We start from the raw sequence: 56,183 nt of genomic DNA, 5'->3' as shown, positions 1-56,183 counted from the left end.
AGTCTGCGGGGACTTCTCGGCGGCTTCTGCTTCGGCGTCGGCTTCGGTGGCGTCGGCGGGTGCGGGTGACCCCTGCGGGGTCTTCTTGGCGTCGGCGTCGGCTTCCGCGGGCTCGGTCTCCTCGGCGGCTGCCTCCGCCTCCGGCGTCTTCGCCGCGTCCGCCCGGTCGTCCTCGGGCTCCGCCTCGGTGGGCTCCGCCTTCGCGTCCGCTTCCGGCTTCGCTTCCGAGGGGACGGGGGCCTTGGGGGCCTCGTCCTTGGCGTCCTTGGGGGCCTCGGGAGCCTTGGCGGCCTTGTCGGTCTTGGCGTTCTCCGGGGCCTTCGGCTCGGAGTCCTGCCCGGGTTCCTCCGGCTGCTCGGCCGCCTCCGGCTTCCGGTCCTCGGGGGTCTCGGGGTCCTCGGGGGATTGGGGGGCCTCGTCCCCGTCCTGCTGCGGCTTCTCCGGCTGCTCCGATGAGCGGAGCCAGGCCGAGACCGCGTCGCGGAGGTCGGCGTCCGTGTTCTCGCCGGCGGGCTCCTCAGCGGGCTCCTCAGCGGGCTCCTCGGAGGGTGAAGTCGCCTCTTCCCGGGATGTGTTCAGCTCGCGGACCGACAGGACGGTGGTCGCTGTGTCCGTGGCGGCCGGGGTAGCGGCCGGGGTCGGGGAATCCTTCTCGCGGGCCACCGCGAGCCGGGGATCGCGTGCTTCGGGAACCGGCCCCGCGCTCCCCGACGTCGTTTCCGCCGACGCCTCGTGCTGCTTCGACCTGTCGGGGGACTCGCCCGCCACCGATGCCTCCTCATGCGCCGCACGCCCACTCGCGCGCCCTGTCCGAACCATGTACCAGTGTCCCCGTGTGAGGGCTTGGCCTGTGCGAGAGACGAGAACGACATATCTACTGGTTCCCGTACGAACCGGTCACGTGCTCTCGACAGACCAATGTGAGAGGGGTCACCCTGTCATTCATCCACGCGGGGAGGCATGGATGGGCAGGAGCCGCAGAACCATTCCGGAGGAGCTGCTGCTGCTGGCGCTGGACCCGACCACGGGTACCACCGCGCAGCCGCAGTCGCTCGATCTGGGTCTGGCCGGAGCGCAGCTAGTGGAGCTGGCGATGGCCGGACGGATAGCCCCGGACGGGGATCGTATCGCCGTGGTGGTGCCACGGCCGACCGGAGATCCGACTTTGGACTGCGCGTTGGAGTTGCTGCGAAGGCGTGGCGCTCCGGTGCGGGCGGTCCACTGGATAGGCGGACCACGACTAGGTCTCCGCCAGATCTACCTCTCGCACCTGGAGCGGTGCGGCATGGTCGCCGCCGTGCCGGGCCAGATGTGCGGGGTGCTGCCGACGACGCGGTACCAGGCGACGGACACGGAGATCAGCCGGGAGATCAGGGCCCGGCTGGACTCGGCGATCCGTACCGGCGTACCGCCGGACCCGAGGACGGCGGCGCTGGCCGCGCTCGCGCACGCCGTGGGGCTCGGCAAGCACCTGTATCCGGGCAACGAGGGACGCTCGTCCCGGTCCCGGCTGCGGGACCTCATCCGGCACGACCCGATGGGCGGACTCGTCGCGCACGCCGTGATGGACGTGCAGAACGGGGCCGGAGTCCAGCAGCGGCGCGGTCAGCCCGCCGCCGCCCCGCCGGGGCGCGCGGTCGCGGAGCCCGCGCGCGGGGTGCCGATGCAGCCGAGCCACGGGAGCAGGGCGCGCGTGGTCGCGCACTGAGACCGGGACAGGTCCGACGACTGGCGTGACGACCGGTCCGACGACCGGTCCGACCGGTTCCGGGAGCCGCCGGAGAGGCGGGGTGACGGGGTTCGTACGAGCCCCGCCGCCCCGCCTTCGTCATGTCCCGGACCGGTCAACAAGCTTCCCACTCAACCCCATTCGGCACGTACGCGCTGCATATCCGCTGTTTCCCAGCGGTGGAAAGCGCCTTGGTGGCAGTCTGACCAGCAGCAGATACGCAAAGTGAGATTCAGGCAGACAGCCGGAGGTGCCGTTCCGTGGCGTCCAATGTCAACCCCACCGTCAGGCGTCGCAGGCTCGGACAGGAACTGCGCAAACTGCGTGAGCAGAAGGGCATGACGGCCGAGGAGGTCGCCGAGCGCCTGCTCGTGTCGCAGTCGAAGATCAGTCGGCTGGAGAACGGCCGCCGCAGCATCAGCCAGCGCGATGTGCGCGACCTGTGCGGGGTCTACGAGGTCGAGGACCAGCGGATCGTGGACTCGCTGATGGAGATGGCCCGCGACTCCCGCCAGCAGGGCTGGTGGCACACGTTCGGGGACATCCCGTACAGCGTCTACATCGGTCTGGAGACGGACGCGGAGTCGCTGCGCGTCTACGAACCCCAGCTCGTCACGGGGCTGTTGCAGACCCCCGCGTACGCGGAGGCGCTGGTGCGGGGCGCGTTGCCGGAGACCTCCACCGAGGAGATCGAGAAGCGGGTCCGGGTGCGGATGCGCCGCCAGGAACGCGTCACCGCCGAGGGCAACCCGCTGCGGCTGTGGGTCGTGCTGGACGAGGCCGCGCTCCGCCGTGAGGTGGGCAGTCGGCTCGTCATGCGGGAGCAGCTGGAACACCTGCTGGAAATGGCCGAGTTGCCGCATGTCACCGTACAGATCCTGCCGTTCGAGGCGGGCGCGCATCCGGGGCTGAACGGGCAGTACGCGATCCTGGAGTTCTCGGACGCGGCCGACTCCAGCGTGGTCTATCTGGAGGGGGTCACCAGCGACCTGTACCTGGAGAAGGCGCCGGACGTGCAGCGGTACGCCGTGATGTACGAACATCTGCGGGCACAGTCCCTCAGTGTGGAGCAATCCCGGCACTTCATCGCGGAAGCGGCGAAGAAGTACGCGGACTGAGGGCCCGGAACAGGAAGTGCCGGATCGTACACCGTCGCCCGGCTCCAGCGGAAGGCTCACTTGGAATATGCCATCCGCTTGGGTGAACGGCCCCTCCGTGGAGTGGAGTTGCCCGGTAGCGTCGATCACGCCAATCAGTCGGACCGGTTGGCGTGAACCGCACGAGCGGCAACTCGCAGGCAACTCTCAACAGGAGTGGACATGGCACTGATTCAGGGCGCTTCGGAGATGTGGATGAAGTCCTCCTATTCCGCGGGCAACGGTGCCTGCGTCGAGGTGAGGACGGCCGTCGAGGCGGACCTCGCCGTGCGCGACTCCAAGGACGTCGAGGGCCCGGTGCTGGCCTTCCCCGTCGCCGCGTGGAACACCTTCGTGGCCTCCGTCAAGGCGTAAGGGGTCGTCCCTGTCCGCCCCCACCACAACCTCACACGCACCACCGCGAGCCCCCTCGACCAGACGCCGTCCTCGCCGAGGGGGCTCGCGCACGCCCGGACGTCAGCCGATGGTGCGCGGGCGTCCGTGCGGTGGCCGGGCGGGCTCAGCCGAGCTGGGACTCGATCGCGGTGATGATCTCCGGGTCCTCCGGCTCGGTGCGGGGCGAGAAGCGGGCGGTGACCTGGCCGTCCCGGCCGATGAGGAACTTCTCGAAGTTCCAGCGGATGTCCCCGGTGTGGCCCTCGCCGTCCGCGAAGCCGACGAGGCGCTCGTACAGCGGGTGGCGCCCGGCGCCGTTCACGTCCACCTTCTCGGTGAGCGGGAAACTCACGCCGTACGTCGCCGAGCAGAACTCCGCGATCTCCTCGGCGCTGCCCGGCTCCTGCCCCGCGAACTGGTTGCACGGCACCCCGAGCACCGTGAACCCCTGCGCGCCGTACCGTTCCTGCAACCGCTCCAGCCCCGTGTACTGCGGCGTGAGCCCGCACTTCGACGCCACGTTCACGACGAGCACGGCCTGCCCGGCGTACTGCCCCAGCTCGGCGGAGCCGCCGGTGAGCGCCCCGATCTCGGTGTCCAGGACGGAGGTGTGGTGATCTTCAGTCGTCATGGGGTCGATGCTAGGGCCTGCGCGTGAACAGGAGGGGGAGCGGGCGGTCACCCGCAGGCGCCCTCCACCAGGACGTCCCCCGCCGCCGTACGGGCGTACAGCACCGAGCGTCCGGCACGTGCCGTCCGCCGGACGAGACCGGCCTCGCGCAGCACCTTCAGATGGCGGCCGACCGAGCCCAGCCCCTGGCCGGTGACGGCGGTGAGCTGGGTGGTGCTGAGCGGGCGGGCCAGCAGGACCAGCACCTCCGCGCGCCCGGCGCCGAGCAGCGCCCGCAGCCCGGCGGCGACCGGGGCGCCCGCGTCCCCGTTCCCAGCCCTGGCCCCGTCCGCGTCCCTGTTTCCCTCTCCGGCCAGGACACCGGCGCACGGATAGACGATCGCGTACCGCTCGTACCCCTCGCCGCGCTGGCCCTCGGCACCCTGGTGCACCGTGCGACCGGCTCCCCTCTCCTGACGGCGCTCAGCATGTTCGCCCCCGCGCTCACCCAACTCCTGGGCGCGACCGTGCTCCTCTCCGGCTCCGACCGGCTCCCGCCGCGCGCGGCGCTCACCACCGTCTCGTACACCGCCGCCCTCACCACCGCACTGCTGGCCGTCCCCGGCCTCCCCGTCCCGGCCCTGCTGGGCCTCGTTCTCCTCCAGGGCCTGATCTCCTCCCTCGCGGGCGGGGTCCGCTGGGGACTGCTGCACGAGATCGTCCCCAACGGGTCTTATTTGCAAGGGCGTTCGCTGTTCAACATGACGAGCGGCCTGACCCAGATCGCGGGGTACGCGACGGCGGGCGCCCTGCTGACGTGGCTCGCCCCCGGCACCTGCCTCCTCCTGGCGGCGGCGCTCTGCCTGGCCTCCGCCCTGACCCAGCGCCTCGGCCTCACCGCCCGTCCGCCCAGGGCGACCGGCCGCCCCTCCCCGGCGGCGACCTGGCGCGGCAACTCCCTTCTCTGGAAGGACCGTTCGAGACGACTCCTGCTGCTGGGCCTGTGGCTGCCCAACGGCCTGGTGGTGGGCTGCGAATCGCTCTATGTGTCGTACGCCCCCGAATCGGCGGGTGCCCTCTTCGCCTGCGCGGCGCTCGGCATGTTCCTGGGCGACGTGCTGGTGGGCCGCCTGCTGAGCCCGGCGTCCCGCACCCGCCTGGCCACCCCGCTGCTGACGCTGCTGGCAGCGCCGTACGTACTGTTCGTGGCCCAACCCCCGCTCTACCTTGCCCTGTTGTGCGTGACCCTGGCGTCGGTCGGGTTCGGGGCGAGCCTCGTACAGCAGGAGCACCTGATGGCCCTGACCCCGAAGGAGCTGACGGGACACGCGCTCGGTCTGCACTCGGCGGGCATGCTGGGCACGCAGGGGGTGTCGGCGGTGCTGGCGGGCACGCTGGCCCAACTCAGCAGTCCTGCCTGGGGGATGACGGTGATGGCGGGAGCGTCACTGGCCGTCACCGGGGCGCTCTGGGCATGCGGAAGGCCCGCCCACCGAAGTGAACGGGCCTTCCGGAGCGCGTGATCGGGGGATCAGCGGACGCTGATCGTCACCGTGACGGTCTTCATGACCGCGGGGAGCTTGGTGGTGTCCACGCGGAGGATCTCGCCGTTGTCCCCCTTGCCGGTGGACGGCAGCACCTTCTGGTGCACCGTCCACTTGCCGTCCGGGTCCACGGCGATGTTGTCGATGCCGAAGTCGTCGTCGTTCGACAGGTACAGGGTCTTCCCGGCGTCGGTGGTGGCGACGCCCTCGACCTTGTCGTGCCCGAAGAAGGCGCCGGTCGGGTCGAGTTGGCTGACCAGGGTGCCGACGTTGAGATACGGCTGCTTCTGCGCGACGTGCACCCCCGCGCCGGTGAGCGCGGTCAGCGCGGCGTTGGTGTTCGCGGCGCCGAGGAAGCCCTCCGGGGTCTTGCCGTCGATCTTCAGGTCGCTGACGTCGGTGGCACCGTTGATGTCCACCTCGTACAGGTTCTTCTGCGCGAACGGCTCGTAACCGCCGTCCCGTTCGTCCACCAGGAACTTGGTGGCGGACAGCGCGGTGATCTCGCTGTTCGCGGCGCCGGTGGTGGCCGGGTTGTCGAGCAGGTAGAGGTACTGCTTGCTCTTGAAGGTGCGCAGGTTCACCGTCACGATGCGGGCCGCGGCCACGTTCGAGCCCTTGACCGAGCCGAGGTCGGGCTGCTGGAGCCCGGCCTGCATCACGCCGACGAGGGTCGAACCGTCGGGCGTGACGGTCAGCCCCTCCATGCCCTTGTTCTTCACCCGGTTCGCCAACTCGGCCGGGAGGTACCCGACGATCTTGTGATGGGCGTTGTCGGGGCTGTCCCGGTACGGCGTCAGCCGCCCCAACTCGTAGCCGTGGGCGTCGAAGTGCGTGATGTACGGCCCGTACTCGTCCGACACCCAGAAGGTGCCGTCGGGCAGCGCCACGAGCCCCTCGGAGTCGTACCCGTACGGGTCACGCTCGACCGGCACGGGCGAACCCTTGGCGTTGGTGGCATCGACGTCGTCGATGACCTCGGTGGTGTCGTGCGGCGGACGCCCGCTGTACTTGACACCGCCCAGGCTCTTGGGGCCCTTGAGCAGCACCTTCCGCACCAGCTCGGCCTTGCCGCCGCGGAGCTGGAACTCCCCGATCTGCGGGGTGAAGTCCAGCACCATCTCGGACTTGTTGCCGTCGGGGGCGTCGGCGTTCGGGCCCCGGTCGGTCAGGCCGTAGAAGAAGCCCGGCTTGCCCGGCACGGGGGCGAGCGAGGAGCCGTATCCCTCGCCGGAGATCCTGGTCGTGGCGCCGTTCGGCCCGGCCACCCGGGCGAGCGGCGGGATGGCCGTCCCGTTCGACCGGGCGTCCTTGAACAGCTTCACCGCGTCGGTCGCGGTGTACGTGAAGGTGTCCGTGCCCCGGAAACCGGGCTTCGGGGTGTAGGAGAACGCACCGTCCGCGTCCACGGTCACCTTGCCGTGCGCGGCCCCGGTGCTCCGCACCACGGCCGACGCACCGGCGTCGTTGCGCAGCACGTTGCCGGTCACGGTGCCGTGCCCCGCGTACGAGTCGGCCACCGCCTCGAAGTCATGATCCGGTGCCGAATTCCAGCCACCGGCCTGCGCCACGACCGTACCGGCACCCACCACGGCGACGGTCGCCCCGATCGCCAGGGCGACGCGGGTGCGCTTGCGGGAGAAGGGTCTTGAAGTCACATCGCAGAACCTGTCGCCCTTCGGTGAACACCGAGCAGACCCCCGGTGAACCCGACGCACCAACCGCCTCTCTCTTCGGAATATCAGCCAACACGGCCTGCCGAAGCGCGTCTTGGCGCGATCCACTCCCTCCGCCCCACAACAAAACGGCCCGAACCGACATCGGCCCGGACCGTTCCTCTGGTGCCCCCGGCAGGATTCGAACCTGCGACACCCGCTTTAGGAGAGCGGTGCTCTATCCCCTGAGCTACGAAGGCGGGGCGGCGGGTCTGGAGGACCGCGCTGCCGTCGTCAGTGTAGCGGGTGGGGTGGGGGGTGGGCGGGGGTGATGGTCAGGGGGTTTTCGGGGGGCGGGTGCTGTTCAGTTCGCGGCCTGTGAAGGTGAGGGCCACGATCAGGACGCCGCCGAAGGTGATCGCCCAGTCCGCGAGGTTCATGACGCTGAAGTTCCGGACCGCGATGAAGTCCACCACCGCGCCGCGCGCGGCGCCGGGGGTGCGGAAGAGGCGGTCGGTGAGGTTGCCGAGGGCGCCGCCGAGGAGGAGGCCCAGGGCGATGGCCCACGGGGTGCTGTAGAGCTTGCGGGCCAGGCGGGCGATCACCGCGACCACCGCCACCGCGATCACCGTGAACACCACCGTCGTCGCCGCGCCCATGCTGAAGGCCGCGCCCGGATTGCGGATCACGTCCAGCTCCAGCCACGTGCCGATCAGCCGTACTGGCGGGCGGTGTTCCAGCCGCTCCACCACCAGCACCTTGCTGCCCAGGTCGATCGCGTACGCCAGCGCCGCCACCGCCAGCAGCAGCGGAACCGTGCGGCGGCCTTTCCCGGCGGCCACCGTCTCCGGCCCCGCCACCCCCTCCATCCCCGCCCGGGTCTCCGTTCCCGCCGTCGTCTCCGTCCCGCTCACGTCCCGCCCCCTGTTTCTGACCTACTTCGCACTCCGGGAACGGATCATATGACCGGTGCCGCCAGCCCCGCCCCCCGTCCGACCCGCCCCCGTCCAGCCCCGCCCCCTCTCCAACCTCACCCCTCACGACCCCCGCGTCACCCGCACCCGATAATCCCCGCCCCCCACCTCACCCAGCACCCGCACCGTCACCCCGTGCCGGGGGTCCTTGAACGTCTCGCCCGTCGTGAACGGCGCGTCCGACAGCTCGGTCTCGACGTTCGGGCTGCGGGTGCAGCCGCCGCTGCCGCGGTGGGAGTCGTAGACCTTGACCGGGCCGTGGCCGGTGTCCACGGCGGCGTCCACGCGGTAGATGAGGATGCCGGGGCGGCAGACGGCCTCGTCGTTGCCGCCGGGGGCGCGCAGCTCCAGGGCGTAGGAGGTGCGGGAGTCCACCGGTACGAGGATCAGCTTGGCGCCGCCGGTGCGGTGGAGCGGGGTCAGCCGGTACTCCGCCGTGCCCGGTGACGAGGCGCAGCTGACCTGGGAACCTTCCAGCCAGCCCAGCTTCCACTTGTGCCAGCCCAGCAGATCGTTGTTGACGCCCCAGTCCTCGCTCATGATGTCCCAGTGCCCGACCGCGCCCCCGCCCTCCTGGGTGTAGAGGTCGGGCAGGCCGAAGGTGTGCCCGTTCTCGTGCGGCAGCACCCGGTAACCGGTCTTCGCGTACGACCCCGAACCGTCGTCCTGCCGGGAGTAGACGAACGACGCGTTGGCGATCGGCACCCCGTCCGCGACCGGCGCGTCCGGGTTCCCGGCGAACGTCACCGACAGCACTGTGTCCAGCGCCGACGGGCCCGCGTTCGGTGTCACCAGTACGTTCAGCAGGTCGTACGACCGGAAGTCCACCTCGGGATCGGCGGCGGCCACGATGTCCTGGACCAGCTGCCGGTAGCCCGGGTCGAAGGGGGCGCCGCGTTCTATGCCGTACTCCTTGAAGGACTTCGGCATCCGCAGCCAGCCCCTGACCGGGGTCTCCGGGCGGTAGTCGAGGCGGCCGTACGACGCCTTGCGGAACCAGTCCTGGGTCTGCGGGAAGAACTCGTGGAAGCGGTCCATCGCGCTGCCCCGGCCGGGCGCGTCCGAGAAGTCGATCATGAGGGTCAGCGCGTGCACGGTGCCCGTCGAGCGTGAGTAGCCGACCGGGGTCGGCACCCCCTCCGTCATCTGTACGTCGTGACCGCCGCGGAGCATGCACGGAGCGAGCGCGGTCGAGCGGGCCAGACCCGCAGGGCCCGCGGTCGTGGAGGGCGCCATGAGGTGACCGGTGCCGGCCGAGGTGCTGACCCCGAGGGTCAGGACGGTCACCGCGGCGAGTGCGGCCACCCGGCGCGGGCGTATCGGGCGGCGGGGCGACTCCGGCTGCATGCGTGGACCTTCCGCTCCGCGGCAGCCCCGGTCACGGCTGCGCCCTTGCGCTCACCCTGTGTGGGCCCACCCCCACCCCGCGCGCTGGAGGAGACCGATCGTGGGAAGCGGTGCGGCGTAAGGGTGGGAGCGGGGGCGTACGGGTGTGGGGGAGGGGAGTGTGCGTGGGTGCGGGGGGAGGGCGGCGGCGGTCTCCCGTGGTCCTCGCCCGCGCACCCGGGGTCCGGCCCCACCCCTGTGTCCCCGGCCCCCACCCCCTGTGCCCCACCACCCTTGTCTCCCCGGCCCCCACCCCCTGTGCCCCAGGTCACAGAAACTTCCGGCCCGCCCCGGAAATAACCGGGGAGCCCCTCCCCGTTTAACCCTGTGTCCGGCGGAACCGGGGAATCGCTCCCCGCATGGCCGGGCGGCAGACCTCAACGCCCCGTCCGTTCAGCCCACTTGACTGGAGATCGCCGTGCCCACCGCCACCGCCCCGCGCAAGGTGTCCCGGCCCCGTGCCGACGCCCTGCGCAACCGGGAGCGGATCGTCACCGCCGCGCGGGAGATGTTCGTCGAACTCGGCCCCGATGTGCCGCTCGACGAGATCGCCCGCCGCGCGGGGGTCGGCAACGCCACGGTGTACCGGAACTTCCCCGACCGGGACGCCCTCGTCCTGGAGGTCGTCCGGTCGGTCATGGACCGTACGGCGGGGGCGGCCGAGCGGGCGCTCGCCGCGGGCGGTGACGCGTTCGCCGCGCTGGAGAGCTTCGTGCACGCGGCGGCCGACGAGCGGATCAGCGCGCTGTGTCCGATGGTCGCGGGCGCGTTCGCCGCGCACCACCGGGAGCTGGAAGCCGCGCGGCACCGGGTCGAGGCGCTGGTCGGCGACATCATGGAGCGGGCCAGGAGGTCCGGTCTGCTCCGGTCCGACGTGGGGGTCGGTGATCTGCTGATCGTCGTCGCCCAGCTGAGCCGTCCCCCGGCCGGTACGGACTGCCCGCGCGGCGACCGTTTCGTCCACCGTCATCTTCAGCTGTTCCTGGACGGCTTGCGGGCCCCGGCCCGCTCCACCCTGCCCGGAACCGCCGTCACCATCGAGGAGCTGCGCGCGTCCTGACGCCCGCGCGAGCGCCGCGACCCCGAACGCCGCGACCCCGAGCACCGGCACCCGTACCCGTATCGACACCCGCGTCAGCACCACCCGTACCGACCGCTCGTCCCGCAGGCCAACGGCGGCCCCGACCCTCACTGTTCGACGCCCGTCGTCCACCCTGCCCTCCGTACCTCGCTTTATCGCCTTTATCGCCCCTTTTTCCGTCACGAAGTCCCGAAGTGGGTACCCCATGTCCGACTCGGCCCTCAGGGCTACCGGAGCCGCCGCACCGAGCGGCGACACCAACCGCTGGAAGGCGCTCGTCTTCATCGCGCTCGCCCAGCTGATGGTCGTCCTCGACGCGACCATCGTGAACATCGCGCTGCCCTCCGCCCAGCACGACCTGGGCATATCCGACGGTGACCGCCAGTGGGTGGTCACCGCGTACGCCCTCGCCTTCGGCGGTCTGCTGCTGTTCGGCGGCCGGATCGCGGACCTGTGGGGCCGCAAGCGCGCGTTCCTGCTCGGCCTCGGCGGCTTCGCCCTGGCCTCCGCGCTCGGCGGCAGCGCCACCAGCGGCACGATGATGTTCGGCGCCCGCGCCCTCCAGGGCGTGTTCGGCGCGCTGCTCGCCCCGGCCGCGCTCTCCCTGCTGGCCGTGATGTTCACCGACGCCAAGGAGCGCGCCAAGGCGTTCGGCATCTACGGCGCCATCGCGGGCGGCGGCGGCGCGGTCGGCCTGATCCTCGGCGGGTTCCTCACCGAGTACCTGGACTGGCGCTGGACCTTCTTCGTGAACGTCCCGTTCGCCATCGTGGCCGCGATCGGCGCCTGGACGGTCATCCGTGAGCCGCGCGTCGGACGCAACCGCTCCCCGCTCGACATCCCCGGCGTGATCCTCTCCACCCTGGGCCTGGTCTCGCTGGTCTACGGCTTCACCCGCGCCGAGTCCGACGGCTGGGGCGACGCGGTGACCATCTCCATGTTCGTCGCGGCGGCCGTGCTGCTCGCCTCGTTCGTGCTGGTCGAGTCGAAGGTGAAGGCGCCGCTGCTGCCGCTGCGCGTCATCACCAACCGCAGCCGGGGCGGTATCTACCTCTCCCTCGGCCTCGCCATCATCGGCATGTTCGGTCTGTTCCTCTTCCTGACCTACTACCTCCAGGTCGTGCAGGGGTTCAGCCCGGTCAAGACCGGCTTCGCGTTCCTGCCGATGGTGGCCGGTATGATCACCGGCTCCACCCAGATCGGCGCCCGTCTGATGACCCGCGTCCAGGCCCGCCTGCTGATGGGTCCGGGCTTCCTGCTCGCCGCGCTCGGCATGCTGCTGCTGACCCAGCTCAAGGTGGACTCGTCGTACACCACCCTGCTGCTGCCCGCGATGCTGCTGCTCGGTCTCGGCATGGGTACGGCGTTCATGCCCGCCATGTCGCTGGCCACCCAGGGTGTGCAGCCGCGGGACGCCGGTGTGGCGTCCGCGATGGTCAACACCTCGCAGCAGGTCGGCGGCGCGATCGGCACCGCGCTGCTGAACACCATCGCCGCCTCGGCGCAGCTGTCGTACATCAAGGGGCACATCGCCTCCGCCGCGGGCGAGTCCCAGCAGCGGCTGGTGCAGCTCCAGGGCATGGTGCACGGCTACACCTCGGCGCTGTGGTTCGCCGTCGGCATCCTGGCGCTGGCCTCGCTGATCGCGTTCACGCTGGTCAACGGCGGTCGTCCGGGCTCCACCCCGGTGGCCTCGGGCAGCGGCGAGGGCGCCGGGGCCGAGGCCACCATCCCGGTGATCGCCCACTGACGGCCGGGCACCGGCCGTCCCGCTGAGCGCCTCGCGGGCTCAGCGGAGCCAGGGCAGGTCCGCGCCCTCCTCATCGGGCTGAAGGCCCTCGGCGACGATCGTCATGATCTCGCCGAGGGCCTTCTGCTGTCGTGCGGTCAGCCGGTCGAACAGCGCCTGGCGTACGGCGTCCACATGGCCGGGCGCGGTCTCGCGCAGCACCTCGGCGCCCTCGGCGGTCAGCACGGCGAGCTGGCCGCGCCGGTCCGAGGGGCAGTCCTCGCGGCGCACCCAGCCGTTCTTCTCCAGCCGGGACACGGCGTGCGAGAGGCGGGAGCGGGTGATCTTGGAGCGCTTGGCCAGCTCGGTCATCCGCAGCCGGGTGCCCGGCGCCTCGGCGAGCAGCACCAGCAGTCCGTAGTAGATGTGCGGCATCCCGGCGTCCCGCTGGAGCTGGCGGTCCAGGTGGTCGTCCAGCAGGGTCGTGGCATGCAGGTACGCACGCCACACCCGCTGTTCTTCGTCGCTGAGCCAGCGGTGCGGGCCGGGATCGGGTGCCGTAGTCATGTGTCCCACTCTATGAGGCATCTACTTGAACATTGAACAATTGGGGTCTAGGCTGGACGACGTGCTTGAGAGTTGAAGCATGTGGGGTCGCGGTCCGGGCCCCGGTCCGACCATCACGGGAGCCGCCGTCATGTCCGCCGCCCTGGAGCGCATGCCCGTCCTCTATCTCGGCCACGGCGCCCCGCCGCTCGCCGACGACCCCGTCTGGCCCGGCCAGCTCGCCGCCTGGTCCGCCGGTCTCCCGCGCCCGAGGGCCGTCCTCATGGTCTCCGCCCACTGGGAGGAGGCCCCGCTCGCCCTCGGCGCCACGACCACCGTCCCGCTCGACCACGACTTCTGGGGCTTCCCGGAGCGCTATTACCAGGTCCGCTACGACGCCCCCGGCGCACCGGCGCTCGCCGACTCCGTCCGCAAGCTGCTGCGCGCCCCCGGCATGCCGGTCCAGGACATGCCCGAGCGCGGGCTCGACCACGGTGCGTACATCCCGCTCGTCGAGATGTACCCGGACGCCGACATCCCCGTCCTGCAGATCTCGCTGCCCACCCTCGACCCCGTCCGCCTGATGGACCTCGGGCGCCGCCTCGCCCCGCTGCGCGACGAGGGGGTGCTGATCGTCGGCTCCGGCTTCTTCACCCACAACCTCGCCGCGCTGCGGCACACCGGTGGCGGGGTGCCCGGCTGGTCCGCCGAGTTCGACGACTGGGGACACCGCGCGCTGGAGAACCGCGACTGGGACGCCCTCCTCGACTTCCTCCACGCGTCCCCGGCCGGCCGCTACGCCCACCCGCGCACCGAACACTTCGCCCCGCTCTTCGTCAGCATGGGCGCGGCCGGGGCCACCGGGGAACCGGACGCGCAGCGCACCGTCATCGACGGGTTCTGGATGGGGCTGGCGAAGCGGTCGGTGCAGTTCGGGTAGGTCCCGGGGCCGCGCGTGCGGACGCCGGGGGCGCGGCCCGTGGACGCGTGGGCGGTGGTGCGGCCGGTACGGGGCGGGTACGTCATCGGGCGTCCAGCTCCTTCTCGTACCAGGCCACGTCCCAGTAGCGGCCGAACTTGCGGCCCACCTCGTGGAACGTGCCGATGTGCCGGAAGCCGAACCGTGCGTGCAGCCGGACCGACGCGGCGTTCGGCAGCGCGACCCCGGCGAACGCCCGGTGCACGTCCTCGCCCGCGAGCGCCGTGAAGAGGGCGCCGTACAGCAGGGTGCCGACGCCGGCGCCGACCGCGTCCGGGGCGACGTACACCGAGGTCTCCACCGAGGGCGCGTACGCGGGCTTCGCGCGGAAGGGCCCGGACGTGGCGTAACCGAGGACACGGCGGGAATCCGGGGCGATGGCAACCAACAGGCGGTGCGGGCCGTCTTCCGGGTGGGAGAGCAGCCAGGGCCGCCGCTCGTCCGGAGTCGGCGGCACGATGTCGAAGGTGATGGCCGTCTCACGTACGTAGTGGCCGTAGAGGTCCGTGAGGGCGCCGAGATCCGCCTCGGTCCCCGGCCTGACCTGCACCTCTTGTGATCCGAACACCAGCGCACCTCCTTGTGCGGCCGACAGGGTACTGCATGATCAGAAAAATAGCGGGAAGGGTTGGGAATTCTGTCCGGATTCCAGTCGTTGTTTCCCACGGATGCAGGGCACCCGAGGAGAGTCCGGAGACAGTCCCGGAGGGCCTCGCGTTCGTCAGGACCACCCGCCAGCCCACCATCGCAAGGGAGCACGCATGGCAACCCGTGCCGTCGCCCGTCGTCAGTCCGCCACCGGCGAGACGGCCGACTCGGCAAGCAGTGTTCGCGCCCGTGGAGGCGAGATCGCGGACCGCGACCTTGTCGGCATGTATCTGGACGAGATAGCACGCACACCGCTGCTCGACGCCGCGAAGGAGGTCGAGCTGTCCCAGACCATCGAGGCGGGTGTCTTCGCGCAACAGGTCCTCGACGGCGGTGAGCGGACCGCCGCCGACGCCTCCCGCGAGGAACTCCAGGCCCTGGTGGACGCGTCCGAGCGGGCCAAGGACGTCTTCATCCGCTCCAACCTCCGGCTGGTCGTGGCCGTGGCCCGGCGCTACCCGCGCAGCGGCCTGCCCCTCCTCGACCTGATCCAGGAGGGCAACGCCGGTCTGGTGCGCGCGGTGGAGAAGTTCGACTACCGCAAGGGCTTCAAGTTCTCGACGTACGCGACCTGGTGGATTCGCCAGGCCATCACCCGGTCCATCGCCGACCAGTCCCGCACGATCCGGCTGCCCGTCCACCTCGTGGAGGAGCTGGGCCGTATCCGCCGGGTGCAGCGCGAGTTCAACCGGGAGAACGGCCGCGACCCGGAGCCCGCCGAGATCGCCGCCGAGCTGGGCAGCAACCCGGAGCGTGTCATCGACGTGCTCGACTGGGCGCGTGACCCGGTCTCGCTGAACATGTCGGTGGACGACGAGGGCGAGACCCAGTTCGGGGACCTGCTGGAGGACACCTCCGCCGTCTCCCCCGAGCAGTCCGTGCTGACCCTGCTGCGCAGCGAGGAACTGGACGACCTGATCGGCCGCCTGGACCAGCGCACGGCCTCCATCATCAAGATGCGCTACGGCATCGAGGACGGCCGTGAGCGTACGCTGACCGAGGTCGGCAAGGAGCACGGTCTCACCCGCGAGCGCATCCGGCAGATCGAGAAGCACGCCCTGCTCGAACTGAAGAAGCTCGCCCGCGACACCGGGTTCGACGCGGCGGCCTGACCGACTCACCTGCGGCGGCCGCGAGTTGACCGCCCACAGACCACGTTCCGACGCCCACCCCCCCCGGTGTCGGAACCTCCCAGAACCGGGCTTCGGCGCCTAACCCCCCCCTGGCGCCGGGGCCCGGTTTCCCTTGTCCGGGAACGGCCGGGCCCGGTTTCCCCTGTCCGGGAAAAGAGTGGGCGGGTGTCCGGGAGGAGGCGGGGCACCCCGTACCTGAACTCCGGGGTGGCCCGCCGAATGGCAGATTGTGCCACACCGGCATAACCTGCCGGGATGAGCACCTCCCACCCCGCGCCGCCGTCCCTCACCGAGCGCCGCAAGGCGGAGACCCGGATGGAGATCGCCCGCGCCGCAGCCGCCCTCTTCGTGCGCCAGGGCCTGCGGGCCACCCGTGCCGAGGACGTCGCGCGGGCGGCCGGTGTCGCACCCCGCACCTTCTACCGGTACTTCGCCACCAAGGAGGAGGCCGTCGCGCCCCTCTACGCGGCCGGTGCCCAGCGCTGGACCGAGGCCGTCCGGGTGGCCCCGGCCCATCTCACCGTCGCCGAGGCCCTGCGGCACGCCGTTCGGCACACCCTCGTCCCCGGCATCGGGATCTCGGCGGCCTCCTGGGAGTGGGTGCGGGCCCTCATCCAGGTCGGCGGGGAGAGCCCCGCACTGCGGAAGGTGTGGGCCGAGGTGTGCCAGACCTCGGAGGAGGCGCTGGCGGAGGCCCTGGCGGAGCGGTTGGCGGCGGGGGCGCGCGGTGAGGGGGCGGGGGAGGGCGCCGAGGGGGTGTCCGGTGCGGGGATGCCCGGGGTGGGGGTGTCCGGTGCGGGGGATGACAACGTTTCCCCCGGAGTCTCCTGGGCGCCGCCGTCCGTCACCCCGCATCTGCGGTTCGCCGCGGCCGTCGCGGGGTCGGCGGTGCGGGTGGCCGTGGAGTCCTGGGCGGGCGGTGCGGCCCCGCACGCCGCCGACGGTCCCGCCGCTCTCGCGCTGCGCAATCTGGCGGCGCTGGACGGCTTCGACTGGGCGGGGCGTGGGTAGACCGGAGCGGGGCGTCCCGGGCACGTGCGGGGCGGCCTCCGGCGGTGTGCCGTTTGCCCGCGTAAGCGTGCTGTGAGTAGTTCACGGCACCTGCGAGATACGTCACGGTCCGGGGCCAAAGTGCCGTTCCCTGGTGTTCACTTGGTGGCATGCCTGAGCACGCTTCGACCCTCCAGCTCGTCGGCGCCGCCGTCCTCACCGCGGCGGGGCTCGCCTGGGCCGTCGTCGTGGTCCGCCTGCTGCGCCGCTCCCGTGCGGACGCCACCGCCGAGGCGCGTGCCGCCGCCGTGCTGGCCGCCTTCCCGCACCAGCCGCAGTCCGGTCCCGCGCACGAGGTGGTCGAACTGACCCCGGCCGAACAGGACGCCTTCGCCGGTCTGATCCGCCGCCTCAACCACCGCTGAGGGCACGGGGGGTCTCGGCCGCGCCGCCGGACGGGCTACGCCTGGCTCGCCGCGCGCCGTTCGATGGCGTCGCGCGCCGCCCGCTCCGTCGGGTAGACCTCGCACATGTGACGGCCGTCCGGCGTCGCCGTGTGCTCGACCTCCCACAGGGACATCTCACGGTCGTCCGCGAGCAGGAACGCGTGCTCGTACAGCGCGAATCCGGTGCCCGGGCGCCCGCCCCGGCCGGAGCTTCCGAACGCGCGGGTGATCTGGTGCCCGGCCGCCGTCGCCAGCAGGGCCGCCGTCTCCGCGCCCGGACGGTCGGGGTTCTCCGCACGGCGCAGCAGTCGGCGCGCGTGGTCCGGGGAGTCGTCCGCCGTGTACTCGTGCCGGGGCTCGGGGAGCGCGGCGAGCCGGGCCAGGGCGGTGAGTTCGAAGTCGGGGGTCTCCAGGGGCAGTGCCAACCGGGCGGTGGCCGCGTGGAGTTCCTCCTCGTCGGCGTACACCTCGTGCTGCCGGTCGCCGTTCGGCGCGGTGTTGTGGACCAGCTCCCACAGGGTCGGCGCCGAGCCGTCCGGGAGCAGCCAGGTGTGCCGGTATGTCTCGCGGTGCAGGCCCGCGCTGTGGTGGGCGGAGTGCAGCGAACTGTCCTGCGCCAGCGCGCAGTCGAGCCGCCGTAACACCTCGTCGGGCAGCTCGAAGGAGTTCAGGGCGCGGCCGAGAAGTCGCGCCAGATGCTCCTCCGGAGACTCGGGCGACTCGGCTGGATCGTGCTCAGCCGTCCCGTACGGAACGCTCAAGGTCTCTCCCGGCGTCGCTGCATGTCACCTCGTGGGTGCATACCGTAGCCCCTCGGTCGGGCGTCGTGTCCCGGGATCCGGGAAAACGTCGTACGGGAAAACGCGCGGGCCGCGCGAGTGGTTCCCGCGCGGCCCCGGTGTCCACCGGAAACCCTTGCTCAGACGGCGCTTCCGGCGGTCCACTCGCTCCACGGCATGTTCCATCCGTTCAGCCCGTTGTCCGGGGAGACGGTGGTGTCGGGGGAGTTCTTCACGATCACCACGTCACCGACGAGGGAGTTGTCGTAGAACCACTTGGCCGGGGTGTCGCCGTTCGCGCCCTGCACGTCGGCCATGCCGATGCAGCCGTGGCTGGTGCCCGCGTGCCCGAAGGGCGGATTGCTCGGGCTGTACCAGTAGTTGCCGTGGATGAACGTCCCCGACGCCGTCAGCCGCATCGCGTGCGGCACGTCCGGGATGTCGTACTCCCCGCCGAAGCCGACGGTGGAGCCGTTCATCCGGGTGTGGACGAACTTCTCGGAGATCACCATCTGCCCGTTGTACGTGGTGTGCTGGGGGCTGCCCGTGGAGATCGGCACCCGGCGCAGCACCTTGCCGTCCCGGACCACCGTCATCATCTGCGTCCCGGCGTCCACCGTGGAGACCTGGGAGCGGCCGACCGTGAACGTCACCGTCTTCTTCTGCACCCCGTAGACGCCGTTCGCCCCTTGCACACCGTCCAGGTCGATCTTCATCGTGACCTTGGAACCGGCCTTCCAGTACGCCTCGGGCCGGAAGTCCAGCCGCTGGTCGCCGAACCAGTGGCCGACCACCCGCTGCCCGCTGCTGGAGACGACCGTGATGTGCGCCTGCACGTCCTTGCGGTCGGTGATCGCCTTGTCGAAGGTGAACGACACCGGCATGCCCACGCCGACCGTGCTGCCCCCGTCGGGGGTGTAGGTGCCGATGAAGCTGTCGGCCGTGGTGACCGTGGTGAAGATGGAGTTGGCCGCCGCCGTGCGGCCCCGGCCGTCCTTCGCGGTCGCGGATATCTGGTACTTGGTGCCGCGCTCCAACTGCTCCGCCGGTTTCCACACACTGCCGTTCGCGGATATCGCCCCGCGCACCGCCTGCCCCGAACCGGCCACCGTCATCCTCACGTCGGTCAGCCTGCCGTCGCTGACCTTCACCCCGGTCGCGTTGATGGACGCGCCGGTCGAGCCGTCCTTCGCCGAGATGGCGATCCTCGCCGTCGAGGTCTTCGGCGAGCCGCCCTTGCCGTCCTTGCCGGTGGCGTCCGAGGCGTTGGCGTTCCCGCCGCAGGCCGTCAGGGTCAGGGCGCCGATCACCAGGGCGGCACCGGCCGCCAGTGCGCGCCGCGTTGTGATGTCCGGCCTTGTCACGGGCTGCTCCCAGTTCGAGTGGTGTGCGTGGTGCGTTCCAGTCCGCCGGGAAAGAGGTGCCGGACAGCCGGTGAGGTTCCCTCCGCTCACCGTGAGGACGACCACGTGACAGAACCGGGACATGCCGAGCACACCCCCGTCACGCACCACCCCCGAACCACCCCGCACGGCCCCCGCGAAGACGCCCGCACCGGCCAACAGCATTTCCCCGCACGGCCCTTGGCGCCCTTGGAGCGCTACCCGTACAGCTCCCGGTACGACGGCCACGCGCCGCCCGGCCCACTGACCGGGGTCGCGGCACGCACCGCGCGGACTATGGCCCGCGTCACCATGTCGGCGCCCGCCGCCAGCACGTCGTTGAGGGCGGGCGTGCCGTCCGCCGCCCCACGGGCACTGGTGGCCAGGGCGAACACCGTGTCCCCGTCGTGGAGCAGATGCACGGGGCGGACGGCGCGGGCGATACCGTCGTGGGCGGTCCCGGCCAGCTTCTGCGCCTGGGCCTTGGTGAGGTCCGCGTCGGTGCCGACCACCGCGAGCGTGGTGTTCAGCGGCGGTACCCGGTGGCGGGCCTCGGCCTCCGCCAGCCGGACACGGGCCGCCTCCCGCACCGCGGGCTCCGGGTACCTGGCCCGGCCGCCCTGGAACAACTCCCCGTACAGCACGCCCGTCTCGGGGTTCAGCACCGAACCGGCGGCGTTCACCACCACCAGGGCCGCCACGGTCACCCCGGAGGCGAGCACGACGCTCGCGGTGCCCACCCCGCCCTTGAGGACCCCGGCGACGCTGCCCGTCCCGGCGCCCACGCAGCCCTCGGCCACCGGTGCGCCCGGCCCGCTCGCCGCTGCCGCCTCGACCGCCGCGCGTCCGGTCGCCGCGTCGGGTCGTATCCGGAAGTCGCCGCCCCGGCCCAGATCGAAGACACAGGCCGCCGGGACCACGGGCACCACGTGCGCCGGGTCGGGGCCGACCCGCACCCCGCGCCCCTGTTCCTCCAGCCAGGCCATCACGCCCGAGGCCGCGTCCAGGCCGTAGGCGCTGCCGCCGGTCAGCACGATCGCCTCGACGCGCTCGACCACGTTGCGCGGGTCCAGGGCGTCGGTCTCCTTGGTGCCGGGTCCGCCGCCGCGTACGTCCACGGCGGCCACGGCACCGCCCTCGGGGGCCAGCACGACCGTGGTCCCGGTGAGGGCGCCCTCCTCGGTGCGGGCCGCGTGGCCCACCCGCAGCCCGGCCACATCCGTCAGCGCGTCAACCGTCATGGACCCAGTCTCACCCACCCCCGCGACCGCACCGGGGCCCGGAGGGCGGCCGTACCCTGGAGGCATGAGCACCGCCCCCGAACCCCGGCCGCGCGATCCGAAGCCCGCGCTCGTCTTCGACGACCCGCTGGACCAGCAGTCCTCCGACGACACCGATCGCGGGTGGGGCGACCGGCCGACCGGCGACAGCTCGGCCGCCGACCTGAAGCGCTTCCTCGACGAGAAGCCGCCCCACCACATCTGAGCCGACCACCGCAGCCGAGTCGGCCACCACATCTGGGCCGACCACCGCGTCCGAGCCGCCCGCGCCGCGTTCCGGACCGGCCGTCCCTCCCGCAGGTGCCGGGTCAGACCAGCTTGTTGGGGTCCGAGGGACCCGCCTGGCGGGGGGTGCGCTGGTCGTGCTCGCCGGTGCGCTGCGCCACGAGCGCGTCGCGGATCTCCTGGAGCACCGCCAGTTCGGTCACCTCGATGACGTCCTTGGTGCCCTCGCGCGCCTTGCGGCGGGCCTCCATCCGCGCCAGGTACTTCGACATCGGCAACACCATCAGGAAGTAGACGACCGCCGCCGTGATCAGGAACTGGAGGGCGGAGCCCGCCACCGTGCCCCACATCAGCGGCACGCCCTTCTTCACCGCCCCGTCCGAGCCCACGGTGCAGGGGTGCTTGAGACAGACGTAGTACCCGTCCAGGTTCTGCGTCCCGATCGAGCCGATGATCGGGTTGATGACGCCCTTCACGACCGAGTTCACGATGTTCGTGAACGCGGCACCGATGACGACCGCGACCGCCAGATCGACGACGTTGCCGCGCATCAGGAAGGCCTTGAAGCCCGCCAGGATGCCCGACCCGTTCTTCTCGCTCACGTCGGAGAATCTCCTCGTACGCCCAGGGGGTGGAACTGAACGCTCCGCAACCTACGCCAGAGTGCGGCCGGTGTGTCCAATCCCGTACCCCGATCGTGGCCCTTGACGGCGTGGCGGCGGGACACCGCCGCATGACGTTCAGCACAGGGTCACCGCCAGCCGTGCGGAGGCGCCCGCGCCGACCAGTCCGGCCGCTCGGGAGCGCGGCACGGCCAGCATGACCAGGGCGCCGGCGTCGCCGGAGCCCCCGGCGGACTCGGGCACGCGCGTCACCCGCACCCCGCGCACCAGGACTCTCGCGGCCCCGCCGGACGCCGGATCTCCGGCCGCGATCACGTCAACACGGTCACCGGGGCGCAGCAGCCGGACCGTCGCCGCGTCCGCGATCCGCACCGGTGCGGTGACCGTCTCCGCCACCGGCACGGGTGCCCGTACCGGGGCCGCGCCGTGCGCCGGGCGGGCCGCCGCCCCGCCGTCCGGTCCCGCCGCCACCAGCGCGGCGGCCGTCACCGCGAGCCCGGCCGCCACCACCCGCCCGCGCCACCGCGCTCCCGGCCACCGGTACCGCCCGCCCGGCACCCGCACCGGCGGGAACGACGGCACCTCCCGCGGCTCGGGCACATCGGCACCCGGCGGACCGTACGGCTCGTACAGGTCGTTCCCGTCGTGACGGTCGTTCCGGTCGTGACGGTCGTACGGCTCGGGAGGAAGAGGAGTTGCCCAGGACGGTCGGGTCGGGGTCAGGTCGCGCATCTGGATCACCGCCTGCTGCGAGGAGTTCGGCTTGCGATGCCAGCGTGCGCGTCCACCGGAAAACCCGCTCCGACCGGTGGACCACCCCACAGCTGTGGACAACTCGGTCACCCGAACGAGGAGTTCCGCCCCGCCCGAAGGCCGCTTCCCGAGCCCCCTGGGCCTCCTACGCCCGCTGAGCCCGGTGCGCCACCAGTTCTCCCCGCGCCCGGTGCGCCACCAGTTCTCCCCGCCCCGCTGCGCCACCTGTTCTCCCCGCGACCCCCGCGCCCCTACGGCAGTGCGAACCCCGTCTCCGCCCCGCCCAGCGCCCCCACGCACAGGCACGTCCGCTCCTCGTTCCCCGGCAGCGCGGCGACCGCGTCGAACAGGACGTCCCGCAGCCGGTCCACGTTCGCGGCGAAGACGCGCAACACCTCCTCGTGGGAGACGCCCTCACCGGTCTCGGCGCCCGCGTCCAGATCGGTGACCAGGGTCAACGAGGTGTAGCAGAGCTCCAGTTCACGGGCGAGCGCGGCCTCGGGGTGACCGGTCATGCCGACCACGGACCAGCCCTGCGCCCGGTGCCACAGCGATTCGGCGCGGGTGGAGAAGCGCGGCCCCTCGACCACGACCAGCGTGCCGCCGTCCACCGCGTCCCACTCACGCCCGCGCGCCGCCTTCAGCGCGGCGTCCCGGCCGGTCGGGCAGTACGGGTCGGCGAGCGACACGTGCACCACGTTCGGGACGGTGCCGTCGGGCAGCGGCAGCCCGTCGAAGTAGCTCTGCTCGCGGGACTTCGTACGGTCCACGAACTGGTCCGGGACCAGCAGCGTGCCGGGGCCGTACTCCGGGCGGAGTCCGCCCACCGCGCACGGGCCGAGCACCTGGCGGACGCCGACCGAGCGCAGCGCCCACAGGTTGGCGCGGTAGTTGATGCGGTGCGGCGGCAGATGGTGGCCGCGGCCGTGCCGGGGCAGGAAGGCGACCCGGCGCCCGGCGATCTCACCGAGGAAGAGGGAGTCGCTGGGCTGTCCGTAGGGGGTGTCGATCCGGACCTCGGTCACGTCCTCCAGGAAGGAGTAGAAGCCCGAGCCGCCGATCACGCCGATCTCCGCGTGCGCGTTCGCGTCATTTGTCATGGGCAGCACCCTAGAACGCGTCCCGCGAACGCCCCCGTACACCCGCCCCTCGCCGGAGCCCCTCGCCGGTCCGCCCGCGCACCGCGTCCGCTCCCGCGCACACCACCGGCCCCGCCGTCACGAGGACGGCGGGGCCGGTGGGAAAACCGTGACTCAGGCCGCGGAGGTTTTGGAGCCCGAGGAGGAGGACGACTTCGAGTCCGACGACGACGAAGACGAAGTCGAAGAGGCCGAGGCCGACGACGAGCCCGAAGAGGACTTCGACTCGGACGACGAGGACGACGTGGACGACGACGAGCCGGACGGCTTGCCCGCCGGGCTGCTGCTCGACGACGAACCGCGCGAGTCGTTGCGGTAGAAGCCGGAACCCTTGAAGACGATGCCGACGGCGGAGAACACCTTCTTCAGGCGGCCACCGCACTGGGGGCACTCGGTCAGGGCGTCGTCGGTGAACTTCTGCACCGCCTCAAGGCCCTCGCCGCACTCGGTGCACTGGTACTGGTAGGTCGGCACTGTCTTCCTCCTGGCACTCTCACTCGATGAGTGCTAACGAGGGTCCATAGTGACGTATTCCCGGGGATCAGTCCACCGTGACCGGCACGCGGTGACCGACGCCACGCGCCACCGTACGCCCGTGCGGCGGTGCGACGAGCCGCGAACGCAGCGCCAGCAGGGTGCCGAGCGCCAGGACGGTCCCCGCCATCGGCACCAGGAACCCGGCGCCCTGCCACAGCCGGTCCTCCAGTTGCCCGGCGACCGTGACGGCCGCCGCCTGCCCCAGCGCGACCGCGCCGGTCAGCCAGGTGAACGCCTCGGTGCGGGCGCCCGCCGGGACCAGACCCTCGACCAGCGTGTAGCCGGTGATCAGGGACGGCGCGATGCACATGCCGACCAGCAGCCCGATCCCCGCCAGCGGCAGCACCGAGTGCGATGTCCACAGTACGGAGGAGGCCAGCGCGAGGCCGGTGTAGCCGACCGCCAGGCGGCGCTGCGGGGCGGTCTTCCAGGCGACGGCGCCGCAGACCACACCGGAGAGCATGTTGCCCGCAGCGAAGACGCCGTACAGCACGCCGTTCAGGCCGGGCTCCCCGATGGACTGGGAGAACGCGGCGAGCGAGACCTGCATACCGCCGAAGACGGCGCCGATCCCGAGGAACGCCACCGCGAGCACCCGGACGCCCGGCACCCGCAGGGCGGACGCCTGTTGGACCCGCTCGGTGCCGACGGCCGCGGTGACCTCGGGCTGCGTCTTCTTCTGCGCCGCGAACAACAGGCCGCCGACCAGGGTCAGCGCGGCCTCCGCGATCAACCCGGCAGACGGGGTGACGGCCGTGCACAGCGCGGTCGCCAGCAGGGGTCCGACGACGAAGGTCAGCTCGTCGGTGACCGATTCGAGGGCGGCGGCGGTCGTCATCAGCGGCGAGCCCTGGAGCCGTACGCCCCAGCGGGCCCGGACCATCGGGCCGACCTGCGGCACCGAGGCGCCGGTCGGGACGGCGGCCAGGAACAGCGCCCACAGGGGCGCGTGCGCCAGCGCGAGCGCGGTCAGCGTCAGACCGGCAGCGCCGTGCACCAGCACGCCCGGCAGCAGCACCGCGCGCTGGCCGTACCGGTCCGCGAGCCGCCCGCCGTACGGCGCGAACAGGGCCATCGAGACACCGGTGACGGCCGCCGCCGCTCCGGCGGCGCCGTAGGAACCGGTGGTGTGCTGGACCAGCAGCACGATGGAGAGGGTGAGCATGGCGAACGGCTGCCGTGCGGCGAAGCCGGGGAGCAGGAACGTCCAGGCGCCGCGCGTGCGCAGCAGTGGGCCGTATCCCGGCCTGGACGGGGTCGCCGGTGCGTGTGCGGCCGGCTTCGAGGTGACCGTGGATGCCACGGCCCGTGCCTTTCCGCCGCCTGGTAGCGCCGCCCGTGGGCGTGCCGAGAGCCGTCCTCTTGCGCGGATGCGGTAGATACCGGGGCCTCGGAACGGGCCGCCCGGCCGCCATACGGTCGCGCCAGCTCTGCGTCAGGCGGAGTTGGTTCGATCAGGGTGCCTTGATCCTACAGGCCGATCTAGCCCCCGCTCCTGTGAAAACCAGCACCACGAGGGCCCCGGCCTCCGATACGGGCGCCACGGCCGCCCCGAGCCGCACAGGCTCGGCCGTCCCCGGCGCCGCACTCCCCCCGTCGTACACCCCCCGGAAACCCCGGCCGCCCCGGCGCCGTACGACCCGAAACCCCCGGAGACCCGGCACCCACAGGAGACCTGCTCCCCGGAGACCCGCCCCCCGGGAGACCCGACGACACCCGGCAGGAGACCCGGCACCCCCCGAAGCCGCGAAGCTCAGCCCCGCCCGCTGTTCCCGCCCGTCCCCAGCCAGTCCGCCAGCTTGCCGCCCCGCGCGACCGCGTGCAGGCGCCGTTCCGCCGCGTCCCGCACCGGATCGGTGGCCACGACCAGCAGTTCGTCCCCGTGTCGGAGCACGGTCGTGGGCGTCGGCACGAAGGACTTGGCGTCGCGGACGACGAGCGTGACGGCGGCACCCGGCGGCAGCCGCAGCTCGCCCACCTCGACGCCGTGCATCCGCGACCCCTCCGGCACCGCGACCGACAGCAGATGCCCGCGCAGCCGCTCCAGCGGCGCCGACTCGATGCCCAGGTCGGACGCCTCGCCCTGCTCCCCGAGCCGGAGTACGCGGGCGAGCCACGGCAGTGTCGGCCCCTGGACCAGGGTGTAGAAGACGACCAGCACGAAGACGATGTTGAAGATGGAGCGGCTGCCCGTGACCCCGTTCACCATCGGGATGGTCGCCAGGATGATGGGCACGGCGCCGCGCAGCCCCGCCCAGGACATCAGGGTCTGCTCGGCCCAGGGCACCCGGAACGGCGCGAGGCTCAGCACCACGCTCAGCGGCCGGGCCACCATCGTCAGCACCAGTCCGATGAGCAGCGCCGGACCCACGTCGTCGCCCATCTCGTGCGGGGTGACCAGCAGGCCGAGCAGCACGAACATGCCGATCTGCGCGATCCAGCCCAGCCCCTCCGCGAAGCCCCGGGTGGCCGGCCAGTGCGGGAGTTTCGCGTTGCCGAGGATCATCGCGGCCAGATAGACGGCGAGGAACCCGCTGCCGTGCGCCAGCGAACCGGCCGCGTAGGCGGTGACCGCGATGGCCAGCACGGCGATCGGATAGAGACCGGAGGCGGGCAGCGCCACGTGCCGCAGCCCCCACGAGCCGAACCAGCCGACCGCGAGCCCCATCGCGGCGCCGATCGCCAGCTCCAGCAGGATCTCCCCGAGCAGCACGTACCAGTGCTCGATCGGACCGGCCGTGGAGAACGCGACGACCAGGATGACCACCGGGGCGTCGTTGAACCCGGACTCCGCCTCCAGGGTGCCCGTCACCCGCGCGGGCAGCGGGATGCGGCGCAGGACGGAGAAGACCGCCGCCGCGTCCGTCGAGGAGACCACCGCGCCCACGATCAGCGCCTGCCGCCACTCCAGGCCGACCAGATAGTGCGCGCCCGCCGCCGTGACTCCGACGCTGACCGCGACCCCCACCAGCGCCAGCACGGAGGCCGCGCCCAGGACGGGCCGGACCTCCTTCCACTTCGTGCCCAGACCGCCCTCGGCCAGGATCACCACCAGGGCCGCGTACCCGATGACCTGGGTCAGTTCGGCGTTGTCGAACTTGATGTCCCCCAGGCCGTCCTGGCCCAGGAGCACACCGATCCCCAGATACACGAGCAGGCTGGGGAGCCCACTGCGCGAGGAGATGCGGACCGCCGCGACGGCGACCAGCAGGACGACGGAGCAGATGAGCAGGAGCTGGTTGAGGTGGTGGACAGTCAGCGGCGGTTCCCTTCCTCGGCCCGCGCGGGCGGCGCGGACGGGGCGGCGCACGTGCATACGGGCCGGACGGCACACATACGGTACGAATCCGGCACCGGGGCGTCGGCGCACCCGAGTTACTTCGTTACCTTACCTAACTCTTGACGTTTTCTTGACGCTCCCGGAGGGGGGATCGAACGCTCGTGCGCGCCTGATCCCGACTCCGCGTCAAGTGCTCCGGGGCCCTGCGCCTATGGTTGCTCCAGCGCTCATTCAAAGTCACAGCACGGTCTGCCGCTCGCGTGAGGACAGCAAGGACAGCGATGCCCCCCAACACCACTGCCACGACGGGTGACAAGACCGGGAAGTCCGGCAGGAAGAAGGGCCGCAAGGTCCGCCTCCTCGCGCTGGTCGTGGTACTGGCCCTGGTCGGCGGCGTCGCCTACGGGGCGTACTGGTCGATCAGCACCGTGCGCGCCTCGTTCCCGCAGACCAGCGGCACCATAGAACTCGACGGGCTGTCAGGCCCGGTCCAGGTGAAGCGCGACGCCAACGGCATCCCGCAGATCTACGCAGCCTCCGACGCCGACCTGTTCATGGCCCAGGGGTACGTCCAGGCGCAGGACCGGTTCTACGAGATGGACGTGCGCCGCCATCTGACCTCCGGGCGCCTGTCGGAGATGTTCGGCAAGAGCCAGGTCAAGAACGACGAGTTCCTGCGCACCCTCGGCTGGGACCGGGTCGCCAAGCAGGAGTACGACACCAAGCTGTCGGCGAGCACCAAGAAGTACCTCCAGGCCTACTCCAAGGGTGTCAACGCCTACCTCAAGGGCAAGGACGGCAAGGACATCTCCCTGGAGTACGCGGCTCTGGGCTTCACCAACGACTACAAGCCGGCCACCTGGACCCCGATCGACTCCGTGGCCTGGCTGAAGGCGATGGCCTGGGACCTGCGCGCCAACATGCAGGACGAGATCGACCGCGCCCTGATGACCAGCCGCCTCGGCCCGCAGCAGATCCAGGACCTGTACCCGCCGTACCCGTACAGCCGAAACAAGCCGATCGTGCAGGAGGGCGAGTACAACGCCCTGACCAAGGCGTTCCAGCAGGGCGACGGGACGAGCGGCACGGGCACGGGCGGGACGACCGGTACGACCGGGGGCGTGCCGGGCGGCACGGGGAGCACGGGCACCGAGGGCGGGACCGGTACGACCGGCTCCACGGATACGACCGGCTCCACCGGCTCCTCGGGTACGACCGGCTCCACCGGCTCCTCGGGCACCTCCTCGGGCTCCGGTCTCACCGGCCAGCTCCAGGGCCTCTCCGACTCGCTGGCCGACCTGCCCCCCGCCGTCGGGGTGAACGGCCAGGGCATCGGCTCCAACTCCTGGGTGGTGGCGGGGAAGAACACCATCACCGGCAAGCCACTGCTGGCCAACGACCCGCACCTCTCGCCCTCGCTGCCGTCCGTCTGGTACCAGATGGGCCTGCACTGCACCACGGTCTCCGCGGCCTGCCCGTACGACGTGACCGGGTACACCTTCGCCGGAATGCCCGGTGTGATCATCGGCCACAACGCCGACATCGCGTGGGGCCTGACCAACTCCGGGGTGGACGTCACCGACCTCTACCTGGAGAAGCTGACCGGCGACGGCTATCTGTACGACGGCAAGGTCCGCCCGTTCCGGACCCGCGTCGAGACGATCAACGTGGCCGGGGGCGCGTCCAAGCGGATCGTGGTCCGGCAGACCGCCGACGGCATGCCGCTGCTCTCCGACCGGGACGATGAGCTGGTCAAGGTCGGCCGCCGGGCCACCGTGAACACCGCGGCCCCCGACCGGGGTGACGGCTACGGCATCGCGCTGCGCTGGACCGCGCTCGACCCCGGCACGACGATGGACTCCGTCTTCGCGCTGGACAAGGCGTCCGACTGGAGCGAGTTCCGCGCCGCCGCCGCCAAGTTCGACGTGCCGTCGCAGAACCTGGTCTACGCCGACACCAAGGACAACATCGGCTACACCCTGCCGGGGAAGATCCCGACGCGCTCCGCGGGCGACGACGGTTCGGTGCCGGTGCCCGGCTGGGACCCCAAGTACCGCTGGACGGGCTTCATTCCGCAGGACGCGCTGCCGTACGAGTACAACCCGAAGCGCGGGTACATCGTCACCGCCAACCAGGCCGTGATCGACCCGAAGAAGTACCCGTACACCCTCACCACCGACTGGGGCTACGGCGCGCGCAGTCAGCGGATCACCGATCTGATCGAGTCCAAGATCAAGAACGGTGGCAAGGTCTCCACCGACGACATGCGGCAGATGCAGCTCGACAACAGCAGTGAGATCGCCAAGCTGCTGGTGCCCGAGCTGCTGAAGATCGACGTCAAGGACACGTCGGTCCGTCAGGCGCAGAAGCTGCTGGAGGGCTGGGACTACACCCAGGACGCCGACTCGGCCGCCGCCGCGTACTTCAACGCGGTCTGGCGGAACATCCTCAAGCTGGCCTTCGGCAACAAGCTGCCCAAGGAGCTGCGGGTCAAGGGTCAGTGCCTGTGGGTGGACAAGGCGGACTCCACCGGCCCGCTGGACGACGACACCAAGGTCCGCGAGTGCGGTGAGCGCGACGCCGACCAGGCGCAGCCGGACGGCGGCGACCGCTGGTTCGAGGTCGTCCGCACGCTGAACGCCAAGCCGGACAGCGACTGGTGGAAGACGCCCGCCTCCGGCACCCGCCCCAAGGCCGAGAACCGCGACCAGCTGTTCGCGCGTGCCATGACGGACGCCCGCTGGGAGCTGACCGCCAAGCTCGGCAAGGACATCGACACCTGGAACTGGGGCCGCCTGCACCGCCTGTTCCTGAAGAACCAGACCCTCGGCACCGGCGGCCCGTCCCTCGTCCAGTACGCCCTGAACCGGGGCCCCTGGAAGATCGGCGGCGGCGAGGCCACCGTGGACGCGACCGGCTGGAACGCGGCCGGGGGCTACGGCGTCGTCTGGGTGCCGTCGATGCGGATGGTGGTCAACCTGGCCGACCTCGACAAGTCCAGGTGGATCAACCTCACCGGCGCCTCCGGGCACGCCTACAGCGCGCACTACACCGACCAGACGGAGAAGTGGGCCAAGGGCGAGCTGCTGCCCTGGTCCTTCTCCGGCAGGGCGGTGGACGGCAGCACCAAGGACACCCTGACGCTGAAACCCTGACGCGTCCCCGGGAGTTCCCGGAAGACTCCGGCACACACGGCACCGGCCCCTCCGTCCGCGCGGGGGGCCGGTGCTTTTCGCACCGGTGCCTTCTCACCCTCCGGGAAAGTTCAGGGAAAGTTCACCCTCCGGGACACCGTTCACGCACCGGGAAACCGGTGCACCCCCGACGGCGTCACCGCCGCCCGCACCGGCCGGTCGTGCGGCTCCGCCGGAACCCGCTCGACCACCTCACCGTCGTACAGCAGCACCACCAGCGCCGGACCGGCCCCCGCCCGCTCCAGCCGGGCCAGCACCCGGTCGTAGCTGCCGCCGCCGCGTCCCAGCCGGATGCCGCGCGCGTCCACCGCGAGACCCGGCAGCAGCACCGCGTCCGCCGCCGTCACCGCGTCCGGTCCCAGCCGCTCCCCGGCGGGCTCCGCCAGCGTCATCCGCCCCCCGTGCCGTACCTCCGCCAGCGAGCCCGGACCCTCGTACGCCCCCCAGTCCAGATCGTCGTCGGGCAGCAGCACCGGCAGCAGCACGCGTACGCCCCGCGCGCGCAGCGCGTCCAGGAGGGCGCGCGTCTCCGGTTCGCGCCCCACGGAGACGTACGCGGCCACCGTGCGCGCCCCCGCCAGCTCCGGCAGATCCCGTGCGCGGGCCGCCAGCGCCGCTCCGGCGACCCGTACCGCCTCCTCGGTCATCGCCGCTCTGACCTGGAGAAATGCCCGCCTTGCCGCTCTCTTGCCCGGCTCCGCCGAACCCGCCTGCCGCTCCACAGCCCGCCCTCGTGTTCCTCGTGATGTGCTCGTACGAGGATCGAACCACCCGAGCCGCAAATCCACTCGAAGGCACCGGTTAAGGTGTCCGGCATGACTCAGTCGCACCCCAGGATCAGCAAGGCTGTCATTCCGGCGGCGGGCCTCGGTACCCGGTTCCTCCCGGCCACCAAGGCCACTCCCAAGGAGATGCTGCCGGTCGTGGACAAGCCCGCGATCCAGTACGTGGTCGAGGAGGCCGTGTCGGCGGGGCTCGACGACGTGCTCATGATCACCGGACGCAACAAGCGCCCGCTGGAGGACCACTTCGACCGCAACTACGAGCTGGAGTCCGCCCTCCTGAAGAAGGGCGACGAGCGCCGCCTCGCCAAGGTGCAGGAGTCGAGCGACCTCGCCACCATGCACTACGTCCGCCAGGGCGACCCCAGGGGCCTCGGCCACGCCGTGCTGTGCGCCGCCCCGCACGTCGGCCACGAGCCGTTCGCGGTCCTCCTCGGCGACGACCTGATCGACCCCCGCGACCCCCTGCTCCAGCGCATGATCGAGGTCCAGGAGCAGCACGGCGGCAGCGTCATCGCGCTCATGGAGGTCGCCCCCGAGCAGATCCACCTCTACGGCTGCGCGGCCGTCGAGGCCACCGGCGACTCCGACGTGGTCCGCGTCACCGGCCTGGTGGAGAAGCCCGAACCGGCCGACGCCCCCTCCCACTACGCCGTCATCGGCCGCTACGTCCTCGACCCGGCCGTCTTCGGCATCCTGCGCCGCACCGAGCCCGGCCGCGGCGGCGAGATCCAGCTCACCGACGCCCTCCAGCAGATGGCACAGGACGAGAAGACCGGCGGCCCGGTGCACGGCGTGGTCTTCCGCGGCCGCCGCTACGACACCGGCGACCGCGGCGACTACCTGCGTGCCATCGTCCGGCTCGCGTGCGAACGTGAGGACCTGGGCCCCGACTTCCGGACCTGGCTCCGCAGTTACGTAGCCGAGGAGATGTAGCAACGTTGGACACCGCCGCGCCCGGCTCGGGCCCGGACCGCCTGTGGTCCGTGGACGAGCACTTGGACGACATCCTCACCACCGTCCGCCCGCTCGACCCGATCGAACTGCAACTGCTCGACGCCCAGGGCTGTGTCCTGGTCGAGGACGTGACGGTCCCGCTGTCGCTGCCGCCCTTCGACAACAGCTCGATGGACGGCTACGCGGTCCGGGTCGCGGACGTGGCGGGCGCGAGCGAGGAGTTCCCGGCCGTCCTCGACGTGATCGGGGACATCGCCGCTGGCGCCGCCTCCCCGGTCCGCGTCGGCCCCGGCCAGGCCGCCCGGATCATGACCGGCGCCCCGCTGCCGCCCGGCGCCGAGGCCGTCGTCCCGGTGGAGTGGACCGACGGCGGACTGGGCGGCGGACCCGTCGCCACCATGCCCCCGCGCAGCAGCGCACCCGAGGGCGCCACCGGACACGTCCGCGTCCACCGCTCCGCCGAGGCCCGCGCCCATGTGCGGGCGCGCGGCAGCGACGTCAAGGCCGGTGACCTGGCCCTGGAGTCCGGGACCGTGCTCGGGCCGCCGCAGATCGCGCTGCTCGCCGCGATCGGCCGGGGCACCGTCCGGGTCCGCCCCCGCCCGCGCGTGGTCGTCGTCTCCACCGGCAGCGAACTCGTCCAGCCCGGCGAGGAGTTGCGCGAGGGCCAGATCCACGACTCCAACAGCTTCGCCCTCACCGCCGCCGCCCGTGACGCGGGCGCCCTCGCCTACCGGGTGGGCGCCGTCGCCGACGACGCCGACACCCTGCGCGCCACCATCGAGGACCAACTGGTCCGCGCCGACCTGGTGGTGACCTCCGGCGGGGTCAGCGTCGGCGCCTACGACGTGGTCAAGGAAGCGCTGGCCCACGTCTCCGACGAGGACGAGCCGGGCGCCGGGGTGGACTTCCGCAAGCTCGCCATGCAGCCCGGCAAGCCGCAGGGCTTCGGCTCCGTCGGCCCCGACCACACCCCGCTGCTCGCCCTGCCCGGCAACCCGGTGTCGTCGTACATCTCCTTCGAGCTGTTCGTCCGGCCCGCGATCCGCGCCCTGATGGGCCTGGACGAGGTGCACCGGCCGCGCGTCCGGGCCGTACTGCGTACGGAGAAGGCCATCGGCTCGCCCCGGGGGCGCCGTCAGTTCCTGCGCGCGCTGCGCACCGGCGGCGAGGTCGCCCCCGTCGGCGGCAGCGGCTCCCATCTGATCGCCGCGCTGGCCCGCGCCGACGCGCTGATCGTCGTACCCGAGGACACCGAGTCGCTGGAGCCGGGCGACGAGGTCGAGGTCGTCCTGCTCGGCTGAGCGGGACGGCCGCACCCGTCCCGCTGGGCCGGGCGGGTGCCGTGGGGGACCGGCCGCCCCGGAGGCCGCCGCGGCTTGGCGGTACCGTGTCGCGCACAGCAGGCCCGCGCGACAGCACCGCGCCGGGCCGGGACCGGGAGCGGCACACGGCATGAGTACGCAGGACCGACTGACACACCTCGACGACGCGGGCGCGGCCCGGATGGTCGATGTTTCCGGGAAGGACGTGACCGCCCGCACCGCACGCGCGAGCGGCCGGGTCCTGGTCTCGCCGCGCGTGGTCGAGCTGCTGCGCGGCGAGGGGATGCCCAAGGGCGACGCCCTCGCCACCGCGCGCATCGCCGGAATCATGGGCGCCAAACGCACCCCCGACCTGATCCCGCTCTGCCATCCGCTGGCGCTGTCCGGGGTCACCCTGGACCTGGCCGTCGCGGACGACGCCGTGGAGATCACCGCCACCGTGCGCACCACCGACCGTACGGGCGTCGAAATGGAGGCGCTGACGGCGGTCACCGTCGCCGCGCTCACCGTGATCGACATGGTGAAGGCCGTGGACAAGGGCGCCGTCATCACCGGCGTACGCGTCGAGGAGAAGACCGGCGGCAAGTCCGGCGACTGGAACCGGCCGTGAGCGCGCCGTACCGGGCGCTGGTGGTCACCGCCTCCAACCGGGCCGCCGCCGGGGTCTACGCCGACCGGGGCGGGCCCCTGCTGGCCGACGGGCTGGCGGAACTGGGGTTCGCCGTGGACGGGCCGCGCGTGGTGCCGGACGGCGACCCCGTCGGGGCCGAACTCCGCGCCGCCGTCGCCGCCGGGTACGACGTGGTCCTCACCACCGGCGGCACCGGCGTCTCACCCACCGACCGCACCCCCGAGGCGACCCGCGCGGTCCTCGACCACGAGGTGCCCGGCATCGCCGAGGCGATCCGCGCGTACGGCCGCGACACGGTGCCGACCGCCGCGCTCTCCCGCGGCCTCGCCGGGGTCGCGGGCCGCACGCTGATCGTCAACCTGCCCGGCTCCACCGGCGGGGTGAAGGACGGCCTCGCCGTGCTCCGGCCGCTGCTGCGGCACGCCGTGGACCAGCTGCGCGGCGGCGACCACCCGGCCTCCGGCACCGGGGACGGCGACGGGCCGGGGACCGGCACCGGGGGTGCGAGCTGAACAGCCCCGCCTGGCCCGTGGTGCTGAGCGACGGAGACGTCGTACTGCGGCCGATAAAGCTGCGCGACCAGCGCGAGTGGCGCGAGGTCAACCGGCGCAACCGGGACTGGCTGCGCCCCTGGGAGGCGACCGTCCCGCCGCCCACCCCCGCCGGTCCGATCGTGCACCGCCCCACCTACCGGCAGATGGTCCGCCACCTGCGCTCCGAGGCGAACGCGGGCCGCATGCTGCCCTTCGTCATCGAGTACCAGGGGCGCCTGGCCGGGCAGTTGACGGTCGCCGGGATCACCTGGGGCTCCATGTGCTCCGGGCACGTCGGCTACTGGGTGGACCAGGAGGTCGCCGGGCGCGGGGTGATGCCGACCGCCGTGGCGCTGGCGGTGGACCACTGTTTCCGCGCGGTCGGACTGCACCGGGTCGAGGTGTGCATCCGTCCCGAGAACCGGCCCAGTCGGCGCGTGGTGGAGAAACTCGGATTCCGCGAGGAGGGGCTGCGCCCGCGCTATCTGCACATCGACGGCGCCTGGCGCGACCATCTCGTCTACGCGCTCACCGCCGAGGAGACCCCCGACGGTCTCCTCTCCCGCTGGCACCGCACCCGGGCGCTCCGCTCGCGGTAGGGCGTGTTTCGCCGTAGCACAGCCTCCCAACTCCCGCCCGTCACCCGTAAATTGAATAAGTGTTCGAATAAGATGGATGAATGACCGCTCAATTGCGGTTGATTCACCGTCTTCCATGATCCGTAGGCGGTCCGGTGATCGCACCGGTCGCAAAAAAAGCTGGAAATATCAGCCGGATCGTGCGACACACCGGCCCAATTGGCGGATGGCTTCCGGCGAATCCCTCTACGGTGTGAGGCGTGAGCAGCAGCGGCCTCATCTACGCAGTCATCGTCGGGGCCTGGGCCGCCTACTTGGTGCCGATGTGGCTCCGTAGGCAGGACGAGCTGAACGAGGCCCGTCCGACGGAACGCTTCAGCACCGCCATCCGGCTGCTGTCCGGACGGGCGGGCATGGAGCGCCGGTACGCCAAGGACCGGGCGCGCTCCGCCCCGGAGGGGGAGCCGGACGCCGGCGAACCGGACGTCACCGACTCGGTGGACGTCCGGGCCTTCGCCGCGCCTCCGACCCGCCGTCAGGTCCGGGCGGACATCGAGCCGGAGGCGACCGGGCGGCCCGAACCGACGGCCGAGCGGCAGGGACGGGGGACACCGAGGCCCGCACCCGGCCCCTCGGCGCCGTCCGGCCCGGAGTACGCGGAGCGGGGGGAGCACGCGCAGCGTTCGGAGCGCCCGGAACGTTCTGAGCGCGAGGAGGCGCGGCGGCCCTCGGGTGTCCAGTCGCCCTCGGCGGCCGCGGCGGCCGCCCGGGCCCAGCGTTCCAAGGTCCTCGCGCGCCGACGGCGCACCACGGTGATGCTGTTCGTCGTCTTCACGGCCGGTGCGGTCGTGGCGGCCGTGGGCGGGCTGGCGTTCCTGTGGGCGCCCGCGGTCCCGGCGGTGCTGCTCAGCGCGTACATCGGCTATCTGCGCTCGCAGGAACGGCACCGGTACGCCTACCGGATGGACCGGCGGAGCGCGGAGGTGGCCGCGCAGCGGCTGCGCGAGCGCCAGCCGCGTCGGCGCGCGCCGCTGGACGAGAGCCTGTCGGCCGACGAACCGGAGGAGGGACCGGACACCGGTACCGACCTCTCGGCCCTCGCCGCCGACCGCCGCGCCCTCGTGGAGCAGACCGACCACGCGGAGTGGGTGGACCAGCAGCGTGAGCGGCGCCGCCGCCCCGGACAGGGTGAGAGCTGGGACCCCGTCCCGGTGCCGCTCCCCACCTACGTCACCGCGCCGGTCGCCCCCCGCGCCACCTCCGACGTGGACCTGGGCGCACCGGACACCTGGAGTTCGGCCCGCAGCAGCGCGGTGGCGCCGGAGGAGGCGGAACCGGTGGCGGAGTCCGAGGCCGACGAGGCCGACGACCGCACCGCCGACGGCCGCACCGACGCCCGCCGTGCCGCCTCCGCCCGCCGCGCCCGCGAACGCGGTCGCACCCCCCTCTTCGACCAGTACGAAGAGGGCGACCGCCCCCGCGCCGCCAACGAGTGACCCCTCCGACCACGGATTTCCGAGCACCCCGATCGGGGTGCTAGAGTTTCACTCGTTGCAAGGGCCTGTGGCGCAGTCTGGTAGCGCACCTCGTTCGCATCGAGGGGGTCTGGGGTTCAAATCCCCACAGGTCCACGCACATCAAAGCCCCGACCGGGTTATCCGGTCGGGGCTTTGGCATGTCGTGCGGCGGTGCCCACTTCTTGGCGGTGTGACCGTTCGGAAGTGGGTTGCCTGTTGGGGGCTCCGCTGGGGACGGCCGGGTGAACTGCCTTTTCCGTACCGTTGGTTGAAGCCCGTGCGTGGGCGTCACAGCTGCTTGGCGTAGCAGCGGCTCTCCTCGTGGTGGCGGTAGTGGCCGAACTTGGCGCAGGGGGCGTACCCGGAGGAGAGGTAGAGGGCGATGGCCTCGGGCTGTTTGGTGCCGGTCTCCAGGACCATGCGGAGGCGGCCGGCGGCGCGGGCGTCGGCTTCCAGGGCGGCGAGGACGCGACGGGCGAGGCCGAGGCCGCGGGCCTGTTCGACGACGAACATGCGCTTCAGTTCCGCGTCGCCGTCGAGGTTGCCCTCCGCGTTGTGGTCCTGGGTGCGCCAGCCGCCGGTGGCGACCGGGCGGTCGCGGTCGTCGTAGACGATGAGGTAGACGCCGCGGGGCGGGTCGAAGTCGGTGGCGTCGAGGACGGTCGCGTCGCCGCCGTCGCCGTAGCGGACGTGGTACTCGGCCTGCACCTCGTCGTTGAGCTTGACGGCGTCGGGGTGGTCGAAGCGGACGCGGCGTATATTCATGCTGGGTATCGTACTTCTATGCGTAGGGCTGGGCGGTCTTCGTCCAGTGTGCCGGTATCGTGCCGGGGTGCTGACTGTTACCTCCGTGAATGTGAACGGGCTGCGTGCCGCCGCCAGGAAGGGCTTCGTGCCGTGGCTGGCGGAGACCTCGGCCGATGTCGTCTGCCTCCAGGAAGTGCGGGCCGAGCCGCACCAGCTGCCCGAGGAGGTCCGCGCCCCCGAGGGCTGGCACGTCACGCACGCCCCGGCCGCCACCAAGGGCCGTGCCGGTGTCTCCCTCTACTCCCGCCGCGAGCCCGACCGGGTGCGCACCGGGTTCGGGTCGGCCGAGTTCGACGGCAGCGGGCGGTACGTCGAGGCCGACCTGCCGGGTGTGACCGTCGCCTCGCTCTATCTGCCCTCCGGCGAGGTCGGCACCGAGCGGCAGGACGAGAAGGTCCGCTTCATGGGCGAGTTCCTGGGCCATCTGACCGGGCTGCGTGAGCGGGCCGCCGCCGAGGGGCGCCAGGTGCTGATCTGCGGCGACTGGAACATCGCCCACCAGCAGGCCGACCTGAAGAACTGGCGCGGGAACACCAAGAACTCCGGGTTCCTGCCCGAGGAGCGCGCCTGGCTCACCCGCGTCCTCACCGAGGGGGACGGCGGCTACACCGATGTGCTGCGCGCCCTGCACCCCGGTGTCGAGGGGCCGTACAGCTGGTGGTCGTACCGGGGGCGGGCCTTCGACAACGACAGCGGCTGGCGGATCGACTACCAGATGGCCACGGCCGGTCTCGCCGGGCGGGCGGTCAAGGGGTTCGTCGAGCGGGCCGCCACGCACGAGGAGCGCTGGTCCGACCACGCGCCCGTCACCGTCGTCTACGACCTCTGACGCACGCCTACGGCCTCCGACCCACGTCTACGGCCGTCTGCCCATCCGCCTGTCCAGCGCGAGCGACAGCTCCGCCTCGACCACGCTGCGGGCCAGCGGGCGCAGACGGTGGGCGTCCTGTGCCGGGGTGTGGCGGGTGATCAGGGTCTGGAAGAGGTCGGCCAGCGCGTCGGCGTGCTCGCGGACGCGGGCGCCCGCGCGGAGGACCTCGGCGAGCGGGACGCCCTCGCGGACCAGCGCCGAGGAGACGTCCAGCAGACGGCGGCTGACGTGCACGATCTCGTCGCCGTCGGTTCCCAGGTAGCCCAGCTCCAGGGCGGCGGCCAGGTTCTCCGGGGTGGCCTCGCCCTCGAAGCGCGCCGCCAGTTCCTCGGGGGTCAGCCGGACCGGCTCCTCCTCGGTGGGCGTGCCCATGCCGAGCACGTCGGCCACGTTCCGGCCGTGCTCGAACGCCTCCGCCAGCTCCGCGATGCCGGTCAGCGTGTGCCCGCGCTCCAGCAGGGCCGCGATCGTGCGCAGCCGGGCCAGGTGATGACCGTCGTACCAGGCGATACGGCCCTCCCGGCGCGGGGGCGGGATCAGTTTGCGCTCGCGGTAGAAGCGGAGGGTGCGGACCGTGATCCCGGCGAGGCGGGCCAGCTCCTCCGCGCGGTACTCGCGGTCCCCGGCCGGGTCCGTTCCGGCCTGTGCCGCTCCCGCGGGTCCCGTGCCCGTCGGCCCGTCCGCCGCCCCTCGCTGCTCTGCCACACGCCGCACCCTATGTCGTACCGGCGGTAACTTCCCTGCCCCGCCCCCTACCGCTCGGTACGGAGCTGCCCTACAGTCCTGACTGCGCCAGTAATCACTGGCGCGGTCCGACGGGGTGCGGGAGGCGTCCGGATGGCCGGGTACGAGCATGTGCGCGTGGCGATCGTCGGATCGGGGTTCGCCGGGCTCGGGGCGGCCGCGCGGCTGCGCCGGGAGGGGATCACCGACTTCGTGGTGCTGGAGCGCGGGGACGGCGTGGGCGGCACCTGGCGGGACAACACCTATCCGGGGTGCGCCTGTGACGTGCCCTCGCACCTGTACTCGTTCTCCTTCGCGCCGAACCCGGAGTGGCCGCGCACCTTCTCCGGGCAGGAGCACATCCGCGCCTACCTGGAGCACGTCACGGACCGCTTCGGCATCCGTCCGCATCTGCGGCCGCGTACCGAGGCCGAGCTGATGAGCTGGGACGGCGACGCGCTGCGCTGGACCATCGAGACCAGCCGGGGCGGCTACACCGCCGATGTCGTGGTCTCCGCGACCGGCGCCCTGTCCGACCCGAGGACACCGGACGTCCCCGGCCTCGGCACCTTCCCCGGCCCGGTGTTCCATACCGCCCGCTGGGACCACGGCGCCGAACTCGACGGCAAGCGGGTCGCCGTGATCGGCACCGGCGCCTCCGCGATCCAGATCGTCCCCGAACTCCAGCGCCGCGCCGCCCATGTCACCCTCTTCCAGCGCACCCCGCCCTGGGTGCTGCCCCGCACCGACCGCGCCGTCACCGGCCCGGAACGGCTGCTGCACCGGGCGCTGCCGCTCACCGCCCGTGCCCGGCGCGGGTTCCTCTGGGGCATCCGGGAACTCCAGGTGCAGGCGTTCACCAGGCACCCCGAACAGCTCGGCCTGGTCGAGGCGGTGGCCCGGCGGCACCTGGCCCGCTCGATCAGGGACCCGGAGCTGCGTGCCGTACTGACCCCCAACTACCGCATCGGCTGCAAGCGCATCCTGCTGTCCAACACGTACTATCCGGCGCTGGCCCAGCCGAATGTGGACGTGGTCGCCGCCGGGCTGAGCGAGGTGCGGGGCGCCACGCCGGTCGCCGCCGACGGCACCGGGGCCGAGGTGGACGCCATCGTCTTCGGCACCGGGTTCCACGTCACCGACATGCCCATCGCGGAGCGGGTGATCGGCGCCGACGGCCGCACGCTCGCGGAGGCGTGGAAGGGCGGCATGCGGTCGCTGCGCGGTGCCTCGGCCACCGGGTTCCCCAACTGGATGACGATCGTCGGCCCCAACACCGGCCTCGGGAACTCCTCGATGATCCTCATGATCGAGTCCCAGCTGAACTATCTCGCCGACTTCCTGCGCCAGTTGGACACCCTCGGCGGACGCACGGCGCTGGACGCCCGCCCGGCCGCCGTGGACGCCTGGAACGAGCGGGTCCAGCAGCGGATGCGGCGCACCGTGTGGAACACCGGCGGCTGCACCAGCTGGTACTTCGACGCCTCCGGCCGCAACACCACCGTCTGGCCGGGCACGACCACCGAGTTCCGGCGCGCGACCCGGCGGGTGGACCTCGCGGAGTACGAGGTGCTCCGCGGGCCGGTCACCCCGGCCCGCCCCGGTTCCGTGTCGCGGGTCGTGTCGCAGTCCGTATCGCAGTCGGAGGAGGGCGTATGAGCAGGGGCAGTCTGGACGGGCGGGTCGCCGTCGTCACCGGAGCGGCGCGCGGGGTGGGCGAGTCGCTCGCCCGCGAACTGTCCGCGCGCGGGGCGCGGGTGGCGCTGGTCGGGCTGGAGGAGGAGGCGCTGAAGGAGGCCGCCGGGAAGCTGCGCGGCGAGGCCGCCCACTGGTACGCCGACGTCACCGACCAGGAGGCGATGAGCCGGGTCGCGGTGGAGGTGGAGCAGCGGTTCGGCGCGGTGGACGTCGTGGTCGCCAACGCCGGGGTCGCGGCGGGCGGTCCGTTCCTGGGCTCCGACCCGGACGCCTGGCGGCGGGTGATCGAGGTCAACCTGATCGGCTCGGCGGTCACCGCCCGCGCCTTCCTGCCGGTGCTCGCGGAGAGCCGGGGCTATCTGCTCCAGATCGCCTCGCTCGCCGCGATCACCCCGGCGCCGATGATGACGGCGTACTGCGCGTCCAAGTCGGGCGTCGAGGCGTACGCGCACAGCCTGCGGGCCGAGGTCGCGCACCTCGGGGTGGGGGTCGGGGTGGCGTATCTGTCGTGGACGGACACCGACATGGTGCGCGGCGCCGACCGGGACGCGGTGATGCGGGAGCTGCGGCAGCGGCTGCCCTGGCCGTCGAACCGGACGTACCCGCTGGGCCCGGCCGTGGACCGGATCGTCGCCGGGATCGAGCGGCGCTCGGCGCATGTCTACGGGCAGTGGTGGCTGCGCGGGATGCAGGGCGTGCGCGGATACCTGCCCGCGCTGATCGCCACCGTCGGCCGGCGGGAGGTGCGGCGCTTCGCGCCCCGGCTCGCCGGGATGGATTCCGGACTCGTCGGCGCAGGTGGGGAGGCCGACGAACGGGCGAGGGCTACGTACCGTAACTGATCGACATGCGCAGTGTGTTCGCTCGTGTGAATCTGGTCGAGGCCCCAGCGGGGGCCGGTCTCCGTCTCACCCCACGGGAGTGAACCCACATGGGTATGAAGGACAAGTTCCAGAACAAGTCCGGCGAGCTGAAGAACCAGGCCGAGCAGAAGGCCGGTCAGGCTCGTGAGCAGGCCGCCGGGCAGCGCGACCGGATGCAGGGCGAGCGGACGCAGGGCGGCGAGCGCCCCCAGCGCGGTCAGCAGCAGGGTGAGCGGATGCAGGGCGAGCGCCCGCAGCGCGGCCAGCAGGGCGAGCGCTCCGGTCACGGCCACGAGGGCCGCGACATGCGGGACATGGGGCACGAGATGGAGGACCGCTTCGACCAGGACGACAACGCCTGATCGTCGCGCGCGACTTCACCCCTGGGGCGAGGTGTCCGGCCTGTGCCGGGCACCTCGCTCGTGTGTGCGCCCGACGGTGTCGAGGTGTTCGCTCCGGTGAATCGCCCCGGTCACTCTCCGGGGCGCGGCGGCAGTTTCGGGCGGGAGCGGTCGGGCACGTCGGCGTATCCCGGCGGGAGCGCGGCCGGGGTGCCGTCCAGCAGGTCCACCGCGAGGTACACGGCGTCGGCGAGCTGGGCGTGCCGTCCCTCGGCCCAGTCCAGCGGGGTGCGCAGCACCTCCAGATCGGGTTCGACCCCGTGGTTCTCCACGGACCAGCCGTAGGCGTCGAACCAGGCCGCGTTCATCGGCACCGTGATGACCGTGCCGTCCCCGAGCCGGTGCCGTCCGGTCATGCCGACCACCCCGCCCCAGGTGCGCTGCCCGACCACCGGGCCGATCCGCAGCAGCTTGAACGCGGCGGTGATCATGTCGCCGTCCGAGGAGGTCGCCTCGTCCGCGAGCGCCACCACCGGCCCGCGCGGCGCGTTCGAGGTGTACGACACCGGCTGCGCGTCCCGGGTGAGGTCCCAGCCGAGGATGGTGCGGGCCAGCTTCTCGATGACGAGTTCGCTGATGTTGCCGCCCGCGTTGCCGCGCACGTCCACGATCAGCGCGGGCCGGGACACCTCCCGGCGCAGGTCCCGGTTGAACTGGGCCCAGCCCGAGCCGCCCATGTCGGGGATGTGCAGATAGCCGCAGAGTCCGCCGCTCATCTCCCGTACGACCTGGCGGCGTTTGGCCACCCAGTCCTGGTAGCGCAGCGGCCGTTCGTCGGTCAGCGGGACGACCGCGACCCGCCGGGCCCGGCCCGCCTCGCCCTCGGCCGGGGTGAACGTCAGCTCCACGGTCGTCGCGCCCGCGCCCGCGAGCAGCGGGTAGGGTCCCGCGACCGGGTCCACCGGGCGGCCGTCCACGTGGGTGAGGACGGCGCCCTCGCGGATGCCGGTCCCGGCCAGCGGGGAGCGGGCCCTGGAGTCGGAGGAGTCGCCGGGCAGGATGCGCCGTACCGTCCAACCGCCGTCCCGGCGGACGAGGTTGGCGCCGAGCAGGCCCTGCCACCGCTGGTAGTGCGGGGGGCCCTCGTCGCGGCGGGCGGCGGTGACGTAGGCGTGCGAGGTGCCCAGTTCGCCGAGGAGTTCACGGAGCAGGTCCGCGAACTCGTCCGGGGTGTCCACCCGTTCGACCAGCGGGCGGTACTGGTCGAGCACCGCGTCCCAGTCGATCCCGCACATGCCGGGGTCCCAGAAGAGGTCCCGGGTGATCCGCCCGGCCTCCTCGTACGCCTGCCGCCACTCGGCGCCCGGATCGACCTCGTGCAGGATGCGGCGCAGGTCGATCCAGACCACGCTGTCGGAGTCGCCCTGCTCGGTGGCGGGTGCCGCGCGCAGCTCGCCCTCGTCCACCACGACCAGCCGGGTGCCGTCCCCGCTGACCGCGAACCAGTCGAGCCCGCCGACCAGTTCGGACTTCTTCGCCTTGGCGATGTTGAAGAACTCCAGGGTGGGCCGCCCGCTGGTGTCGGCCGGGTTGGCGAAGGTCTCCCCGAGCGCCCCGGAGATCGGCCAGCGCATCCACACCAGCCCGCCCCCGGCCACCGGGTGCAGCGAGGAGTACTTGGACGCGATCACCGGGAACGGCGTGACCCGGTTCGCCAGCCCCTCCACCTCCACGGTGACCGTCCCGGAGTCCCCCTCGTCCTCCTCCAGCGGGTCCAGACCGCCCGCCGCCGGACGGCCCTCGGGGTTCAGCGCGAACGGGGACGGGGTCGCGGAGCTGAGCGGCACCAGATAGGGGCGGCAGCCCAGCGGGAACGACAGGTCGCCGGTGTGCACGTCGTACACCGGGTCGAAGCCGCGCCAGGACAGGAAGGCCAGATAGCGGCCGTCGCGGGTGAAGACGGGGTTCTCGTCCTCGAAGCGGCCGTCGGTGGCGTCCACCACCAGCCGGTCCTTGATCCGGGCCAGCTTGATCTGGCGCAGGGTGCGGCCGATCCCCGGATGCGACCAGGCCAGCCAGGCGCCGTCCGGCGAGAACGCCAGGTCCCGCACCGGCCCGTTGACCGACCGGATCAGCTCGGTGACCTCGCCGTTCGAGCCCTCCGTCACGTCGAGCAGCAGCAGCCGCCCGTCGTGCGAGGCGAGCGCGAGACGTTCCCCGGACGGGTCCGCGACCATCTCCAGCACCCGGCCGAGCTCCCCGGCGGCCAGCCGTCTGGGCGCCCGGTCGCCGGTGGCGCGGGGCAGCTGGGCGATCTCCACGGCGTCCGGGCCGCCCGCGTCGGTGACCGAGGCGACCTGCCCGGTGGAGCCCAGCATCTCCGGCAGCCGGACCCGGACGCCCGGGGTGTCGGTGATGGTGCGGGCCGGTCCGTCCCGGTGGGTCAGCCAGTACAGGCTGCCCCGCACCACCACCGCGCTCGCCCGCCCGGTCTCGTCCACGGAGATGCCGTCCACGTTCCGCGCGGCGGGGACCTGGTGCTTCCGGCGCCCGGTGCGCGGCCCGTCGAGGCGTACGTCCAGCCGCCGGGGCTCCGAGTCCGCCGCGAGGTCGTCCACCAGCCACAGTTCGCCCGCGCACTGGTAGACCACGCGGGTGCCGTCGCCCGCGGCGTTGCGGGCGTAGAAGGCGTCGTGGTCGGTGTGCCGCCGCAGCCCGGAGCCGTCGTGGGCGCAGGAGTAGAGGTTGCCCACGCCCTCGTGGTCGGAGAGGAACGCGATCCGGTCGCCGACGAACATCGGGTTCGCCAGATGCCCGTTCAGCTCCGGCAGCAGCCGCTGCCCGTGCAGCCAGAGCCGCCCGGTCGCGCCGCCCCGGTACCGCTTCCAGGCGGCCGGTTCGTGCGGCGGGGTGCCGGTCAGCAGCAGGGTGCGGCGCTCGCCGTCGATCTCGGCGACCTGGAGGTCCGCGACCGGTCCCCACGGCAGCTTGCGGCCGGGATCGCCGTCGGTGGAGACCTTGTAGGACCAGGTGTAGTACGAGAACGGCTCGCCGTGGGAGCCGACGGCCAGGATGTGCGGGCGGCCGTCCGGACCCGGTGGCGACCAGCCGCACACCCGGGTGTCGGCGCTGCCCCAGTACGTCAGCTGCTCCGCCGGTCCGCCGCCGGTGCCGACGAGATGGATCTCCGGCGCCAGGCTGCGCCAGCTCGTGTACGCGATCGTGCGGCCGTCGGGGGAGAAGCGCGGGGTGCCCGCCTTGGTGCGGTCGGCGGTGAGCCGCCAGGCCCGGCCGGGCTCCGCCAGCGGGGCCAGCCAGAGGTCGTCCTCGGCCACGAAGCACAGCAGGTCGCCGGAGAGGTGGGGAAGGCGCAGATAGCTCACCCTCCCCATGCTTTTCCGGGGGCGCGGGGGCAGCAACTCGTGACGGGGGCGCACGGGGCGCGGACGCCGGTGGTCCCGCCCGAGTTGCGTACGAAACTGTTTCGTTTCGGTAAAGCCTGGGGTACATTCGTCTCGTAAGGACGGGCCGGGCTGGGAGGGTGCAGGACATGACCGAGGCCGCCACCGCCGGGCGCCGGAGCCGGATCACCCCCGAGCGTCAGGCCGAGCTGTACGACGCGGTCCTCGACCTGCTCCGTGAGGTCGGCTACGACGCCCTCACGATGGACGCCGTCGCCACCCGCACCCGCTCCAGCAAGGCCACGCTGTACCGCCAGTGGGGCGGCAAGGCCGAACTCGTCGTCCGCGCCATCCGGCACGGCAAGCCCGACCACGCCGCCGCCGTGGACACCGGCAGCCTCCGCGGCGACCTGCACGCCCTGGTGCAGCTGGAGGACGACTGCACCATCGAGCAGAACTCCGCGCTGATGCGGGGCGTGGCGATGGCCATGCACAGCAACCCCGATCTGCGCGAGGCGTTCCGCGCCCAGCTCGTCGAGCCCGAGATCGGCGCCTTCCACCAGGTGGTCCGGCGGGCCGTGGAGCGCGGCGAGATCCGCGCCGACTGTCCCGCCCTGGAGTTCATGGTCCACATGCTCGTCGGCGGCTTCGCCACCCGGGCACTGCTGGACGACCAGCCGCCCACCCGCGCGTTCCTCACGTCGTACATCGACGCGGTGGTGCTGCCCGCGCTCGGGGCGGCGTAGCGGCGGTCCCGTACGGGCGGTGGCCGGTCCGCCCGGTTGACGGATACATTCCCATTCGGGGGCATACGGGGACAGAGACCTCACGAAGGGGAGCAAGTCGATGACCGACAAGCCGATCGTCGCCGTCCTGGGCACCGGCATCATGGGCGCCGCGATGGCCCGGAACATCGCCCGCGCCGGGCTGGAGACCCGCGCCTGGAACCGTACCCGTGACAAGGCCGAACCCCTCACCGCCGACGGAGTCCGGGTCACCGGCACCCCGGCCGAGGCCGTCGAGGGCGCCGACGTCGTCGTCACCATGCTCTACGACGGCCACACCGTCGCCGAGGTGATGCGCGAGACCGCCCCCGCGCTGCGGCCCGGCACGGTGTGGGCGCAGTGCACCACCGTCGGAGTGGACCTCATCGGCGACCTCGCCGCCGTCGCCGCCGAGCACGGTCTCGTCTTCTACGACGCACCCGTCTCCGGCACCCGGCAGCCCGCCGAGGCCGGAGAGCTCACCGTGCTCGCCGCGGGTCCCGAACAGGGCCGCGAGACCGTCACGCCCGTCTTCGACGCGGTCGGCGCCCGGACCGTGTGGACCGGCGACGACGGTGCCTCCGGCAGCGCCAGCCGGCTCAAGCTCGTCGTCAACAGCTGGGTGCTCGCCGTCACCGCCGCCACGGGTGAGGTCCTCGCCCTCGCCCAAGGCCTCGGCATCGATCCGCAGCGCTTCTTCGAGACCGTCCAGGGCGGCCCGCTCGACATGGGATACCTGCGCGCCAAGGCCGCCCAGATCCTCGACGGCGGTCTCAGCCCCGCCTCCTTCGCCGTCGTCACCGCCGAGAAGGATGCGCGGCTCATCGTCGCGGCCGGGGAGAGCAGCGGCGTACGGCTGGACGTGGCAGCCGCCGCCGCCGAGCGGCTGCGGCGGGCGGCGGAGCAGGGGCACGGCCACGAGGACCTGGCCGCGGCCTACTTCGCCAGCTTCGACGAGTAGCCTTCCCGGCCGGTCGCCGCCGGGGTTCCGTGTGACGTTCCGGTCCGGTGGGCGCACCCTGGAATGAGGCGGGTGTTTCTGTCCTCCGGAGGTGGTCCACATGGCGACGCGCAGCACCGTGGGGTGGCATGTCGAGCTGGAGTTCCGGGAGGACGACGACGACCACACGCGCGCCGTCGCCCTCCTCCGGCTTCCCGACGGGTCCGAGATACGTGCGCACGGGCACGCGAATCGGCACCGGGTGGATTCCCCGCAGCCCCGGGTGGGGGAGGAGGTCGCGGGGGCCCGGGCGCTGAACGAGCTCGCGTTGCTCCTGCTGGGCAAGGCGCATGAGGAGATCGACGCGGATTCCGGGCGCGTGTCGCACCCGATCCACGTCTGAGGTTCGCTCCGCCGGGGTGCGGGGTTTTCTTCCCGCGGGCCTGCTGTGGCCGGTCGCGCCGTTCCCCGCGCCCCTCGAAGGCGGCTGCGCCGCCATCCCCGTTCGGCCAACCGTCGTAGGGGGCTGGTCGCGCAGTTCCCCGCGCCCCTGAACGGCGGGTCCGTTGTCGGGTGCGGGTCCGTCTCGGCCGGTCGCGCAGTTCCCCGCGCCCCTTGAGGGCGGCTGCGCCGCCATCCCCGTTCGGCTAACCGTCGCGGGTGCTGGTCGCGCCGTTCCCCGCGCCCCTTCAGGGCGGCTGCGCCGCCGTGTCAGGCTGCTGGGGTCAGGGAGTCGCGCAGGGCTCGGAGGAGGGCCTGGGGGCGGGGGTCGGAGGTGACGGAGGTGCGGAAGGCGTTGGTGACGTAGGCGAAGCTCGTTGCCGAGGCGGGGTCGGCGAGGGCCAGGGCGCCGCCTCGGCCGGGGTGGCCGAAGGAGGAGGGGGTCAGGAGGGGGGAGGCGGGGCTGTGGAGCATGTAGCCGAGGCCGAAGCGGGTCGGGGCGATCAGGACCCGGTCGGGGTCCGAGGAGTGCTCGGCCGTGGCGAGTCGCAGGGTTTCCGGGGTGAACAGGCGGGTGCCGTCGTCCAGTTCGCCCAGCAGCGCGGCGTAGAAGCGGGCCAGGCCGTCCGCCGTGGCGATGCCGTTCGAGGCGGGGAGGGCCGCCGCGCGCAGCGCGGGGGAGTTCTCGTCGGGGGCCGGGGTGATCGCCGCGAAGGCGCGGCGGGTCAGGGAACCGGGGTCGGCGTAGGCGGCGGCGACGGACTGCTTCGGGCGGAGACGCAGGCCGCCCTCGGGGGTCTCCCCCACGGGGAGCTGTCCCACCCGGCCCGCCCGGTGCCGCTCGGAGTCCGGCAGGCCCACCCACAGGTCCGCACCCGCCGGGGCCGCGATCTCCTCCGCGATGAACTCGCCCACCGGGCGTCCGGACACCCGGCGGATCAGCTCGCCGGTCAGGAAGCCGTAGGTGTGCGCGTGGTAGCCGTGGGCCGAGCCCGGCTCCCACACCGGTGCCTGGAGGGCGACGTACGCCGCTGAGACGTCCGGGTCGGCGGCCTGTTCCGGGGTGAGGGGACGGTCCAGGACGGGTACGCCCGCGCGGTGGGACAGCAGGTGCCGTACGAGGGTGTGCTCCTTGCCCGCCGACTTGTAGGCGGGCCAGTACGCGCCGACCGGGGCGTCCAGGTCCAGTTCGCCGCGCTGGTGGAGCAGGAGGAGCGCGGCGGCGGCCACCCCCTTGGTGGCGGAGCGCACGATCTGCGCCGTACCCCGCTCCCAGGGCGCGGTCCCGGCGGAACCGTCCACGTCCTTCGCCCCGGCCCAGAGGTCCACGACCCGGTGCCCGTCCCGGTAGACGGCGACGGCCGCGCCGCGCTCACCGAGCCGTGTGAAGTTCGCCGCGAACGCCTCCCGGACCGCCTCGAAGCCCTCGGCCACCGTGCCGTGCACGATCACGTTCGCATCCACGCCAGTTCCCTCTCCTCGCATTCGACGACGAGTGAAACACGGGGGCGGCGCCTTCGATTCCTCGGGCCCCGGGCGTGGGCGCGCGTCGTTACGCCCCCGCCGCCACCGTCCTCGGGTCGAACCCGAACGGCAGCTCCAGCCGGTGCGCCCGCATCAGCGCCTCGTCGGAGAGCAGGGTGCCGGTCGGCCCGTCGGCGGCGATCACCCCGTCGCTGAGGATCAGCGAGCGCGGACACAGCTCCAGGGCGTACGGCAGGTCGTGCGTGACCATGAGGACGGTGACGTCCAACGACCGCAGCACGTCGGCCAGTTCGCGCCGGGACGCCGGGTCCAGGTTGGACGACGGCTCGTCCAGCACCAGGATCTCCGGCTCCATCGCCAGCACCGTGGCGACGGCCACCCGGCGGCGCTGGCCGAACGAGAGGTGGTGCGGCGGGCGTTCGGCGAACTCCGCCATGCCGACCCGCTCCAGTGCCGTACGCACCCGTGCCTCCAGGGCCGCCCCGCGCAGACCGGCCGCCGCCGGGCCGAACGCCACGTCCTCCCGGACAGTCGGCATGAACAACTGGTCGTCGGGGTCCTGGAAGACGATGCCGACCTTCTGCCGGATCTGAGCCATGTGCCGCTTGCCGACCGGCAGTCCGGCCACGGTCACCGAACCGGCGCCGCCGCCCAGGATGCCGTTCAGATGCAGCACCAGGGTCGTCTTCCCGGCGCCGTTCGGGCCGAGCAGCGCGGCCCGTTCGCCCCGGGCGAGGGTGAAGTCCACGCCGAACAGGGCCTGATGGCCGTCGGGGTAGGCGAAGGCGAGGCCCGAGACCTCGAGGGACGGGGTACGCACGGCATCTCCAGTCGGGGTACGCACGGCAACGGAACTCACAGCGTCCACCCCAGCAGACACACGGCCAGCGCCGCGCCCGGCAGCGCGAGGGCGGACGACCACTGGGCGCGGGACGCGGTCACCTCGTCGATCACCGGCATCGTGCCCGCGTACCCCCGGCTCACCATCGCCAGGTGCACCCGCTCGCCGCGCTCGTAGGAGCGGATGAACAGCGCGCCCGCCGACTTGGCGAGCACACCCCAGTGCCGTACGCCGCGTGCCTCGAAGCCTCGGGAGGCGCGGGCCACGCGCATGCGGCGCATCTCGTCGGTGATGACGTCGCCGTAGCGGATCATGAAGGACGCGATCTGCACCAACAGCGGGGGCAGGCGCAGCCGTTGGAGTCCGAGCAGCAGCTCGCGCAGTTCGGTGGTGGCCGCCAGCAGCACCGAGGCGGCGACACCCAGGGTGCCCTTGGCCAGCACGTTCCAGGCGCCCCACAGGCCGTGCACGCTCAGGGAGACACCCAGCACCTCGGTGCGCGGGCCCTCCGCGACGAACGGCAGCAGCACCGCGAACGCCACGAACGGCACCTCGATCAGCAGCCTCCGCAGCAGGAACCCGGCGGGCACCCGGGCCGCCCGCGCGACCCCGGCGAGCAGCAGCGCGTAGAGCCCGAACGCCCACATCGCCTCGCGCGGGGTGGAGACCACGACCACGACGAAGCCGAGCACGGCGGCCAGCTTGGTGTGCGGGGGCAGCCTGTGCACGGGGGAGTGCCCGTGCCGGTAGAGGCGGTGGGTGTGGCCCGCGCCCATGTCAGAGCACCGTGTCCGGCGCGCACACCTCGGACTCGCGCCGCCTGCGCACCGCCCAGAACACCGCGCTGCCCGCGACCACGGTCACGCCGACGCCGATCACGCCCGCGAGCCCGCCGGACAGCCGGGCGTCCTCGACGTCCCGCACGCCGTAGTCCGCGAGCGGGGAACCGGCCGAGGTGTGCTCCCGCGCCTTGGCGTCGATGCCCTGGTCGTGGGCGACCTTCTCCAGGCCGTCGGGGTTGGCGGAGGCGTAGAAGCTGACGACACCGGCGAGGACGAGGGAGGCGGCGAGGCCGGTCAGCCACAGGGTGCGGCGGGAGGTGCGGGCCGCCACCGGGGCGTCGCCCGCCCGGGCCGGGGCGGGGTCCGCCTCCGGGGCCGGGGTCCTGGGCGCCGGGGCGTCCACGAGTTCGCCGTTGACCCGCAGCTTCAGCCGCTGCTGGAGGCCGCGCGCGCCGTGCACCAGGTCCGGCCGGACCGCGATCACCGCGCTCACCGTGAGCGCCGTGATGACCGCCTCCCCGATCCCGATCAGCACATGCACGCCGATCATCGCGGTGGCGACCTTGCCGAGCGCGACGTCCGTGGTCCCGCCGACCGCGTAGATCAGCGTGAACGCGACGGCGGCGGCCGGGACCGACAGCAGCGCGGCGACGAAGGCCGCCGCCGTCACCGAACCGCGCCCGCGGGGCAGGACGGCCAGCAGCCCCCGGAAGACGGCGTAGGCGACGACCGAGGTGACCACCGCCATGTCCGTGACGTTCACGCCGAGCGCGGTCAGCCCGCCGTCCGCGAACAGCACGCCCTGCATCAGCAGCACCACCGACACGCACAGCACGCCGGTGTACGGGCCGACGAGTATCGCGGCCAGCGCGCCGCCCAGCAGGTGGCCGCTTGTCCCGGCGGCCACGGGGAAGTTGAGCATCTGTACGGCGAAGATGAACGCGGCGACCAGCCCGGCCAGCGGGGCGGTGCGTTCGTCCAGTTCGCGGCGGGCACCGCGCAGGCTCACCGCGATGGCTCCGGCGGCGAGGACTCCGGTCACGGCGGAAGTGGGGGCGTCGATGAATCCGTCAGGTACATGCACCAGCTGATTTTAGAGGCTTGTTGCGAACCTTTTGCAAGAGAGATGTGGTTTCGGTCTCGCCGGGCACCTAAGGGGAAATGTGCGACATTGGAGAGGAAGCGGATGTACACCTTCCGTATCCGTCACTGAGCGTGAGAGGGCGGTCCGATGGCTGTAGTCGAGCAGTACGCGCGGGCCCAGATCATCGAGGACGAGGCGTATCCGTCGGCCGTGCCCGCCGCGTTGGGCTACGACCCCGACGACGACCCCGACACCGTGCGGGTACGGCTGTCCGGCTCGCGCGAGTGGACCTTCCCCCGTGACCTCCTCGAACGCGGGCTGCGGACACCGGCCGAGAGCGGGGGCGTCCGGGTGTGGCCGTGCGGGCGGGTGCAGGTCGTCGTGGAGTTCCACGACGAGGAGGAGGGCGTGACCGTGGTGCAGTTCGAGTCGCGGGCGCTGCTGGCGTTCCTCGGGCGGACGTGGACGGCGGAACTGGTGAACAGCTGAGGGGGGCGGCGGGTCCCGGTGGAATCGTCTGGATCGGCGGGTCCCGGTGGGTGGGGCGCCTTCCGTGCCGTCCGTGCGGAGGGCGCCTGTGCGGAGAGCCCCCGTGGGGAGGGCGCCCCTCTCGCGTGACCGGTGCGGTCAGCCGCCCAGCTTCAGCAGCGTCGCCACGATCGGACCGGCCGTGTCGCCGCCGTGTCCGCCCGCCTGCACCACACCGGCCGCCGCCATGTCGCCCCGGTACGCCGTGAACCAGCCGTTGGGCTTCTTCTGCCCGTCCACCTCGGCGGACCCGGTCTTCGCCCCGGAGTCCGGACCGAGCCCCGCCATCGCCTCGGCCGCCGTGCCGTAGCCCGCCGTGTACCGCATCAGCTCCCGGAGCTGCCCGACCGTCCCGGCGGACAGCTTGCGCGGGGCGGTGGCCAGGGTGCGGTGATCGACGGACGGCGCGACCAGAAACGGCTGGTGGAAGGTGCCGGTGCGGACGGTGGCCGACACCGACGCCATGTTCAGCGGGTTCATCCGCACCCCGCCCTGCCCGATCAGCGAGGCCGCCATCTGCGCGGCCGACTGCACCGGGACCGAGCCGTCGAACGTGGGCACGCCGATCTGCCAGTCGTTGCGGGACAGCCCGAACACCTGCTGCGCCTGCTGGGTCAGGTCGTCGTTGGAGAGCTTCTTCGCCTGGCTGATGAAGGCCGTATTGCAGGAGCGGGCGAAACTCGCCTTGAACGTGCCCTTCTTGATCTCGAAGTCGTCGTCGTTGTGGAACTTCCAGCCGCCGTAGGTGTACGTCTTCGGGCACGGGTGCTGCTTGTCCGCCGAGGCGAGCTTCTTCTCGATCAGCAGCGACGATGTGATGATCTTCATGGTGGAGCCGGGGGCCAGCGAGCCCTGGAACGCGGTGTTGAAGCCGTGCCCGCTGTTGGCCACCGCGAGGATCTCGCCGGTGGACGGCCGCAGCGCCACCACCGACGCCCTGGACCGCTTGGCGACCTGCGCCTCGGCCGCCGCCTGGAGCTTCGGGTCCAGCGTGGTGCGGACCGTGCCGGGCGTGCCCCGGCTCAGCTCCACCAGCGTCTTGTCCGACAGCTTCGCGTCCTTGGCCGCCTTGCCGCGCACCACCCGCAGCTCCACGCCCGCCTTGCCGCCCGCCGTCTTGCCGTACTTCTCCCGCAGACCGTCCAGCACGGTGCCCAGGGACGGGTACGTGGCCGGGGACAGCTCGCCGCCGTCGCGGTCCAGCGCCTTCACCGGCGGGGTGCCGGACTCGCCCGTGACGAGCCGGTCGCCGTCCTTCAGGTCCGGCTGCACCACCGAGGCGTGCCATTCCACCAGCGGCTTCCCGTCACTGGCCCGCCGTACGACGGTCAGCGCGGTGGTGTACGCCAGCGGCTTGCCCGGGCCGTCGCCGGACACCGTGGCCTTCACCGCGTACGGCACCTTCGCGCCGGTGGCGGGCTGCGCGGAGAGGGTGAGGTCCTTCAGGCGCGCGTCCTTGGGGAGCGAGGCGAGGAGCGCGTCCGCCGCCGCCGGGTCGGTGGTGACCGCCGCCGCCTCCTGCGACCTGCCCTGCTGCCAGGCGGTCAGGAACGCGGTGCTCACCGCGTCCACCTCGGCCGCGCTGGGCGGGCCGGTCCGCACCTTCTTCGCCGGCGGGGCGGAGTCGGCCGTACCGCCGGTGCCCGAGCCGCCGTACAGCGCGTAGGCGCCGAAGCCCGCGCCCACGGCGACGACCGCGACCACTCCGCCGATCACCGCCGTACGGGAGTTCTTCCGCTCTGCGGCGCGTCTTCTCTTGCCCACGGTCTTCCGATCCTCCACGCGTTCCGCAGGGTCCCCGCAACCCCCACTGACCCCAACGACCGTGCACAGCCTAGGGCCTGGGGCAGACAGCCATGTGAGGCCGGTCTCACACGGGGAGCGTGCGAGACCGGGTCGCCGCCGCTTCCCGGCCCGGTCAGCCCGCGTCGCGCAGGACGGTGGCGACGATCGGGCCGGCCGAGTCGATGCCGTGACCGCCGTCCTGGACCATCGCGGCGGCGGCGACGTCGTTGCGGTAGCCGGTGAACCAACTGTCGGACCTGGCCTGCCCGTCGGCCTCCGCCGAACCCGTCTTCGCGCCGATGCTGCCGCGCAGCCCGGCCATGATGTTCACGGCGGTGCCACTGGTCGCCGTACGGTTCATCATCGCCCGGAGCTGGGCCACCGTGGACGCGGACAGCCCCCGCGCGCGGGCGGGTTCGCGGTGGTCGAGGGCGAGCGGTACGACGACGGGCTGGCGGAACGCGCCGGTCATCGCGGTCGCGGTGACCGAGGCCATGTTCAGCGGGCTCATCTGCACCTGGCCCTGCCCGATGAGGGCGGCGGCGGTGTCGGGGCCGCTGGAGACGGGGACGCGGCCGTCGAAGGAGGGGATGCCGATCTTCCAGTCGTTCCGGCCCAGGCCGAACCGGTCCTGCGCCTCGGTGGTGAGGGAGCTGTCCTTCACGTCGTCGGCGAACTTCACGAACGCGGTGTTGCAGGAGCGGGCGAAGCTCTCGGAGAGGGTGGCGTTCTCGTTCGGGACCAGACCGGTGAGGTTCTTGAAGGTCTGGCTCTGCCACACGGCCGTGGGCGGGCAGGGTGCCTTGCCGCTGGCGCTGGTGAGGCCGTTGTCGATCAGGGTGGCCGCGCTGATGATCTTCATGGTGGAGCCGGGGGCGCGCTCCCCGAGGAGAGCCGCGTCGAAGCCGTCGTCCCGGTTGTTGGCGATGGCCAGGATCTCGCCGGTGCTCGGCTTCACCGCCGCGACCGAGGAGTCCGGGTACTTGGCGACCGCCCGCTCCGCCGCCGCCTGCGCGACCGCGCTGAACGACGTACGCAGCTTGCCGGTACGGCCCTTGACCAGGGTGAGCAGCGGGGTGTCCGGGGCGTCGTCCGTGTGCCGGACCGCCAGCTCGACCCCGGCCCGGCCGCCCGCCCGGTCGCCGTAGCGCTGCCGGAGTTCGTCCAGGATCGGGCCGAGCGAGGGGTACTTCGCCTTGGTCAGCACCGTGCCGTCGCGGTCCACGGCCTCGATGGGCGGGGCCGCCGAGCCGCCGGTGACGAGGGTGTCGCCCTTGCGCAGCTCGGGGTGGACCAGCGCGGGGTCCCAGTCCACCAGGGGCTGGTGGGAGGTGACGCCGCGCACGACGTTCAGCTCACTGTCGTACTTCAGCGGCTTGGACACGCCGCCGTAGGACACGGTCGCCTTCACGGTGAACGGCACCTTCGTGCCGACCGTCCGGCCGGGGGTGACGCGCACCCCGCCGATGTGCGCCTCGTCGGCGTACGAGGCGAGCACCGTCCGCGCGTCGTCCGGGTAGTTGGTGTACGAGGCCGCCGTGTCCGCGTCGCCCGCCTCCCACGCCGCGAAGAACTTCCCGGTGGCCTTCTCGACCTCCGCCGAGCTCGGCGGCCCGGTCCGCACGGGGGCCGCCTCCGTGACGTCCCCGGTGCCGGTACCGGTGTCGCTCAGCGCGGACAGCACGTTGTACGCCCCGTACCCCGCCCCGCCCACCAGCGCGGCACACACCCCGCCTATTACCACACCCTTGACCCCGCGCATCCCGCGCCCCTCCCCATTCCCCGTAGTCCCCGACCGCCCCCCACCTTCCTGAACGTGTTCAAAAACCCGGGGAGCAGAGTGACTGTAAGCGCTCTCGGGCACCGGGTGGCCGAAGTTCCGGATTGTTGTCCGAACGGAGACGTTGCCGTCTACACGTAAACCGGCGCATCCGGTCACATAGGGGGACGGGGGGTGAAGGGGGTGGGGCCCGGCGCTACACCCACGTATCCAGCCACATCCGCGTCCGCCACGAGTCGATCGGGATCGCCGTGGATCTGCCAGGGTTCGACCCTTCGGGCGCGCTCACGCTCACTGCGACGGGCACTCGGTACGAGCTACGCCCTCGCACCTCTAGCGCTCCTTCAGATGCAAGGCGAGTCAGTACCTGCCGAAGGGCTGTGCGTCTGATGCCCAGCTCCTCCGTCAAGGAACGCTAGGACGGGAACTTGTCGCCCGGTCCGTACTGCCCCCGATGCGAGCCGTTTCCGAAGCGTCTCGTAGACCTTGGTTGTTTTCGGACCTATATACGGAGCGCTCTCCGTTCTGAGGCGGTGCGTACCGGGATAGTGG

At 72.3% G+C, this 56,183-nt stretch carries 51 protein-coding genes, 2 tRNA genes and 3 pseudogenes (1 of these 56 running past the window's edge); 27 read left to right on the top strand and 29 right to left on the bottom strand.

Annotated features, from left to right (window positions below):
• Nucleotides 1-768: the 5' portion of a D-alanyl-D-alanine carboxypeptidase gene (locus tag KUM39_RS21730; protein WP_308288198.1), read on the bottom strand. 1,500 nt of this gene lie to the left of the window's left edge; the window shows 768 of its 2,268 coding nt (coding positions 1-768); the start codon lies at nt 766-768; the stop codon falls past the left edge of the window.
• A gap of 196 nt (nt 769-964) precedes the next feature.
• Here KUM39_RS21730 and KUM39_RS21725 point away from each other — a divergent pair, with 196 nt between their 5' ends.
• From KUM39_RS21725 to KUM39_RS21715, 3 genes are all read left to right on the top strand, one after another.
• Nucleotides 965-1,708, top strand: a complete 744-nt coding sequence (locus tag KUM39_RS21725; RefSeq protein WP_217787411.1) for a GOLPH3/VPS74 family protein — start codon at nt 965-967, stop codon at nt 1,706-1,708.
• A gap of 281 nt (nt 1,709-1,989) precedes the next feature.
• Nucleotides 1,990-2,847 carry a helix-turn-helix domain-containing protein gene (locus tag KUM39_RS21720; protein ID WP_217787410.1) on the top strand — a complete coding sequence of 286 codons (858 nt, stop codon included), beginning with the start codon at nt 1,990-1,992 and terminating at the stop codon, nt 2,845-2,847.
• A 201-nt stretch (nt 2,848-3,048) separates the two neighbouring features.
• A complete protein-coding gene (locus tag KUM39_RS21715) occupies nt 3,049-3,240 on the top strand; it encodes a DUF397 domain-containing protein (protein ID WP_217787409.1) in 192 nt (63 codons plus the stop codon).
• Nucleotides 3,241-3,385: 145 nt separating this feature from the next.
• On the opposite strand, the gene KUM39_RS21710 is transcribed toward KUM39_RS21715, so the two are convergent.
• Nucleotides 3,386-3,892, bottom strand: coding sequence for a glutathione peroxidase (locus KUM39_RS21710; RefSeq protein ID WP_217787408.1), 507 nt, complete (start codon nt 3,890-3,892; stop codon nt 3,386-3,388).
• Between the two features lie 47 nt (nt 3,893-3,939).
• Nucleotides 3,940-4,293 (bottom strand): annotated as a pseudogene (locus tag KUM39_RS21705) (ArsR/SmtB family transcription factor); the annotation flags it as partial.
• On the opposite strand from KUM39_RS21705, the pseudogene KUM39_RS21700 reads away from it, so the two are divergent.
• Nucleotides 4,291-5,394 (top strand): annotated as a pseudogene (locus KUM39_RS21700) (MFS transporter); the annotation flags it as partial. The pseudogenes KUM39_RS21705 and KUM39_RS21700 sit on opposite strands and share 3 nt — an antisense overlap.
• A gap of 8 nt (nt 5,395-5,402) precedes the next feature.
• On the opposite strand, the gene KUM39_RS21695 reads toward KUM39_RS21700, so the two are convergent.
• The 4 genes from KUM39_RS21695 to KUM39_RS21680 form a co-directional block, all read right to left on the bottom strand.
• Entirely contained in the window at nt 5,403-7,073 is a 1,671-nt protein-coding gene (locus KUM39_RS21695) for an esterase-like activity of phytase family protein (protein WP_217787407.1), read from the bottom strand.
• 181 nt (nt 7,074-7,254) lie between these two features.
• Nucleotides 7,255-7,330, bottom strand: a tRNA-Arg gene (locus tag KUM39_RS21690).
• 75 nt (nt 7,331-7,405) lie between these two features.
• Nucleotides 7,406-7,939 carry a signal peptidase II gene (gene lspA, locus KUM39_RS21685; protein WP_217787420.1) on the bottom strand — a complete coding sequence of 178 codons (534 nt, stop codon included), beginning with the start codon at nt 7,937-7,939 and terminating at the stop codon, nt 7,406-7,408.
• Between the two features lie 168 nt (nt 7,940-8,107).
• Nucleotides 8,108-9,391: a M6 family metalloprotease domain-containing protein gene (locus tag KUM39_RS21680; protein WP_217787406.1), complete on the bottom strand. Its 1,284-nt coding sequence runs from the start codon at nt 9,389-9,391 to the stop codon at nt 8,108-8,110.
• A 457-nt stretch (nt 9,392-9,848) separates the two neighbouring features.
• Between KUM39_RS21680 and KUM39_RS21675 the strand changes: the two genes are divergently transcribed.
• Both KUM39_RS21675 and KUM39_RS21670 read left to right on the top strand, forming a co-directional pair.
• Nucleotides 9,849-10,490: a TetR/AcrR family transcriptional regulator gene (locus KUM39_RS21675; RefSeq protein WP_217787405.1), complete on the top strand. Its 642-nt coding sequence runs from the start codon at nt 9,849-9,851 to the stop codon at nt 10,488-10,490.
• A 226-nt stretch (nt 10,491-10,716) separates the two neighbouring features.
• Nucleotides 10,717-12,261, top strand: a complete 1,545-nt coding sequence (locus tag KUM39_RS21670) for an MFS transporter (protein WP_217787404.1) — start codon at nt 10,717-10,719, stop codon at nt 12,259-12,261.
• A gap of 39 nt (nt 12,262-12,300) precedes the next feature.
• Here the strand turns inward: KUM39_RS21670 and KUM39_RS21665 are convergent, their stop codons facing one another.
• Complete coding sequence (locus KUM39_RS21665; RefSeq protein WP_217787403.1) at nt 12,301-12,807, bottom strand: MarR family winged helix-turn-helix transcriptional regulator; 507 nt, start codon at nt 12,805-12,807, stop codon at nt 12,301-12,303.
• 130 nt (nt 12,808-12,937) lie between these two features.
• Between KUM39_RS21665 and KUM39_RS21660 the strand changes: the two genes are divergently transcribed.
• Nucleotides 12,938-13,726, top strand: coding sequence for a dioxygenase family protein (locus KUM39_RS21660; RefSeq protein WP_217787402.1), 789 nt, complete (start codon nt 12,938-12,940; stop codon nt 13,724-13,726).
• A gap of 82 nt (nt 13,727-13,808) precedes the next feature.
• Here the strand turns inward: KUM39_RS21660 and KUM39_RS21655 are convergent, their stop codons facing one another.
• Nucleotides 13,809-14,333 carry a GNAT family N-acetyltransferase gene (locus KUM39_RS21655; protein ID WP_217787401.1) on the bottom strand — a complete coding sequence of 175 codons (525 nt, stop codon included), beginning with the start codon at nt 14,331-14,333 and terminating at the stop codon, nt 13,809-13,811.
• 193 nt (nt 14,334-14,526) lie between these two features.
• On the opposite strand from KUM39_RS21655, the gene KUM39_RS21650 reads away from it, so the two are divergent.
• The 3 genes from KUM39_RS21650 (at nt 14,527) to KUM39_RS21640 (ending at nt 16,961) form a co-directional block, all read left to right on the top strand.
• Nucleotides 14,527-15,525 carry a sigma-70 family RNA polymerase sigma factor gene (locus tag KUM39_RS21650; protein WP_217787400.1) on the top strand — a complete coding sequence of 333 codons (999 nt, stop codon included), beginning with the start codon at nt 14,527-14,529 and terminating at the stop codon, nt 15,523-15,525.
• A gap of 276 nt (nt 15,526-15,801) precedes the next feature.
• A complete protein-coding gene (locus KUM39_RS21645; RefSeq protein WP_246620522.1) occupies nt 15,802-16,557 on the top strand; it encodes a TetR/AcrR family transcriptional regulator in 756 nt (251 codons plus the stop codon).
• Nucleotides 16,558-16,706: 149 nt separating this feature from the next.
• Entirely contained in the window at nt 16,707-16,961 is a 255-nt protein-coding gene (locus KUM39_RS21640) for a hypothetical protein (RefSeq protein ID WP_217787399.1), read from the top strand.
• Between the two features lie 35 nt (nt 16,962-16,996).
• Here the strand turns inward: KUM39_RS21640 and KUM39_RS21635 are convergent, their stop codons facing one another.
• From KUM39_RS21635 to KUM39_RS21625, 3 genes are all read right to left on the bottom strand, one after another.
• On the bottom strand, nt 16,997-17,743 hold the full coding sequence (locus KUM39_RS21635; RefSeq protein ID WP_217787398.1) for a DUF6227 family protein: 747 nt from the start codon (nt 17,741-17,743) through the stop codon (nt 16,997-16,999).
• A 158-nt stretch (nt 17,744-17,901) separates the two neighbouring features.
• A complete protein-coding gene (locus tag KUM39_RS21630) occupies nt 17,902-19,125 on the bottom strand; it encodes a L,D-transpeptidase (RefSeq protein WP_308288197.1) in 1,224 nt (407 codons plus the stop codon).
• 236 nt (nt 19,126-19,361) lie between these two features.
• Complete coding sequence (locus KUM39_RS21625) at nt 19,362-20,384, bottom strand: P1 family peptidase (protein WP_217787397.1); 1,023 nt, start codon at nt 20,382-20,384, stop codon at nt 19,362-19,364.
• Between the two features lie 64 nt (nt 20,385-20,448).
• Here KUM39_RS21625 and KUM39_RS21620 point away from each other — a divergent pair, with 64 nt between their 5' ends.
• Nucleotides 20,449-20,628, top strand: coding sequence for a hypothetical protein (locus KUM39_RS21620; RefSeq protein ID WP_217787396.1), 180 nt, complete (start codon nt 20,449-20,451; stop codon nt 20,626-20,628).
• Between the two features lie 103 nt (nt 20,629-20,731).
• Here the strand turns inward: KUM39_RS21620 and KUM39_RS21615 are convergent, their stop codons facing one another.
• The 6 genes from KUM39_RS21615 to KUM39_RS21590 all read right to left on the bottom strand — a co-directional run bounded on the left by KUM39_RS21615 (nt 20,732) and on the right by KUM39_RS21590 (nt 27,016).
• Nucleotides 20,732-21,250 carry an MscL family protein gene (locus KUM39_RS21615; protein WP_217787395.1) on the bottom strand — a complete coding sequence of 173 codons (519 nt, stop codon included), beginning with the start codon at nt 21,248-21,250 and terminating at the stop codon, nt 20,732-20,734.
• Nucleotides 21,251-21,388: 138 nt separating this feature from the next.
• A complete protein-coding gene (locus tag KUM39_RS21610; RefSeq protein ID WP_246620521.1) occupies nt 21,389-22,003 on the bottom strand; it encodes a hypothetical protein in 615 nt (204 codons plus the stop codon).
• A gap of 272 nt (nt 22,004-22,275) precedes the next feature.
• The gene (locus tag KUM39_RS21605) at nt 22,276-23,124 is read right to left on the bottom strand and encodes an S-methyl-5'-thioadenosine phosphorylase (protein ID WP_217787394.1); all 849 of its coding nucleotides are present in this window, start codon (nt 23,122-23,124) and stop codon (nt 22,276-22,278) included.
• 153 nt (nt 23,125-23,277) lie between these two features.
• Entirely contained in the window at nt 23,278-23,637 is a 360-nt protein-coding gene (locus KUM39_RS21600; protein WP_217787393.1) for an FmdB family zinc ribbon protein, read from the bottom strand.
• A gap of 67 nt (nt 23,638-23,704) precedes the next feature.
• Complete coding sequence (locus KUM39_RS21595; RefSeq protein ID WP_217787392.1) at nt 23,705-25,003, bottom strand: MFS transporter; 1,299 nt, start codon at nt 25,001-25,003, stop codon at nt 23,705-23,707.
• Between the two features lie 450 nt (nt 25,004-25,453).
• Nucleotides 25,454-27,016, bottom strand: a complete 1,563-nt coding sequence (locus KUM39_RS21590) for a potassium/proton antiporter (RefSeq protein WP_217787391.1) — start codon at nt 27,014-27,016, stop codon at nt 25,454-25,456.
• Between the two features lie 245 nt (nt 27,017-27,261).
• Between KUM39_RS21590 and KUM39_RS21585 the strand changes: the two genes are divergently transcribed.
• Nucleotides 27,262-30,135 carry a penicillin acylase family protein gene (locus KUM39_RS21585; RefSeq protein WP_217787390.1) on the top strand — a complete coding sequence of 958 codons (2,874 nt, stop codon included), beginning with the start codon at nt 27,262-27,264 and terminating at the stop codon, nt 30,133-30,135.
• Nucleotides 30,136-30,275: 140 nt separating this feature from the next.
• Here the strand turns inward: KUM39_RS21585 and KUM39_RS21580 are convergent, their stop codons facing one another.
• Nucleotides 30,276-30,896: a 5-formyltetrahydrofolate cyclo-ligase gene (locus KUM39_RS21580; protein ID WP_308288196.1), complete on the bottom strand. Its 621-nt coding sequence runs from the start codon at nt 30,894-30,896 to the stop codon at nt 30,276-30,278.
• 93 nt (nt 30,897-30,989) lie between these two features.
• Between KUM39_RS21580 and galU the strand changes: the two genes are divergently transcribed.
• The 7 genes from galU (at nt 30,990) to KUM39_RS21545 (ending at nt 36,611) form a co-directional block, all read left to right on the top strand.
• Entirely contained in the window at nt 30,990-31,892 is a 903-nt protein-coding gene (galU, locus tag KUM39_RS21575; protein ID WP_217787388.1) for a UTP--glucose-1-phosphate uridylyltransferase GalU, read from the top strand.
• A gap of 5 nt (nt 31,893-31,897) precedes the next feature.
• On the top strand, nt 31,898-33,217 hold the full coding sequence (gene glp, locus KUM39_RS21570; protein ID WP_217787387.1) for a molybdotransferase-like divisome protein Glp: 1,320 nt from the start codon (nt 31,898-31,900) through the stop codon (nt 33,215-33,217).
• A gap of 151 nt (nt 33,218-33,368) precedes the next feature.
• On the top strand, nt 33,369-33,848 hold the full coding sequence (moaC, locus tag KUM39_RS21565; RefSeq protein ID WP_217787386.1) for a cyclic pyranopterin monophosphate synthase MoaC: 480 nt from the start codon (nt 33,369-33,371) through the stop codon (nt 33,846-33,848).
• Nucleotides 33,845-34,381 (top strand): MogA/MoaB family molybdenum cofactor biosynthesis protein, encoded by a 537-nt coding sequence (locus KUM39_RS21560; RefSeq protein WP_372455796.1) that lies wholly within the window; start codon nt 33,845-33,847, stop codon nt 34,379-34,381. Before moaC ends, KUM39_RS21560 begins: the two co-directional genes overlap by 4 nt.
• Nucleotides 34,378-35,001, top strand: coding sequence for a GNAT family N-acetyltransferase (locus KUM39_RS21555; RefSeq protein ID WP_217787415.1), 624 nt, complete (start codon nt 34,378-34,380; stop codon nt 34,999-35,001). The genes KUM39_RS21560 and KUM39_RS21555 overlap by 4 nt, the downstream gene beginning before the upstream one ends.
• Nucleotides 35,002-35,240: 239 nt before the next feature.
• The gene (gene sepX, locus KUM39_RS21550; protein ID WP_217787385.1) at nt 35,241-36,476 is read left to right on the top strand and encodes a divisome protein SepX/GlpR; all 1,236 of its coding nucleotides are present in this window, start codon (nt 35,241-35,243) and stop codon (nt 36,474-36,476) included.
• A gap of 61 nt (nt 36,477-36,537) precedes the next feature.
• Nucleotides 36,538-36,611, top strand: a tRNA-Ala gene (locus KUM39_RS21545).
• 174 nt (nt 36,612-36,785) lie between these two features.
• Here the strand turns inward: KUM39_RS21545 and KUM39_RS21540 are convergent.
• On the bottom strand, nt 36,786-37,262 hold the full coding sequence (locus KUM39_RS21540; protein WP_217787384.1) for a GNAT family N-acetyltransferase: 477 nt from the start codon (nt 37,260-37,262) through the stop codon (nt 36,786-36,788).
• Nucleotides 37,263-37,329: 67 nt separating this feature from the next.
• Here KUM39_RS21540 and KUM39_RS21535 point away from each other — a divergent pair, with 67 nt between their 5' ends.
• Nucleotides 37,330-38,133, top strand: a complete 804-nt coding sequence (locus tag KUM39_RS21535) for an exodeoxyribonuclease III (RefSeq protein WP_308288195.1) — start codon at nt 37,330-37,332, stop codon at nt 38,131-38,133.
• Nucleotides 38,134-38,160: 27 nt separating this feature from the next.
• On the opposite strand, the gene KUM39_RS21530 is transcribed toward KUM39_RS21535, so the two are convergent.
• On the bottom strand, nt 38,161-38,880 hold the full coding sequence (locus KUM39_RS21530; protein WP_217787382.1) for a MerR family transcriptional regulator: 720 nt from the start codon (nt 38,878-38,880) through the stop codon (nt 38,161-38,163).
• A 132-nt stretch (nt 38,881-39,012) separates the two neighbouring features.
• Here KUM39_RS21530 and KUM39_RS21525 point away from each other — a divergent pair, with 132 nt between their 5' ends.
• From KUM39_RS21525 to KUM39_RS21515, 3 genes are all read left to right on the top strand, one after another.
• Nucleotides 39,013-40,557, top strand: a complete 1,545-nt coding sequence (locus tag KUM39_RS21525) for a flavin-containing monooxygenase (protein WP_217787381.1) — start codon at nt 39,013-39,015, stop codon at nt 40,555-40,557.
• Nucleotides 40,554-41,438 (top strand): SDR family oxidoreductase, encoded by an 885-nt coding sequence (locus KUM39_RS21520; protein ID WP_217787380.1) that lies wholly within the window; start codon nt 40,554-40,556, stop codon nt 41,436-41,438. The genes KUM39_RS21525 and KUM39_RS21520 overlap by 4 nt, the downstream gene beginning before the upstream one ends.
• Nucleotides 41,439-41,533: 95 nt before the next feature.
• Nucleotides 41,534-41,821 carry a hypothetical protein gene (locus tag KUM39_RS21515; protein ID WP_217787379.1) on the top strand — a complete coding sequence of 96 codons (288 nt, stop codon included), beginning with the start codon at nt 41,534-41,536 and terminating at the stop codon, nt 41,819-41,821.
• A gap of 110 nt (nt 41,822-41,931) precedes the next feature.
• Here KUM39_RS21515 and KUM39_RS21510 read toward each other — a convergent pair whose 3' ends face one another.
• Nucleotides 41,932-45,183 (bottom strand): S41 family peptidase, encoded by a 3,252-nt coding sequence (locus KUM39_RS21510; protein ID WP_217787378.1) that lies wholly within the window; start codon nt 45,181-45,183, stop codon nt 41,932-41,934.
• Between the two features lie 167 nt (nt 45,184-45,350).
• On the opposite strand from KUM39_RS21510, the gene KUM39_RS21505 reads away from it, so the two are divergent.
• The 3 genes from KUM39_RS21505 to KUM39_RS21495 all read left to right on the top strand — a co-directional run bounded on the left by KUM39_RS21505 (nt 45,351) and on the right by KUM39_RS21495 (nt 47,308).
• Nucleotides 45,351-45,947 carry a TetR/AcrR family transcriptional regulator gene (locus KUM39_RS21505; RefSeq protein WP_217787377.1) on the top strand — a complete coding sequence of 199 codons (597 nt, stop codon included), beginning with the start codon at nt 45,351-45,353 and terminating at the stop codon, nt 45,945-45,947.
• 100 nt (nt 45,948-46,047) lie between these two features.
• Complete coding sequence (locus KUM39_RS21500; protein ID WP_217787376.1) at nt 46,048-46,926, top strand: NAD(P)-dependent oxidoreductase; 879 nt, start codon at nt 46,048-46,050, stop codon at nt 46,924-46,926.
• Nucleotides 46,927-47,026: 100 nt separating this feature from the next.
• On the top strand, nt 47,027-47,308 hold the full coding sequence (locus KUM39_RS21495; protein ID WP_217787375.1) for a dsRBD fold-containing protein: 282 nt from the start codon (nt 47,027-47,029) through the stop codon (nt 47,306-47,308).
• Nucleotides 47,309-47,616: 308 nt separating this feature from the next.
• Here the strand turns inward: KUM39_RS21495 and KUM39_RS21490 are convergent, their stop codons facing one another.
• The 4 genes from KUM39_RS21490 to KUM39_RS21475 form a co-directional block, all read right to left on the bottom strand.
• Nucleotides 47,617-48,831, bottom strand: coding sequence for a serine hydrolase domain-containing protein (locus tag KUM39_RS21490; RefSeq protein ID WP_217787374.1), 1,215 nt, complete (start codon nt 48,829-48,831; stop codon nt 47,617-47,619).
• 67 nt (nt 48,832-48,898) lie between these two features.
• Nucleotides 48,899-49,651, bottom strand: a complete 753-nt coding sequence (locus tag KUM39_RS21485) for an energy-coupling factor ABC transporter ATP-binding protein (RefSeq protein WP_217787373.1) — start codon at nt 49,649-49,651, stop codon at nt 48,899-48,901.
• Nucleotides 49,652-49,686: 35 nt separating this feature from the next.
• Nucleotides 49,687-50,448 (bottom strand): cobalt ECF transporter T component CbiQ, encoded by a 762-nt coding sequence (gene cbiQ / locus KUM39_RS21480; protein WP_217787372.1) that lies wholly within the window; start codon nt 50,446-50,448, stop codon nt 49,687-49,689.
• A gap of 1 nt (nt 50,449) precedes the next feature.
• Entirely contained in the window at nt 50,450-51,538 is a 1,089-nt protein-coding gene (locus KUM39_RS21475; RefSeq protein WP_217787371.1) for an energy-coupling factor ABC transporter permease, read from the bottom strand.
• 147 nt (nt 51,539-51,685) lie between these two features.
• On the opposite strand from KUM39_RS21475, the gene KUM39_RS21470 reads away from it, so the two are divergent.
• Complete coding sequence (locus KUM39_RS21470; protein WP_217787370.1) at nt 51,686-52,027, top strand: SsgA family sporulation/cell division regulator; 342 nt, start codon at nt 51,686-51,688, stop codon at nt 52,025-52,027.
• A gap of 138 nt (nt 52,028-52,165) precedes the next feature.
• Here KUM39_RS21470 and KUM39_RS21465 read toward each other — a convergent pair whose 3' ends face one another.
• The 3 genes and pseudogenes from KUM39_RS21465 to KUM39_RS21455 all read right to left on the bottom strand — a co-directional run.
• Nucleotides 52,166-53,830 (bottom strand): penicillin-binding transpeptidase domain-containing protein, encoded by a 1,665-nt coding sequence (locus KUM39_RS21465; RefSeq protein WP_217787369.1) that lies wholly within the window; start codon nt 53,828-53,830, stop codon nt 52,166-52,168.
• Nucleotides 53,831-53,984: 154 nt separating this feature from the next.
• A complete protein-coding gene (locus KUM39_RS21460) occupies nt 53,985-55,613 on the bottom strand; it encodes a penicillin-binding transpeptidase domain-containing protein (protein WP_217787368.1) in 1,629 nt (542 codons plus the stop codon).
• Nucleotides 55,614-55,870: 257 nt separating this feature from the next.
• Nucleotides 55,871-56,137: pseudogene (locus KUM39_RS21455) on the bottom strand (winged helix-turn-helix domain-containing protein); the annotation flags it as partial.
• Nucleotides 56,138-56,183: the final 46 nt, after the last annotated feature.

The sequence above is a fragment of the Streptomyces corallincola genome (genome assembly GCF_019104725.1).
Lineage (GTDB): Bacteria > Actinomycetota > Actinomycetes > Streptomycetales > Streptomycetaceae > Streptomyces > Streptomyces corallincola.
Note: the sequence above shows the minus strand (reverse complement) of the source record. Positions and strands in the feature narration are given on the sequence as shown.

What these genes read in the sequence shown, in the direction of transcription:
- KUM39_RS21725 (WP_217787411.1), top strand. Translation starts at nt 965, where the DNA reads ATGGGCAGGAGCCGCAGAACCATTCCGGAGGAGCTGCTGCTGCTGGCG.
- KUM39_RS21715 (WP_217787409.1), top strand. Translation starts at nt 3,049, where the DNA reads ATGGCACTGATTCAGGGCGCTTCGGAGATGTGGATGAAGTCCTCCTAT.
- KUM39_RS21710 (WP_217787408.1), bottom strand. Translation starts at nt 3,892, where the DNA reads ATGACGACTGAAGATCACCACACCTCCGTCCTGGACACCGAGATCGGG.
- lspA (WP_217787420.1), bottom strand. Translation starts at nt 7,939, where the DNA reads ATGGAGGGGGTGGCGGGGCCGGAGACGGTGGCCGCCGGGAAAGGCCGC.
- KUM39_RS21680 (WP_217787406.1), bottom strand. Translation starts at nt 9,391, where the DNA reads ATGCAGCCGGAGTCGCCCCGCCGCCCGATACGCCCGCGCCGGGTGGCC.
- KUM39_RS21670 (WP_217787404.1), top strand. Translation starts at nt 10,717, where the DNA reads ATGTCCGACTCGGCCCTCAGGGCTACCGGAGCCGCCGCACCGAGCGGC.
- KUM39_RS21665 (WP_217787403.1), bottom strand. Translation starts at nt 12,807, where the DNA reads ATGACTACGGCACCCGATCCCGGCCCGCACCGCTGGCTCAGCGACGAA.
- KUM39_RS21660 (WP_217787402.1), top strand. Translation starts at nt 12,938, where the DNA reads ATGTCCGCCGCCCTGGAGCGCATGCCCGTCCTCTATCTCGGCCACGGC.
- KUM39_RS21650 (WP_217787400.1), top strand. Translation starts at nt 14,527, where the DNA reads ATGGCAACCCGTGCCGTCGCCCGTCGTCAGTCCGCCACCGGCGAGACG.
- KUM39_RS21645 (WP_246620522.1), top strand. Translation starts at nt 15,802, where the DNA reads ATGAGCACCTCCCACCCCGCGCCGCCGTCCCTCACCGAGCGCCGCAAG.
- KUM39_RS21640 (WP_217787399.1), top strand. Translation starts at nt 16,707, where the DNA reads ATGCCTGAGCACGCTTCGACCCTCCAGCTCGTCGGCGCCGCCGTCCTC.
- KUM39_RS21625 (WP_217787397.1), bottom strand. Translation starts at nt 20,384, where the DNA reads ATGACGGTTGACGCGCTGACGGATGTGGCCGGGCTGCGGGTGGGCCAC.
- KUM39_RS21620 (WP_217787396.1), top strand. Translation starts at nt 20,449, where the DNA reads ATGAGCACCGCCCCCGAACCCCGGCCGCGCGATCCGAAGCCCGCGCTC.
- KUM39_RS21610 (WP_246620521.1), bottom strand. Translation starts at nt 22,003, where the DNA reads ATGCGCGACCTGACCCCGACCCGACCGTCCTGGGCAACTCCTCTTCCT.
- KUM39_RS21605 (WP_217787394.1), bottom strand. Translation starts at nt 23,124, where the DNA reads ATGACAAATGACGCGAACGCGCACGCGGAGATCGGCGTGATCGGCGGC.
- KUM39_RS21590 (WP_217787391.1), bottom strand. Translation starts at nt 27,016, where the DNA reads ATGCACGTGCGCCGCCCCGTCCGCGCCGCCCGCGCGGGCCGAGGAAGG.
- KUM39_RS21585 (WP_217787390.1), top strand. Translation starts at nt 27,262, where the DNA reads ATGCCCCCCAACACCACTGCCACGACGGGTGACAAGACCGGGAAGTCC.
- galU (WP_217787388.1), top strand. Translation starts at nt 30,990, where the DNA reads ATGACTCAGTCGCACCCCAGGATCAGCAAGGCTGTCATTCCGGCGGCG.
- moaC (WP_217787386.1), top strand. Translation starts at nt 33,369, where the DNA reads ATGAGTACGCAGGACCGACTGACACACCTCGACGACGCGGGCGCGGCC.
- KUM39_RS21540 (WP_217787384.1), bottom strand. Translation starts at nt 37,262, where the DNA reads ATGAATATACGCCGCGTCCGCTTCGACCACCCCGACGCCGTCAAGCTC.
- KUM39_RS21525 (WP_217787381.1), top strand. Translation starts at nt 39,013, where the DNA reads ATGGCCGGGTACGAGCATGTGCGCGTGGCGATCGTCGGATCGGGGTTC.
- KUM39_RS21520 (WP_217787380.1), top strand. Translation starts at nt 40,554, where the DNA reads ATGAGCAGGGGCAGTCTGGACGGGCGGGTCGCCGTCGTCACCGGAGCG.
- KUM39_RS21515 (WP_217787379.1), top strand. Translation starts at nt 41,534, where the DNA reads ATGAAGGACAAGTTCCAGAACAAGTCCGGCGAGCTGAAGAACCAGGCC.
- KUM39_RS21505 (WP_217787377.1), top strand. Translation starts at nt 45,351, where the DNA reads ATGACCGAGGCCGCCACCGCCGGGCGCCGGAGCCGGATCACCCCCGAG.
- KUM39_RS21500 (WP_217787376.1), top strand. Translation starts at nt 46,048, where the DNA reads ATGACCGACAAGCCGATCGTCGCCGTCCTGGGCACCGGCATCATGGGC.
- KUM39_RS21495 (WP_217787375.1), top strand. Translation starts at nt 47,027, where the DNA reads ATGGCGACGCGCAGCACCGTGGGGTGGCATGTCGAGCTGGAGTTCCGG.
- KUM39_RS21490 (WP_217787374.1), bottom strand. Translation starts at nt 48,831, where the DNA reads ATGCGAGGAGAGGGAACTGGCGTGGATGCGAACGTGATCGTGCACGGC.
- cbiQ (WP_217787372.1), bottom strand. Translation starts at nt 50,448, where the DNA reads ATGGGCGCGGGCCACACCCACCGCCTCTACCGGCACGGGCACTCCCCC.
- KUM39_RS21470 (WP_217787370.1), top strand. Translation starts at nt 51,686, where the DNA reads ATGGCTGTAGTCGAGCAGTACGCGCGGGCCCAGATCATCGAGGACGAG.
- KUM39_RS21460 (WP_217787368.1), bottom strand. Translation starts at nt 55,613, where the DNA reads ATGCGCGGGGTCAAGGGTGTGGTAATAGGCGGGGTGTGTGCCGCGCTG.